The sequence below is a fragment of the Thiohalocapsa sp. ML1 genome, from assembly GCF_001469165.1.
Classification (GTDB): Bacteria; Pseudomonadota; Gammaproteobacteria; order Chromatiales; family Chromatiaceae; genus Thiohalocapsa.
On sequence record NZ_JABX01000002.1, the window covers coordinates 1 to 57322 of the forward strand.

Here is a 57322-nt window from a genome sequence, read left to right on the forward strand (position 1 = left end):
GGGGGCATCGAGCCCCCGGCGCGCGAAGCCGGCTGAAAGCCGGCGCTCCCAGTCCGTGACGGCTCGCTGTCCCGGCCGACTTTGTCGGGATACCTCAGGCTATGAGCGCTTTTCCGCCGTCTCGCCGACGCGCGGCTGACTGGGACCGCCGGCTTTCCAGCCGGCTCGGCGCCGTCGCGGCTCGATGCCGCGTCGGCGTCGCCCGGGCTGGCACAAGGGCACAAGCGCAATCGCCCGCCCGGCGGCGCGATCAGGGCAGTCGCCCTGCTCCAGCGCAGTCGATCGCACGCCGGGGGCATCGAGCCCCCGGCGCGCGAAGCCGGCTGGAAAGCCGGCGCTCCCAGTCCGTGAGCTCTCGATCGCCTAACCTTTCGGACCAGCGCGCACCCCCGCACTTGCCTACCGGACACCGGCTCGGGATACTAGCCGCCATGAGCTATGCAACCTCGCTCACCAACCACTTCCTGATCGCGATGCCGGGCCTGAAAGACCCGAATTTTTCGCGAACGGTGACCTATGTCTGTGAGCACACCGAGCACGGGGCCATGGGCATCGTCATCAACCGGCCCATGGACATCCGCCTGGGCGAGGTGCTGGAGCAGCTCGACATCAAGCCCCGCGCCGACGGCGTCGCCGACCTCCCGATCTATCTGGGCGGCCCGGTGCAGACCGATCGCGGCTTCGTGATCCACACCGGGCCCGTGGAATACGACTCCACGCTGGCGATCACGCCGGAGCTGCGCGTCACCACCTCGCGCGACGTGCTGGAGGCCATCGCCGACGGGCGCGGCCCGGCGCAGCGGCTCATCGCCCTGGGTTACGCGGGCTGGGGCGCCGGCCAGTTGGAGGAGGAGCTGAGCGCCAACGCCTGGCTCAGCGGCCCCGCCGCCGACGACATTCTGTTCTCCCGCTCACCGGGCGAGCGCTGGCTCGCCGCGGCCAACCTGCTCGGCATCGATCTCAACCTGCTGAGCGGCGAGGCCGGGCATGCTTGACGAAGGGCCGAGGGCCGAGGGCCGAGGGCGCCGGCCGACGCGTTGCGTCGATTAGCGCGGACGCCGACGCCTTGGCCACGCTGCTCGGCTTCGACTTCGGCACCAAGAAGATTGGCGTTGCCGTCGGCCAGACCGTCACCGGCACCGCGAGCCCGCTGACCACCCTCCGCCATCGCGACAACCGGCCGGACTGGACCGCCATCGAGGCGCTGATGCGCGAATGGCACCCCGAGGCCGCGGTGCTCGGCCTGCCGCACAACATGGACGACACCGAGGAAGAAACCCTCGCCGAGCCGGTGCGCCGCTTCGCCCGCCAGCTTGAAGGGCGCTTCGCGGTGCCAGTGCATCTGGTCGACGAGCGCCTCACGACCATCGCCGCCGAGCGCGCGCTCGGCCCCACCCGGGCCGGCGGGCGCGGCAGCCGCCGCCGAGCCGGCGATGCCGTGGACGCCTATGCCGCCAAGCTGATCCTGGAAACCTGGCTCGGAGAACAGCGCCCATGAGCGATGCCGACCTGTACCAAGACGCCGCGGCCATCGACGCGGCCATCGCGGCCATGGCGGCGACGCTGTCCGCGCGGCTCGGCGAGCGCGGCATCGCGGCGCCGCTGATGATCGGCATTCACACCGGCGGCGTCTGGGTCGCAGAGCGGTTGCATGCGCTGCTCGGCCTCGCGGAGCCCTTGGGGCACCTGGACATCTCCTTCTACCGCGACGATTTCACCCGCATCGGCATGCACCCGCACGTGCGCCCGTCGCACCTGCCGGTGGCGGTAGACGACCGGCACATCGTGCTGGTGGACGACGTGCTGCAGACCGGGCGCACGATTCGCGCCGCGCTCAACGTGCTGTTCGACTACGGCCGCCCGGCCTCGGTGCTGCTGGCGGTACTGGCGGAGCGCGCCGGCCGCGAGCTGCCCATCGAGCCCGCGGTCGTCGGCCTGCACGCAGCGCTTGCCCCCGGCGAGCACCTGAAGCTAAACGGTCCGGCGCCGCTCACGCTGTCCCGCGGCAGCCCGCCTGGCGGTCGCGGCGCCGCGGCGGAGACGGAGGCGGTGGGATGATCCCATTCAAGAGCCAGCAAGAGCAGGCCGCCGCGCTGCAACTGGACGCGGACGGCAACCTCAAGCACTTTTTGACCCTCGACGGGCTGGACCGGGCGCTGCTCATCGACATCCTGGACCGCTCCAAGGGCTTCGTCGGCGTGGCGCAACAGGCGGTCAAGAAGGTGCCGCTGTGCCGCGGCAAGATCGTCGCGAACCTGTTCTTCGAGACCAGCACGCGCACGCGCACCACCTTTGAGCTGGCCGCCAAGCGGCTGTCGGCGGACGTGCTGAATCTCAACATCAGCACCTCGGCGACGGCGAAGGGCGAGACGCTGCTCGATACGCTGCGCAACCTGGAGGCCATGCACGTGGATATGTTCGTCGTGCGCCACGCCGACAGCGGCGCAGCGCACTTCATCGCGACGCACGTGGCCCCGCCGGTGGCGGTCATCAACGCCGGCGACGGCTGCTACTCGCACCCCACCCAGGCGATGCTCGACATGTTCACGATCCGCGAGCACAAGCGCGACTTTGCGGGGCTGACGGTGGCCATCGTCGGCGACGTGCTGCACTCGCGCGTCGCGCGCTCGCAGATCGTGGCGCTGAACACCTTGGGCGTAGACGAGGTCCGCGTCGTCGGCCCGAGCACGCTGGTGCCGGAGCGGGCGGAGGCGGCGCTCGGCGTGCGCGTCTGCCACGACCTGCGCGAGGGCCTGCGCGACGTGGACGTCATCATCCTGCTCAGGCTCCAGAACGAGCGCATGGACGGCGGCTTCCTGCCCAGCGAGCACGAGTACTTCCATCTGTTCGGCCTCACCGAGAAGCGCCTCGGCATCGCCAAGCCGGACGCCATCGTCATGCACCCCGGCCCCATCAACCGCGGTGTCGAGATGGACTCAAGCGTCGCCGACGGCGCGCGCTCGGTGATCCTGGAGCAGGTCAGCAACGGGCTCGCCGTGCGCATGGCCGTCATGTCCATGTGCATCGGCACGCAGAACCTCGCCCTCGCCGCGGCCGGCAAGGCGGCGGAAGCGGAGCTGGCCGATGGCTGAGCTCACGGGACTGACCATCCGCGGCGGCCGGGTCATCGACCCGGCGGACAGCGTCGATGCCGTCATGGACCTGCACATCGCGGGCGGGGCCATCGTCGCGCTCGGGGAACCGCCGGCGGGCTTCACCCCGCAACAGAGCATCGACGCCGACGGGCTCATCGTCTGCCCGGGGCTCGTGGACTTGAGCGCGCGGCTGCGCCAGCCGGGGCAGGAGCACAAGGGCACCATCGCGAGCGAGACCCGCGCCGCCGCCGCCGCCGGCATCACAACACTCTGCTGCCCGCCGGACACCGAGCCGCCGGTGGACACGCCAGCGGTGGCGCAACTGATCCGCCAGCTCGCCGACGAGCGCGGCTATGCCCGCGTCATGCCGGCCGGGGCGCTGACACGCGGCCTGCGCGGCGAGCAGATCAGCGAGATGGCGGCACTCAAGCTCGCGGGCTGCCCGGTCATGAGTACCGCGAACCGCCCGGTGCGCAACACCCGCGTGCTGCGCCGCGCGCTGGAGTACGCGTCCACCTATGGGCTCTGCACCTTTCTACACCCGGCCGACGCCTATCTGAGCGAGGGCGGGCTCGTGCACGAAGGGCTGGTGGCGACGCGCTTGGGGCTCGCGGGCATCCCCGAGGCGGCGGAGGTCTTGGGCGTCGGCCGGAATCTCGCATTGGCCGAGCAGACCGGCGCCCGCGTGCACTTCCGCGGACTATCCACGGGACGCGCCGCGGCCATGCTCGCCGATGCGCGGGCCCGCGGCCTCGCCGTCAGCGCCGATGTCGCCGCGCACCAGCTCTGGCTCACCGAGGACGCTCTGGCCGGCTTCAATGCCGAGGCGCACCTGATCCCGCCGCTGCGCACGAGGGCCGATCGGGACGCGCTACGCGCCGCGGTCGCTGCCGGGGACATTACGGTCATCTGCTCCGACCATCAGCCGCACGAGCCGGATGCGAAGCTCAACCCCTTCCCGCAGACCGAGCCCGGGATGTCCGCGCTCGAGACGCTGCTGCCGCTGACGCTCGGGCTGGTGGCCGCGGGCGTTCTGAACCTGAGCGCCGCGCTCGCCTGCGTCACCTGCAACCCGGCGGCGGTGCTCGACCGGCCGCTCGGGCGGCTGCGCCCCGGCGGCATCGCCGACGTGTGCGTGTTCGACCCGAACGCCACCTGGATCGTCGGCGACGACACCCTGGTGAGTCGCGGCAAGAACACCCCGCTGCGGGGCGCGACGCTGACGGGGCGGGTGCGCTGGACGGTGCTCGGCGGGCGAGTCGTTTTTCAGGGGCTGGGGGCTAGGGGCTAGGGGCTAGGGGCTAGGAGCTAGGAGCTAGGAGCTAGGAGCTAGGAGCTAGGAGCTAGGAGCTAGCGTGCGCCAACACTCCAGCATAAGGGCCGAGGGCCAAGGGAGCCCTCCTCGGCCCTCGGCCCTCGCGCCTTGTCGGCCTGAGGCTCTGCCGCGCTAGAGCTTGAGCTTCTGCTCCTTTGGCGGTCGCGTGCGCGGCTGGGCATTCGTCGTCGCGGTCTCGCTCACGACGGCTCGGGTTGTGCCCTCGAAGATGGTGGAGCCGTCGATCTCGTCCTCGTCTTCGTTCAGGAGCGAGATCTTGTCAGCGCCCTCAGCTAGGGCGCGCCCTACGTCGTCGACGCCCTTGAGCTTGACCATGAGTCGGAGCTCATTGGCGGAGTCCGCGTGCCGGATGGCCTCGTCGTAGCTGATCTCGCCTTCCTGGTACAGCTCGAACAGGGCCTGATCGAAGGTGATCATGCCCTGTTCATTGGACTTGGCCATGATCTCTTTCAGCTTGTGCACCTCGCCCTTGCGGATAATGTCGGCCACCAAGGGCGTGCTGATCAGGATCTCCACCACCGCGCGCCGCCCGCGACCGCTCTTATGCGGCACGAGCTGCTGCGCGACGATGGCCCGCAGGTTCAGGGACAGGTCCATGAAGAGCTGCCGGTGGGCTTCGTCCGGAAAGAAGTTGATGATGCGATCAAGCGCCTGGTTGGCGTTGTTGGCGTGCAGCGTCGCAAACACCAGGTGCCCGGTCTCGGCGAAGGCCATGGCGTATTCCATGGTCTTCTGGGTACGGATCTCGCCGATCAGGATCACGTCCGGCGCCTGGCGCAGCGTGTTGCGCAGCGCGACCTCGAAGGACTCCGTATCCACGCCCACCTCGCGCTGCGTGATGATGCAGCCGTCGTGCTCGTGGACGTACTCGATGGGGTCCTCGATGGTGATAATGTGCCCCGTCGTCATGCGGTTGCGGTAGCCGACCAGCGCCGCCAGCGATGTGGACTTACCCGTGCCGGTGCCGCCGACGAAGATGACGATGCCGCGCTTGTGCATCCCCAGGTCGCGCAGGATGGACGGCAGGCGCAGCTCTTCAATGGTCGGAATACGCGTCTCAATGCGCCGCAGCACCATGCCCGCGTGGTTGCGCTGCATGAAGGCGCTGACGCGAAAGCGCCCGGCACCGCGCGCGTTGATCGCGAACTGGCACTCGTTGGTGTCCTCGAACTCCTTGAGCTGTTTGGCCGTCATCAGGTCCTGTGCGGCCTGCAGCGTCTGCTCCGGGGTCAGCACCTCCGTCCCCACCGGGCGGATGGCGCCGTCGATCTTGATGCTAGGCGGTCGGCCCGCGGTAATGAACAGGTCCGAGCCCCGTTCATCGTTCATCAGACTCAGCAGATTCTTGAGATCCATGGCGATTCGGTGGGTGTATCAACCTTAGGAGGCGGCCGCGACGGGTCCGGCCGGACTAGTTTGCTTGCCGGCGCCAAAGGCTTGCGCTTGACGGCAAAAAGGGGCGAGGGCCAAGGGAGCCCTCCTCGGCCCTCGGCCCTCGGCCCTTGCTTCACGCGCCAACAAGCGGGCCGCGAAGACCACGCTCCTTAGTCGGTCTGAGGCCGGGATCAAAGAAAGGTGTCTTTGTTCTGCGCTTTCGCACGCGCGTCGGCCTTGGTCACCATGCCACGTTTCACCATTTCTGTCAGGTTCTGATCGAGCGTCTGCATGCCGCTCGCCTGGCCGGTCTGGATGGCCGAGTACATCTGCGCGACCTTGTCCTCCCGGATCAGGTTCCGGATGGCCGGCGTGCCGATCATGATCTCGTGGGCGGCAATGCGTCCGCCGCTGATCTTCTTTAGCAGCGACTGCGAGATGACCGAGCGCAGCGATTCCGACAACATCGAGCGCACCATCGTTTTTTCGGCGGCCGGAAAGACATCGACGATGCGGTCGATGGTCTTGGCCGCGGAGCTGGTGTGCAGCGTGCCGAAGACCAGGTGTCCCGTCTCGGCGGCGGTGAGCGCGAGGCGAATGGTCTCCAGGTCGCGCATCTCGCCAACCAGAATAATGTCGGGGTCCTGGCGCAGCGCCGAGCGCAGCGCCTCGCTGAAGCCCAGCGTGTCCTTGTGAACCTCGCGCTGGTTGATCAGGCACTTCTTGCTGGTGTGAACGAACTCGATGGGGTCCTCAATGGTGAGGATGTGCGAGTACTGGTTGTCGTTCACGTAGTCGATCATCGCCGCCAGCGTGGTCGACTTGCCGGAGCCCGTCGGCCCCGTCACCAGCACCAGCCCGCGCGGCACATCCACGATCTGCTTGAAAATCTCCGGCGCGTTTAGGTCTTCGAGCGTCAGCACCTTCGATGGGATGGTGCGGAACACCGACGCCGCACCGCGCTTCTGGTTGAAGGCGTTGACGCGAAAGCGCGCGACGCCCGGGATCTCGAACGAGAAGTCCGTCTCCAGGAACTCCTCGTAATCCTTGCGCTGCTTGTCGTTCATGATGTCGTAGATCAGCGCATGCACCGTGCGGTGCTCCAACGGCGGCACGTTGATGCGGCGCATGTCGCCGTCGACGCGGATCATCGGCGGCAGGCCCGCGGACAGATGCAGGTCCGAGGCCTTGTTCTTGACGCTGAAGGCGAGGAGCTCGGCGATGTCCAAGGGCGTCTCCGGGTGACGACTAAGGCGGGGCCGCGACGCTGACGACGCCGGGCGACGCCTGCGGCCGCGCTGACGAACTGTGGCTAAGCATAGCGCGAAGGCGTGCGGGCGATCCAAGAACGCCGTCGCGCTGCGCGACCAACGCGGGCGCGCTCGCCGCGGGTCACCGTCAAGGCACTAGCGAGGCAGAGCCTCAGACCAACTAGGGCACGGAGCTTTTTGCGCCGCGCGCTCGTTGGCGCATTGAACCAAGGGCCAAGCGCCGTGTCATCGTGCAACTTGACTCATCTGCAAACATTCGGCGCCATCAAGGAATCCAGGGTCTCCGGCGCCGAGACGTGGATCTGCTGCCAATAGGTGCGATGCACTGCGCGGGAGGCATCGGCATCGACGCAGGCCTCTATCAGCGTCGCGCGAGCGGTACCCGGGTCGGCGTCATCGCCGAGGGCATCGGCCAGCGATGCGGCGTCCGCCACCCGCCGGTGCGCGATGCCGAAGGCCGCCGCGAGTGCGCCGAGGTCCGGCGCCACGGGCGTGCGCCAGAGCTGCTCGAACCCCGGCAGGCCGTGCTGCGGCAGGTAGTCGAAGATGCGCCCGCCGCCGTTGTTGACGACGACGACGGGGCGGCGCAGACGGCCGTGCAGCAGCCAGCCGCTGAGATCATGCACGGTGGACAGATCACCGAGCAGCCCCCAGCAGGGCGGACCGGCGTGGTTGAGCCCGGCCAGGGTCGAGAGCTGGCCGTCGATGCCGCTCGCGCCGCGGTTGCCGTGCAGCCTGAGCGGCGTGGCGCGGCTGCCGGACCAGCTATCGAGCTGGCGGATCGGCAGGGAGTTGCCGCACAACAGCGCCTCGCCGGCCGGGATGCGCGCGAGTAAGGCGCAGATCAGGTGCGGCTCGCACCAGGGCGAGGCCGCGATGTGGGCGCTCGCAAGCTCGGCGACGCGGCGGTCCGCCGCCGCCCAGCGCGCGGCCCACGCGGGCTGCGGCGCCTGATTGAGCGTCAGCGCGGAACAGATCGCGCCCGGCTCCGCGACCATGCGCCAGAGCCCGTCGTGGTTGGGGTCGCGCCAGCCGCCGGCCGGCTCCACCAGCAGCGCCGGGATGCCGGCGAGCCACTGCCCGAGCACCTTCGACACCGGCGCGCCGCCGATGCGAAGCACCCAGTCCGGGCGCAGCGCGCGGGCGGCCTCGGGGTTGCGCAGCAGCGCGTCGTAATGGGTCAGCACGGCGTCGGCGGCGGCGCCGAAGCGCAGCCCCGACAGCGGGTCCGCCAGCACCGGCAGCGCGAGCCGCTGCGCCGCATCGCGCAGGTGCTCGGCAAAACCCGGCCCGAACAGCCCCGGCCCCACCACCACGAGCCCCCGCCCCGGCGGCAGCGCGATGGGCCGAAGCGCCACCGTCGGCGCGCTCGCCGCCCAGCCGAGGCCAGCCGCCGTCGCGGTGACCGCCGCCGGCAGCGCGGCATCGCAATCGGCCGGCGGCACCAGCGGCTCCTCGAAGGGCAGGTTGACCTGCACCGGGCCAGGGCGCGGGCCGCTCGCAACCGCGGCGCAGCGTCGCCCGAGAGCGGCAACGGCCTTCAGCGCGGCATCGTCGCTGCGCGGCAGGCCCGGGTCATGCGCCTCCCGCGCGAAGGCGCCGAACAGTCGGGTCTGGTCGATGGTCTGGTTCGCGCCGAAGCCGCGCAGCGTCGGCGGGCGATCCGCGGACAGCAGCACCAGCGGCACGCCGGTCTCGCTCGCCTCGATGACGGCCGGATACCAATGTGCGGGCGCGGAGCCGGAGGTCGCGATGAGCGCCACCGGCTGGCCCGAGGCACGCGCGGCGCCCAGCGCAAAGAAGCCGGCGCTGCGCTCGTCCAGGATCGGGATCAGCTCAAGGCCCGGCGCGCGCTGGCCCGCCAGCACCAGCGGCGTCGAGCGCGAGCCGGGCGAGAGCACCAGCGTGCGCACGCCGCCGGCGGCGAGCCCGGCGAGCAGCGCCGCGGCCCAGCGGAGATTGATGCAGGCTTGGTCCATGCTGGCGGGGCGGCCCGGGCTCAGGCGTACTGCAGCGCGGAGAGCATGGCCGCGAGCTTGGCCTCGGTCTCGCTCCACTCGGACTCTGGGTCCGAGCCGGCGACGATGCCGGCACCGGCGAACAGCTCCGCCTCGGCGCCGCTCACCATGGCGCAGCGCAGCAGCACCCACAGCTCGCCGTCGCCGTTCGGCGTCAGGATGCCGGCGGCGCCGGTATACCAGCCACGCGGGAAGGGCTCGACGCGCCGGAGCCACGCCTGCGCCGCGGCCCGCGGCTGGCCGTTGGTGGCGGGCGTCGGGTGCAGGCTCGCGGCGAGGTCGAACAGGCCCACATCGGCGCGCGGGCGGGCCGCGAGCGGGCTCCAAAGATGTTGCGCGTTGTGCAACTGCATCACCACCGGCGCATCCGGGGCGCGGATGTCGTCGCAGTGCTCCGCTAGCGCGCTGCCGATGGCCTCGATGACGACGCGATGCTCGCGGCGGTTCTTGTCGCAGCCGAGCAGTGCCGCCCGCAGCGCCGCATCCGCCTCGGCGCTCTCGGCCCGCGCGGCAGTGCCGGCGATGGCGTCCACCTCCAGCCGGCCATCGCGCAGCGACAGCAGCCGCTCCGGCGTCGCGGCGACGAAGCTCCGCCCGTTGCGGCGCAGCCCCAGCGTCTGGCAGGTGGGGAACAGGCAGCCGAGCGCGCCGAGGAGCCGGCCGATATCGAACACGCGCGGCCCGGCCACCTTGAGCCGCCGCGAGACGACGAGCTTCTCGATGGGGCCGGCATCGACCGCGGCCAGCGCCGCCCGCACCAGCCCATCCCAGCCGGCACGGTCCGGCTCCGCGCGCTCGCGGCGCAGCGTCGCCGGCGGCAACGGCCCGGCGGGCTGGTCATACAGCCGCGGCAGCAGCGCCCGCAGCAGCCCGCGCCAGCGGGTCAGGAGCTCCGCCCGGCGCGCCGGCAGCGTCGTCGAGAACACCAGCGCCGCCTCGTGGTCGCGGCAGATGAGGCCGATCTCGGGCACCCAAAGCAGTGCGGCAGGCAAGGACGAGCACGCCGCCGGCGAGGGCGCCTCGTCGGCGGCCGCGAACCCCAGCATCGCGAAGGCATCAAGGCCCGTGTCGTCGGGGTCGGCACGGCGCCAGTCCCCCGCCACGAGCACCTGCGCCATGGTCTTGAAACGCGCGGGCCCGGCCGCCTCCCAGGCCACCGCCTCGCCGTAGCCCGCGTGGAGCTCGCCGCGCTCGGCGTGCTGGAACACGAACTGCCGGCCGGCGAGCTGTGCCGCGGCGGCCGGCGCCCGCGGCAGCGCCAGCAACACCGACTGCACGGCGCCGGGCGGCCCGGCCAGCGGCAGACGCGTCAGGGCGTCGTCGAGGCGTGCATCGAGCGCATCAAACATCGCGCTCGGGGCGAGCATATCCATGGCACGCGGTCTTGGGCGGGCGGCGCGCGAGTGGGCGTGGGACGGCGGCACGGGGCGGTTCGGTTGCAGCGGTCTGGAGGTTCGGCTGGCGTCTGCCGGCTGTGCTGTGCGTATCGGGCTGGGTGATCGACTCGGCTGCGGCACATCGCTGCCCGGCGCCTGAGCGGAGCCGAAGTGCCGCAACGCGGCCTCAGGCGTCCGCCGGGCCAGCCGCCGGCGGAGCGCCCCGCCGACAAGGCCTTGCCGATGTCGCGCGTGCCGAGCCGCTATGGCCCCTAGCTGCCGCGCGTCGCTGCCAACGCCTCGGTGGTCCGCCAGAACTCGTCCAGCGCCGCGATGGTGCGGGTCGGACGCTCCCACTGCGGGATGCCCAGCGTCGGCTCCACCTTCGCGGTCTGCCAATTTGCATGCGACGCCACGTGGTCCGACAGCAGGTCGAAGGTGACGTTCGCGTCCTTGTCGTGGATGACAAGCACCGGGAGCTTCAGCTTGGCGTACAGGTTGTCCACCGCGTCGCGCGTGAAGAGTTGGCCGGACAGGAAGTAATAGGGCACATGCCTTGCGCCGGGCTGGTGCGAGGTCGCGTAGGCGTAATCGATGAGCTCATCCGGCGGCTCGCCGACGTAGCTCTGGCGCAGAAAGTAGCGAATGCCGCCGCGCTTGGTCAGCAGGTTGTAGAGGCCCTGGCTCAGCCCCGGCAGCGTAAAGACCCGATGCAGCGCCCGGCCGACGCCGCCCGAGGGCAGCCGGCGCTTGCTAAAGCCGGTCGGCGACAGGAGCGCCAGCGTATTGAAGCGCTCCGGCGCCTGGAGGCAGGCGCGGGCCGCAAACTCGGAGGTCAGCGAGAAGGCCACGACATCCGCCGGCTCCTTGACGACGTCGGTGAGGAACGCCGTGATGGCCTCGGCGTAGAGCTCCGGCGAGTAGCGGCGGTCGCTGCGGTCCGAGAAGCCGAAGCCCGGCAGGTCCGGCGCATACACCCGGCGCTCGGCGCGGTAGTGCTCGAACAGCGGCTTCATCTCGAACACGCTCGGCGCCGCATTAATACTGTGCAGCAGCAACAAGGGGCGCGTGCCCTCCGGGCCGTCGGCGTACCAACTGATTTCCTTTAGCTCCGGCGTGGCGTAGATCTCGCGGGGGGCATCGACGGCGGGGGGCAGCTCCACCTGCTCGCTGCGCTGATGGGCGTCGGCCGCGGCGGCGCCGCCCCTGCTCCGGGTTCCAAGTACTTGCGTGGACATCTGGGGCTCCTGTTGGCGGCGACGAACGGCGTCGCCTCGTCGTGCGCCCGGCTCGGCGGCCACCCGCCTGAGGGTGGTGGCGCGCCTAGGGTTCGACCGCCACGAGCACCTCATTGCGGCGCAGCAAGCCGGGCACGAATGCGGCATTGTAGCGCGCGAAGACGGGTTCACCGACCCTCGCGCGTCCGGCACGTGCAAGGGCATTGAGCAGCTCGGCGGCGTGCTCTTGCCAGCGCGCCTCCTGCCAGCCACCGCCGAAGCGCACCGCGGCCACGAGGCGCTCGGGCTGTGGCCGCAGCGCAACGGCCGCATCCGCCGGCGCCGGCAGCATGCCGAGCGGGTATTCCCGCGGCATCACGAACTGCACGCGCCAGCCCCGCTCGCCATCCGCCGCGGCGGCGGCCTGCTGCATCACCGGCGCCATCATCGGCACCTTGCGACCGCCGCTGTTGCGCCCGCGGATATAGTCCAGCAGCAGCGGATAGGCACCAGCGTCGGCGTCCGCGAAGGCGCCCGGCACCGTGGTTTCAGCGACGATGAACGGTGCGTAGCGGCGGAGCTGGAAGCCGTCGCCGCGCTCAACGACGCTGTACGCGGGCCCGTTGGGCGCGATGAGCGCGAGCGTCAGCAGCACCAGCGGCAGCAGCATGCCGGCGAGCAGCCAATACTTGAGCTTAAAGAAAGGCATGATGTGGACCTCGGCGGCTCCCTCGGGTGACCGCGCATTCAAGCACCGATGCCTGGGCAGCGGCGTTGCCCGAGATCAAGCGGGTCGCAACGCGCCGCCGCGCTTGCGGCCGGCCCGCATGACCCGGCGCCAGCGTCGCGGCGGGCAGAACCCGGTTCGGCCCGCTATCATGGTGCGGGTGCGAAGCTCTCAATCGCGCATCACGCCAGCCCGAGACCCGCTTGATGACCCCACCGACCTACCCCCACCCTTGCACGCTCCGGCACCGCGCCCGAGTTGGTGCCGCAGCGGCGCTGCTCGGACTGCTCGCGGCGCTTGCGCTGTCCGTCGCCGCCGCGGCCGACGCGGAGCAGGAGATCACCGGCGAGCGCATCTACGCCTTCTGCGTGGGCTGCCACGGCCAGCGCGGCGAGGGCAGCAGCGACGGCCGCGTGCCGCGCCTCGCAGGCCGTCCGCAGGCCTACTTGGCCCGGCAACTGCAGGCCTTCAGGGACGGTGTCCGCATCAACAAGCCGATGGTGCCCATCTTCACGCACCAGCGCTTCGATGAAGAGGTCATCAATGTCGTCGCCGCCCACATCGCCGCAATGAGCCCGCCGCCGTTGCGCCTCTGGCCCTACGAGCCGAATCCCGCGGCGCTCGCCGCCTTCGACGACCGCGCCGCCTACGACGCTGCCGGCGAGGAGACCTACGCCAGCGCCTGCGCCGAGTGCCACGGCGCCGACGCCGCCGGCAGCGCCGAGCACGACACGCCGCCGCTGGTCGGCCAATATCCCGCGTACCTGGTGAAGCAGGTCGCGGACTTCGGCCGCGGCGAGCGCAAGCATGCCGCAAGCGAGCGCTGCGGCGGCATCACGCCGGCACAGGCCGACGCCGTGGTCTCGCACATCGTCGAGCTCGGAAAATAAACGGCAGCCGCGCCGCCGCTCGCGCCCGCAGCCGTCGGCGCCGCGGCGACCGACCCGCCACCCGCCGGCACGCGCGCAGCCTGGTGCCGGAGCTCGGCACCACACCACGACACCGCAGCCATCCGCATGCCTGAGACCCCCACATCGGACCCCCAACACCAGTTCAAGCCCGGCCAACGCTGGCTCTCGGAGACCCAGGCCGAGCTCGGGCTCGGCATCGTCGAGGCCAGCGACGTGCGCACCGTGCGCATGCAGTTCCCGGCCACCGGCGAGCAGCGGCTCTACGCCCGCCGCGGCGCGCCGCTGTGGCGCGCGGTGTTCGGCGTCGGCGACATGGTGCGGGACATCGACGGCATCGAGATGACCGTCGTGGCGGTGGACGACAGGGCCGGGCTCGTCGTCTACACCGGCGAGGACGCGGACGGGGCCAGGCTCCAGGTACCGGAGCAGTTGCTCGCCGCCGACCTGCATCTGAACCGCCCGCAGCAGAAGCTGCTCGCCGGGCGGCTCGACCGCGACGCCTGGTTTCGGCTACGCGAGCGCACCTGGCGCCACCGCGGCGACTGGGCCGTGCAGCCGGTGCGCGGGCTGGTCGGCGCGCGCATCGCGCCGATCCCGCACCAGCTCTACATCGCCGCCGAGGTCGCGGACCGCTTCGCACCGCGGGTGCTGCTCGCCGACGAGGTGGGGCTCGGCAAGACCATCGAGGCGGGGCTGATTCTGCATCGCATGCTGCAGGACGGCCGCGCCCGCCGGGTGCTGATCCTGGTGCCGGAGACGCTGCTACACCAGTGGCTGGTGGAGCTTCGCCGCCGCTTCAACCTGCCGTTTGCGCTGTTCGACCACGAGCGCATCGCCGATGGTGCCGCGGGCGGGCGCGGCAACGCCTTCGAGACCGAGCAATGCGTGCTCTGTGCGCTCGACCTGCTCACCGAGTCCCCCAGCCACGCCGCCGCCGTGCTCGGCGCCGGCTGGGACCTGCTCATCGTCGACGAGGCGCATCACCTGGAATGGTCGCCGGAGGACAGCGGGCTGGACTACGACCTGGTCGAGGCCCTGGCCGACCAGACCCCGGCGGTGCTGCTGCTGACGGCCACGCCGGAGCAGCTCGGCCGCATGGGCCATTTCGGGCGGCTGCGGCTGTTGGACCCGGAGCGCTTCTCGGACTACGACGGCTTTCTGGAACAAGAGGCGCACTACGCCGAGATCGCCGACATTGCCGCAAGGCTCCTTGCGGGCGAGGCCCTCGGCGACGCACAGCAAGCCCAGCTCAATGCGCTGCTCGGCGACACCGCCGGGCTCGGCGCCGAGCTCATCGTCGAGCGCCTGCTCGACCGCCACGGCACCTCCCGCATCCTGTTCCGCAACACCCGCGCGGCAGTGCCGGGCTTCCCGGAGCGCCGGCCGCACGCCTATGCGCTCGCCGCGCCGGCCGGCTATGCCGACACGCCGGGGCCGGAGCCCATCCACCCGGAGCTGGCCGCCGGTGCCGACTGGCCCGCGCAGGACCCGCGTGTGGCCTGGCTCGTGGAGCTGCTGCGGGAGCTGCATCCGGCCAAGGTGCTGTTGATCGCCGCCCGCGCCGACACGGTGCTGGCGCTGCGCAGCCACCTGCACGAGCGCCACGGCGTGCACGCGGCGATGTTCCATGAGGGCATGGAGATCATCGAGCGCGACCGCGCCGCGGCCTACTTCGCGGACCCGGACGAGGGCACGCGGCTCCTCATCTGCTCCGAGATCGGCAGCGAAGGGCGCAACTTCCAGTTCGCGCACCACTTGGTGCTGTTCGACCTGCCGCTGGACCCGGAGCTGCTGGAGCAGCGCATCGGCCGGCTCGATCGCATCGGCCAGACCAAGCCCGTCGAGATCCACGTGCCCTACCTCGCCGGCACGGCCATGGAGACGCTGTACCGCTGGTACGCCGACGGGCTCGACGCCTTCGCGCATCACTGCCCGGCGGCGCCTGCCGTGTACGAGCGGCTGCGCGAGCGGCTCAACGCCGCCCTCTTGGGCGAGGCGGACGTCGAGCCGCTGATCACGGATGCCGCCGCGCTTCGCGAGCAGCTCAATGCCGAGCTCGCCGCCGGGCGCGATCGGCTCTTGGAGCTCAGCTCCCACCGCCCCGCCGTCTCGGCGGAGCTGGTGCAGGCGCTGGCCGCCGCGGACCGTGATCCGGCGCTGTTCGAGTATCTGAGCGCCTTCTGGGACGCCTTCGGCGTGGACCAGGAGCCGGGGCCGGGCGGCTCCTTCGTGCTGCACCCGGGCCGGCACATGCTGCAAGAGCACTTCCCCGGTCTGCCGGAGGACGGGCTCACCGTCACCTTCGACCGCAGCCACGCGCTGGCGCACGAGGACCGCGCGTTGCTGACCTGGGAGCACCCGCTCACGCTCGCGGCCATGGACCAGCTCGCGGGCTCGGATCTCGGCAGCGCCACGGTGCTCTTGACCCGCAACGCCAAGTTCAGCGCCGGCGCATTGCTGCTGGAGATGCTCTACGTCGCCGAATGCCCGGCCCCGCCGGTGCTGCGCGTGCAGCGCTTCCTGCCGCGGCTGGGTCTGCGGCTGCTGCTCGACGAGCGCGGGCGCGACTGGGCCGCGGACATCGCGAGTGAGGCCCTGAGCGGCAAGTGCCTCACCGGCAACCGCAAGCTCGCCTCCGCGCTGATCACGGCCAAGAGCGCCGCCATCGAGCGCATGGTCGCCGACGGCGAGCAGCGCGCCGAGGCCGCCATCGCCGAGCTGCGCAGCGCCGCCGTCGCCCGCATGGAGCAGATGCTCGACACCGAGATCGAGCGGCTGACCGCCTTGTCTCGCGTCAACCCCGCCGTGCGCGAAGACGAAATTGCGCATCTGCTCCAGCACCGCGAGAGGCTCGGGCAGCTCCTCGGGCGCGCGCACCTGCGGCTCGATGCGCTGCGGCTGGTGGCGCATGGATGATGGAGCGGGGCGAGGCCTCCCTCGGCCCTTGGCCCTTTACCCTCAAGCGCCTTGTCCACTCGCGACACCGCTCCAGCGGTGTCGCGCCTCGTAGGGCGCTCTACGCCCCGGTGCAGTGAGGCGCGGGAACGGCGGATGACTGGCGCCGAGGCTTTCCCGCCTCGGCACGCAGTCTTCGCGGCTCCGCAGCCCGGGGCACGCACGCTGCCGCAGCGCCGGCGTGGCGGATGGCAGAGCCGGCAAGATTCGATGCCGCGAGACCAGCGCCAATCGGCGGCAGCGCCGCCCGCTGCTCACCCCCGCTCGATCAGCACATAGGGTGCCCAGTAGCGCGGGGCGGCGCGCACCGGGTCGGCGTTGTCGAGCCAGTCCAACTGCGTCGCGCGCAGCGCTTCCGCCGGGTGCAGGTCGGCGTCCGGCCGCAGCCAGCGGGCGTAGAAGTCCTCCATGAAGGCCCGCGCCGCCGGGTCGTTCAGCGCCCACTGGGTCATCAGCACGTGGCGGCTGCCGGCGATCTGAAACGCCCGCACCAGGCCGTAGACGCCCTCGCTCAGGTCCACGCGACCGCGGCCGGTGTCGCAGGCGGAGAGCGTGACCAGCTCCGTGCCCTCCAGGTTCAGGTCCTGCGCCTCCAGGGCGTAGAGGATGCCTGCTGCGCCAGCGCCAGCGCCCGCGGGTCCTGGCTGGTGCGGGCGAGGCGCGCGATCACCGCCTCCTCGTCCGCGGCCAGGCGCTTCCAGCGCAGCAGCACGTCCGCTGCCAGCCGGCCGGCATCGGCGCTGTCCGGGTGCGCCAGGGCCAGCGTGAAGACGACGTGCTGCAGCCGCGACTCCGCCGCGAGCCGTTGCAGCTTCACGGCCTCCTGCTCGGTGCTGTCCAGCTCCTGGATCACCAGCGCGCGCAGGCGCTGATCCAGCGTGCGCAGCGCGCGCAGGGCCGGGTCCAGGCGCTGTTGATTGACCAGCAGCGCGATCTGGTTGAGCCGCGTGTCGAGGGTATCGGGATGCGTCTCGCCGAGCACGCGCTCGCTGGCCGTGAGCGCGCGGCGGACCAGCGGCTCGGCGTCGCCGTAGCGGCCTTGGGTCTGGTACAGCATGGCGAGGTTGTTAACGCTCCGCAGGGTCTCCGGATGAGCCTCGCCGAACACGCCCTTCGCATGAGTCAGCGCGGCCCGTCCAAGCATCGCCGCATCCTGATACTTGCCTTCCCGATACAGGGCTTCGGTGACGTCGTTGAGAGCGTCGTGCACTAGCTGAGGCGTGACTACCTCTACTAAGGCGATTTCTGTCAAAAAATATACCGCCTGGCTTGTCTTTTCGCCCGCCTTCTGCGTCGCGGCAGCGGGTGCATCGTTCGACTATGCACCCGCTGCCGCTCCTTGAAGGCGGACGAAAATCCTGCGCCAGTCGGTACGTTTTTTTCCGGCAATCGCCTAACGCGGCGCCTGGGCCTTCGGGCAGCCCGTCTCCGGCGGCGGTGACGCCGATACCCACGGCCAGCGCCCAAGCCAGCGCCGGGCGGCTTCTCTCGTGCCGAGGCTCCGCCTCGGCACCGCCGCGGCGCTCGGGCGAGCTAAGACGGCGGATGCGCTTCGCTGATCCGCCCTACACGCGAGCAAGCCTTTCGCGCCTTTCGCGTTCGGGTCAATCGCGGTGCTTGACCAGTTCCTCGTAGGCAGGAAAGTTCGAGAGTCAGCAGCAGATTCGGGGTCTCTGCCAGCAGGGTTGATCGTGCTTCCGGCCAGCGGCAGTCGCCGGTCGTGGGCGGTCCGCAGAGCGGCGCCGGCAGCTCACCCACGCTGCGCCGAGGGCAGCAGGCCGGGCGCGCCGCGCGGGCGGCCTCGCCGCTGCACCGGCCGCACAACGAAAAGCGCCGACAGCCTTGCGGTTGTCGGCGCTGCGTCCATGGACGGGGCGGTGGCCAGGGCGTCGCCCACCCGCCTCAGGTGGCCTGGGACATGTCTAGGCCGAGCTTCGAATAGGCGGTTCTCATGACCATCAGCACGCTATAGCCCACGACGAGCACGAGCAGGCCGAACAGGTCCACGATGGAGAGATAGAGCTTGAGATCGGACAGGAAGTAGCCGCCGATCAGTAGCAGCGACGCGAAGGCGCCGTAGAGGGCGTAGAACGGCAGTATGGCGACGCCCATGGACGCGAGTGCCGGGTCGATCTTTTGCTCACCGCCGTTGGCGGCGGCGCGCTCGCGGGCGGCGATGACCTGCTTGCGATGGTTGATGGCGACGTAGATCAGCCAGGCGCCGAGCACCAGGCAGACGACTCCGAGGTAATAGCGCATTGGTCAGCCTCCAGTACGCGTGGCGGGGAGCAGGTCCGCGGCGAGCCCCTACATCGGCCGGCTTGCGGCCTGGGCGAGGCGGTCGCGCTCCTCCAGGGATTCGAACAGTTCCAGGACCCAAACCACCTTCTTGCCGATGCGCGGGCGGCCCGTAGCGTCGCAGCCGGGCAGGCCCGGGGCCGCGGCCACCGCATCGATGAGGAAGCGGTTCTCTTCCAGCGGTTCCGCGTTGCAGTCTCCGCCCGGGAACGGGGTCGCAACAATGGCCTGGCTCAATAAGGTCATTTTGCGCGCGGTCGGCACGACGGTGCGCTGCGAGACGGCGTCGAAGCCGTTGCGGGCCAGCTCGTGGCCGATCTCCGCATACAGCAGCCGAGCGGCGTAGATGCCGGGGCGGCAGCCGACGGGCAGCTTGGCAATGCCGGTCTCAGCGCGGCGATACAGCCCTTCTGCGACGTCCAGCACGCGGGCGATGACCTCGCCGAGTGCGGGCGTGAAGCGGGGCTTGGCGAGGAAGGCCTCGGGGTCGATGCCGGCCTCGCGCAGCCAGGCGAGCGGCAGGTAGATGCGCCCGTTGCGGGCGTCCTCGCCGACGTCGCGGCAGATGTTGGTGAGCTGCATCGCGGAGCCGAGATCGCAGGCGCGGGCGAGCACGGTCGGCGCGCGCACGCCCATCAGCGCCGTCATCATGGCGCCCACCGCGGCGGCGACGCGGGCGGAGTAGTCGAGCACGCCAGACAGGGTCTCGTAGCTGCGCCCTTCGGCGTCCCAGGCGAAGCCGTCGAGCAGCGCCTCCGGCAGCTCCCGCGGCATGTGCAAGCGCCGCACGACGCCGGCGAAGGCGCGGTCCACCGGGTGCGGTTCGGGGTCGGAGGCGTAGATGCGGTCGAGGCGCTCGTACAGCGCCGCGAGCGCCTCGGCTTTGTCGCCCCGGCAGTCGTCGATGGCATCGTCCGCGATGCGGCAGAAGGCGTACAGCGCCGCCGCCGGCTGGCGCACCGGCTTGGGCAGGAAGAAGGACGCGGCGTGAAAGGACTTCGAGCCGTTGCTCAGGAGTTGCCGGCAGGCCGCGAGGTCGGCCGGGTCCGCGAAACAGCGCTCAGTTTGCGAAAACAGCAGCATCGGGAACCACCTTGTCGAGTACGCGAGCGGTGGAGATGACACCCGGCACGCCGGCGCCGGGGTGCGTCCCCGCGCCGACGAAGTACAGGTGCTCCACTTCCTCGCTTTTGTTGTGCGGGCGCAGCCAGGCGCTCTGCCAGAGCACGGGCTCCAGGCTGAAACCCGCGCCTTTGTAGGAGAGCAGGCGCTCACGGAAATCGATCGGCGTCGTCACCAGCGATGAGACCAGGTTGTCCTTGAGCCCCGGCAGCACGGTGCGCTCCAGATAGGCCTCGATGGCCTGGCGGTAGGGCTCCGCGCGCTCGGTCCAGTCGGTGTCGCCGTCCAGGTGCGGCACCGGCGCCAGCGCGTAGAAGGCGTCGCAGCCGGCGGGCGCGACGCTCGGGTCGGTCGCCGTCGGCCGGTGCAGGTAGATGCTAAAGTCGTTCGCCAGGTGCTTCTTGTGGAAGATGTCGCCAAGCAGCCCGCGGTAGCGCGGCCCCAGCAGAATGCTGTGATGGTGCACGTCCGGATACTGGCGCTTGGTGCCGAAGTACCAGACGAAGAGGCCATTGGAATAGCGCGACACGTTCAGCCGCCAGTCCGGCCAGGCGCGGCGCTTGATGCTCGGCAGCAGGTGTTTGTGCGTCCAGGCGAAGTCGGAGTTGGCGACGACGATGTCCGCCGGGATGTGCGCGCCGTCCTTCAGCAGCACGCCGGTGGCGCGGCGCTCGCGGGTGGTGATCTCCGCGACCTCGGCGTTCAGCCGTAGCGTGCTGCCCTGGCCCTCGATCAGGCTCACCAGGCCGTCGACGATGGCGCCGGTGCCGCCGATGGCCGAGTGCACGCCCCAGTGCCGCTCCAGGTAGGAGATGAGCGCATAAATGGAGCTGACCGAGAAGGGATTGCCGCCGATCAGGAGCGGATGGAAGGACAGCGCGGTGCGTAGCCGTTCGTCCTTCACGTACTTCGACACCATGCCGTATACGCTGCGGTAGCTCTGGAGCTTGAGCATCTTCGGCACGATGCGGGCCATGTCGGTCCAGTGCGTGAAGGGCACGTGGCCGAGCTCCACGAAGCCGACCTCGAAGATCTTGCGGCTCTCTTCCAGGTAGCGCTCGTAGCCCGCGACATCGCCCGGCGAGAGCCGGGCCACCTGCGCGCGCATGGCCGCCGCGTCGCCGTTGGTGTCGAAGGTGGTGCCATCGTCGAAGCGGATGCGATAGAAGGGGTCCATCGGGCGCAGGTCGATGTCGTCGGCAAAGCGCCGCCCGCACATCTCCCACAGCTCATCAAGCAGGAAGGGCGCGGTGATGATGGTTGGCCCCGCGTCGAACTTGAAGCCGTCCTGCTCGTGCACGTAGGCGCGACCGCCCGGCTTGTCCAGCTTCTCCAGCAGCGTGACTCGGTAGCCCCGATAGCCGAGCCGGATGGCCGCCGCCAGCCCGCCGAAGCCGCTGCCGATGACGACGGCGTGAGGCTTGCCGCCAGTGGCTGCCGCAGCCGCTGCGGGCAAATCGGAGGGTATGCGCGGGGGTGCCGTCGTCACGTGTCAACCTAGCCTGATGTCAAGATTGTTTGACAGTATAGCAACCTCGTCGAAGGCTGCACCACCCAAAGAGGTCAGGTTTGGGTTGTTCGACATCAAGAAACGGCCTCCCGGGGCCGGGAATCGAAATCGAAATCGAAATCGAAACCGCAATCCCGCGCGGTGGCGCATTGGAACAAGGGCCGAGGGCCGAGGCTGGCTCCCTTGGCCCTTGGCCCTCACCCCTGCCGCCACCGGATCTCCACCAGCGGCACCTCCCAGTGCGCGCAACGCAGGCTGGCAGCGTAGTCCGGCTCGCTCTGGCTCTGCTCGCGACGGATCAGCGCGAGGATGCGAATGGCCTCGATCTGCTCGCTGCGCGGCAGCCACTCGGCCGCGGCGCGCTTGGACAGGCGCGCGACGGGGTGGCCTTCGGGGATGGTGAGCAGGAGTTGGGCGGGCGCGGTGCCGGGGTTGGCGACTTCTTTGTTGTTCGGCCGGCAGGATGCCTGCCCCACCAAGCTGTCGCCGGCCTGCAGTGCAGCGAGGTGGCGGTGGATGGGCGCCTCCGGCGGCTGGCGACCGGCGTAGCTCAAGTCCAGGTCGGCGAGGGTGAGCTGCGTGTAGCGGCGGGCCATGATCTGCGCCGGCGGCGGCTCAATGGCGGGCGCGTCGGCGAGCAGCCAGTCGCCGCCGTCGCGCGCCGCGGCGGCCGTGAGCAGCGGCAGGTGCGGATGGCCGCTGCCGTCGATGCTGCCTTCGATATTGAGCAGCGTCAGCGTCTCCCGCGCGCGGGTCATGCCGACGTAGAGGGTGCGGCGCTCGTCCTCGGTGGCGTCGGCGTCGCTGCCCCGGCTCCAGCCGCCGTCGGCGATGAGCACGTGCGGAAACTCGAGCCCCTTCGCTGCGTGCAGCGTGGCCAGCAGCACGCCGTCGCCACCATGCTGCCCGCTTCGCTCGCGCCGCTGCTCGGCGAGGCTTTCCCAGCAGAATTCGGCGATCCGGCGGGCGGGGACGGCCAGTTCTTCCGCGGCGCGCGCGTTGGATGACTCGGCGTCGTTTACGGCATCCGCACAAGCGACATCGGCGCGGCTGCGGGAGCCGATGCCAAGCTCCGCGCGCCAGTCCCGGATCAGCTCCGCCAGCAGTTCCCGCCACGGGCTTGCCGCGCTGGGCAACAGCGCGTCCAGCGCCGCCGGGGTCAGCGGCTCGCGGCCGCGCTCCGCCAGCGCGGCGAGGAAGGCGTGGACCTCGCGGATGCGATGCAGCGGCAAGGACTCGCCGGCCACGCGCACTGGGATGCCCTGCTCTTCGCAGAGCGCGCGGATGGGCGCGAGCACGTCGTGCCGGCGGGCGAGCACCGCGCAGTCCCGCCAGGTGCCGCCGCCCTGCTGCCGGAGCGCCTGGAGCCGCGCGACGACGGCCGCGGCCTGGCAGCCCGCATCGGCCACGCGCAGCAGCAGCACCCGGCCGCGGGTGTGCGGGTCGAGCCGCGCGAAGCGCCCGCCCGGCGGCTGCGACGCCCGGACACGGTCGATGCGGATAGGCTGATCGGCCTTCATGCGCTCGCGGTTGTGCCTGATGAGCGCATTGGCCGCCGCGATGATGTGCGCGCTGCTGCGGTAGTTCTCGACCAGATAGTGCAGCTTGGCGGCGTAGTCGTGCTCGAATCGCCGGATGTACTCGACGCTGGCGCCGCGGAACGCGTAGATGTTCTGGTCGTCGTCGCCGACGGCGAGCAGCGTGAGCCTGGCGTCCTCGCCGTCGTGCTCCAGGGTGCGCCCGGCGATGGCGCTCACCAGCCGGTATTGCTCGGCGTCGATGTCCTGGTACTCGTCCACCAGGATGTGCCGGTAGCCGGCCAGCAGTTGCTCGCGGGCCGCGTCCGCGGCAACGCCCAACAGCGCCTTTCTGCCCTCCAGCAGGTCCAGCGCCTCGGTCAGCACGGCGTCGAAGTCCGGGGTGCGGTCGTTGCCGGCGGCCAGGCGCTCGGCATAGGAATGCCCGGTGAGGCGCATCGCGAAGCCGTGGTAGGTCTGCACCGTCACATGCCGGGCGTCGTCACCCACCAGCGCCGCGAGCCGCCGGCGCAGCGTCAGCGCCGCGCCGCGGTTGAAGCAGAGCACCAGGATGCGGTGCGCCGGCACCCGCAGCACCCGCAACAGATAGGCACAGCGATGCACGATGACCCGCGTCTTGCCGGCGCCGGGACCGGCCAGCACCAGGCGGTTGCCGTCCTCCGGGGCGGCGACGATCTCGGTCTGCGCTGGGTTCCTCAGCGCATCGACGATGCGCGCGAAGGACTCCGCCGTGGTCGCGCGGGTCAGCATCTCGCGCCTGTCGCCGAAGAAGCGCCGGACGAATTCCTCCTTGCCGAGCGAGAAGTAGCCCGCCACCAGGGCGAGCGCCTGGCGGATCTTCTCGGCGCCGAGTTGGGCGTAACGGTCCATGACGTGGATCTGGAACACGCGCTCGCCGTAATGCTGCGCGAGCGGCTGATACTGCGCCTTGGTGTAGCGCCGGCCCTTGGCCTCCGGCAGCAGCCGCACGGTCATGGCGGAGCGGAACACGGCCAGGCCGTGGTGCAGGATGATGGCGCCGTGCTCGTGCAGGAACATGAGCCCGCGGTGCACGGCGGCGAGCGGGTCCTGCACCTGGCCGCCGAGCATCAGATCGGCGGCGATGGCGCGGGTCAGCTCGTCGGTGCCGAAGTGGAGCAGCAGATCGGCGCCGCCCGGGCCGTCCGCCGGCAGCTTCGCGAGCAGGGTGTGGAGCACGCGCTGGGCCACGGCCCGGCGGCGCTCCGCCGTGTCGGTGAGCGTCTGCCAACTGCGGTGCAGGCGCACCCGGTAGTGGTCGCGGTCGCTCTGCTTGAGGTCGAGGCTGCCGCGGGCGCCGGCCAGGCCGCGGCCGTCGAGCGACAGGCCCTTGAGCAGCGTGCGCAGGGTCTCGGGGTTGCTGTCGGCGTTGCCCGCGTCCAACAGATGCTGGTTGAGCTGGCGCAGCGACAGCGGCTGCCAGGCGCCGGGCTCCGCGTCCGGGGCGGCCTCGCGCAGCGCGTCGAGCATGGCGCGCTCCAGCGCCGTGACCCGTTGCAGGATCGACTCCGAGCTGTCGCGCACCTTGTGCCGCACGAAGGCGGTGAGCTGCGGTCCCTCGTGCAGCAGCCCGGCGTTGGCCATGTCGTGCAACGTGCGCAGCACGCGCTGCGCCGCGGTCTGGCCCTTGTCCCAGGCGGCGCCCGGTTGCTCCTTGCAGGCGGGCAGCAGCGCCAGCTCGTCTGCCGTCAGCGAGTCGTCCGGCGCGGCGTTCAGCAGCGCCTCCAGGATCGCGAGCCAGCGTGCGCGCTGCGCGGCGGAGAGATTGAGCCCGGCGATCTTGCGCGCCGCGGCGGCCAGATCCGGCACCGCCGGGCGGCCCTGAAAGACGCCGGTGCGATTGGCGTCGCGCTGCACCAGGCCGGCGCGCTCCAGCCAGGAGATGGCGATGCGCACGCGGGTGTCGGCGTCGTGCGCCTCGGGGTCGAAGCCGAGCCGAAGATCCTCGTCGCGCAGCAGCTCCGCGGCGCTGACCACCACCTCGCCGTCGCGGTTGCGCTTGGCGCGCCTGAGCCCGCGCAGGATCTCCGCGATGTCGCGCTGGGTGAGCTGCGACATGGCCTCCAGGCCGAACTGCGCCTCGATGTCCTGCGGGTCGTAGAGCAGCACGCAGAGCGCGGGAGCGCGGTCGCGCCCGGCGCGGCCGGCCTCCTGGATGTAGTTCTCCAGCGACGCCGGGACGTCCGCATGAATCACGAGGCGCACGTTCTCCTTGTCCACGCCCATCCCGAAGGCATTGGTGGCGCAGATGACATGGAGTTCGCCGGCGATGAAGGCGTCTTGGGTGCGCTTCTTGTCCGGGGCGTCGAGCCCGGCGTGGAAGGCCGCCACCGCCCAGCCTTCCCGTTGCAGCGCCTCCGCCAGCTCCTCGGTGCGCTTGCGCCGCGATGCGTAGACGATGGCCGCGCCGCCGCTGTCGCCCGGTCGTGCCGCGGGGCTGCCGAGATGCGCGGCGAGGATGGCGTGGATGCGTGCGTCCTTCTCGTGCCGGCCCACGAGCTGTACCTCGAAGGCGAGGTTGTCGCGTTCCACGCCGCCCTCGAACAGCACCAGCTCCAAGCCCAGCTCGTCGCGAAAGTGGGCCAGGATCTCGGCGGTCACGTCCTGCTTGGCCGTCGCGGTGAAGCAGGCCACCGGCGGCACGGGCGTTTGCTGGCGCGCCGCCAGGGTGCGAATGAAGCGGCCGGCGTAGAGATAGTCCGGCCGAAAGTCGTGGCCCCACTTCGAGAAGCAGTGCGCCTCGTCGAACACCCAGCAGCCGATCTCCCGGCTCGCCAGCATGTCCGCCACGGACCGATTGCGCAGTTGCTCCGGCGACAGGTACAGCATGGCCACGTCACCGAGGCGTACCCGCTCCATCACGTCGCCGCGCTCCGGCGGCGTCAGCAGGCCGTACAGCGCCGCCGCGTTGGTGGCGCCGGTCTTGCGCACCAGGTTGTCCACCTGGTCCTTCATCAGTGCCTGGAGCGGGGAAATCACCACCGTCAGCGTGCCGCGGCGCACATAGCGCACCAGCGCCGGCAACTGAAAGCACAGGGACTTGCCGCCGCCGGTGGGCAGGATGGCGAGCAGCGAGCGCCCGGCGATGCCGTCCGTCACCACGGCCTGCTGCAGGCTCGCGCCGTCGGCGGTGGCCGGCAGCGGGCGGAAGGCATCGAAGCCGAACCAGCGCCGGAGCTGCGTCGGTGGGTCGTGCGCCTCCCGGCACCAGGCGCAGTCGGGCTCGCCGCAGGGCACCTCGCGCAGCGCCGTCAGCAGGCTCGCCGTGGCCGGAAAGCGCTGCCGCACCCAGGGCGGCAGCACTGAGTTGCCGCCGGCCACCGTCAGCCAGGCCGCGGCGTAGGCGAGCACCGGGCGCAGCCGGATGTCCGCGATATGGTCCAGGATCAGCTTCGGCGCCGTGGTCGTGCAGGCGCGGCCCCGCCAGCGTGCGAGCAGCCGGTCGCGCACCGCCGCGACGCCGGGCAGCGTTGGCGCGAACAGCCGGAACACCGCCGCGATGCCGTCGCCGCCGGTGGGGTTGTCGTCCAGCAGCGTCGCGCCTTGGAAGCAGAAGCGATACACGCCGAGCAGATCTGCGTCGCCCGCCGCCGCGCGCCGCGCCAGCTCTTCGCCCTGCTCGCGCAGCACCTGCGCCGCGAGCCGGCAGTCCGCCACCGGGTCGGCCAGGCTGTCGCGCACCAGCTTGTAGTTCTTCACCAGCCGGTGATAAGGGTTCTGCGGGAAAGCGAGCGGAGAGATATAGAGCGTGTCGACGATGGGCCGGCCCAGCAGCGTCAGTGCCGGCGCCAGCGCGCGCAGCGTCGGCAGGTCGTGGCCGAGCAAGTTGTGGCCGATCACGTAGCGGGCGTCGCCGGCGAAGGCGGTCAGCTCCGCCAGCGCCCGGGCGAGGTCGAAGCGGCCCTCGCGGCGGAGTTCCCGCTCGCCATCCGGCCCGCAACGCAGTGCGCCGATCTTGTGCACCGCGCCGTCGGCGCCGGTCTCCAAGTCCAACAGCAGCGCCCGGTCGAGGAGCGGCGCGAGCAGGCCGCTTCCCGGACCGGCGCCCCGGATCGCGCCCGGCGCCTGCAGGACGCCTTCCCGGGCACTGGTCTTGCTGGGTGCTTGCTCCATGGCGGAATCATAGGCTGGACGGACGGGATCTGCGTCATGCGCGGCGCTGCCTGAGTAAGCGCGAAAGCCGCTAAGATGGCGGGGCGGCTTGGCTGCAGCGGGCGCAACCGATGTCTTTTGATGAGGGAAAGATAGCCACCGACCTGACCATCGAAATCCTGCGCGAGATCCGTGACGGCATCACGGCGCTGCGCACCGAGGTGTCCGAGCGCATCGAAGGGCTGCGCGTCGAGTTTGCAGAAGCCTCGATCAGAACACCCAGCGCCTCGACCTGAATAACCAGCGCCTCGAACGGGTTGAGCACGGCCTGAACGACTTGGGGAAGTTCATGCGCCATATTGCGCTGGAACAGGCGCAGCATCGGGCCAAGCACGAGCGCTTCCACACCCACCACGTCGACCTGCTCGAGGCCGATGTCACGGACAAATCGAAATTGTCTGGTGACACCGCTCCAGCGGTGTCACCCGTCTCCGGGCGCTCTGCGCCCAGAAGCCCCGGCCCCAGCCGCACACCGTCCGTCGATGGACGCCCAGATCGAAGCCGCCGCACTTGAGCGGCACCGCAACCAGCGCCGTGGCCACGGAGCGCGGCCACGCCCGAGCGACGCGCGCTCCGCACCCCGTTGCAGTGTGCGTGCGCGTGCTCTAGGCTCACCGCAACGTTCACCGACCATGAGGTCGATCCGATGAACAACCTTCCCGCATCAGCCACGCCCACCGCCGCCCCCGAGGCGGGGTCCGCCGATGGCCGCCTGGTCAGCGAGGCGGAGTACTGGGAGGACTGGTACGGCGCCGGCGATGTCAGTTACGAGTGGAACAACGGCCGCTTGGAGGAGAAGCCGGTGTCGGATTTCGAGACCTTCCAGGTCTACCTCTGGTACCTGGAGCTGCTGCGGCACTATCTGCGCCAGCAGCCCATCGGCGAGGTGGTGGCGCTGGAGATGGGCTTTCGGCTGGCGCTCCCGACCCGCACCGTGATCCGCAAGCCGGACCTGGCCGTGGTCCTGGCGGACAACCCGGTACCGCTGGACCTCAAGGACAGCTCCTACCATGGGGTGTTCGACCTCTGTGTCGAGGCCCTATCGACGGAAAAGCCCGCCCATGTCCACCGCGATCTGGTGGTGAAGAAGGCCGAGTATGCCGCCGGCGGCGTGCCCGAATACCACGTGCTGCACCGCGAGCATGGCAACCTCGCCTTCTACGGCCTGACCCCCGGCCGCGTCTACGCGCCGCTGCCCGTGCACGGCAGCGGCGACGACCGAGTCGTGCGCTCCCGGGTGCTGCCGGGCTTTCAATTGCGCATCAGCGATCTCATCCGCCGGCCGAATCCCGATGCCATGCGCCGCGACCCGGTCTACAGCGGCTTCGTGCTGCCGGAATGGACCCGTGCCGAACAGGCGCGCGAGCAGGCCGAGCGCGAGCGGGAACAGGCCCAGCGCGAGCGGGAACAGGCCGAGCGCGAGCGGGAACAGGCCGAGCGCGAGCGCAATAAGGTTGTCCGCGAGCGCGACACTGTGGTCCGGGAACGCGATGAAGCCTTTGCCGCCAGGCGTCGCGAGGCGGCCGCCCGGGCAGAGGCCGAGACTGAGCTCGGCCGACTGCGCGCGGCGGCCGATAAGCGCACCTGAAAAGCAGCGCGCAGCGCTCTGCTATCTTCCGCTAACGGCCATGGCGACCAGCGCCACCCCGGAGGATGAAAGGCGCCGCTCGCCATGGCCGTATCCCACACCCCGGCCCTCTCCCAGAGGGAGACGGAGACAAAGAAGCGCGCTACGCGCGACTTCCATGGTAAAGCAGGAGATGCGCGCAGGGAGTGACGCGGCATCGCGCGCCCACGCAGCAGTCACCATGGGATCGGGGATGTCCGGCTGCGGGACGAAGCGCGACACATTGCGCCGCTCCACGCAGGCCGGCGCCCGAACAGCTAGCGCGTGACCACGAATCGACGACTAGCCCTTGCCGTTGCTGCGGTCTTGAACTAGCGTACGGCAATGGGCAATCGGTCAGGCGCACGCATGCCCCAGGCTTCGCCGGGCGGCGAGGGGAATCTGTGCTCCTGCGTGTCAGCCGTTCGAGCGCGGACTCCCGTGCAGACCCGTCAGGCCGATACTTCATCCACTCAGGCCACTGAGCGGAGTATCGTCTGGTCGATCGCCAGAGATGCCGACAGTCCGCCGCTTTTTCGGGATCGTGATCCAGACGTGACCTTCAATGACAGTCGGAACGGCTCGTCGACATGTCTGCCCTTCGCAGCTCACCCGACAGCGGGATGAAGGCCGCGCTCAAGGATCCGGAGGTCTTTGCCCAGGCCGACGTCGACCTTGGCAGCGTGGGCCTTGATCATCACTCCGACCAGCGCGCGGGGGCTGCTACGGAGCGCGGCGGCTGTAGGGCCGAGGGCCGAGGATGGCTCCCTCGGCCCGCGGCCCGCGGCCCTCGGCCCTCGGCCCTCGGCCCTTCCCCCAGGTGTGGTCGTACACTTGACTCATCTGCAAACTCTCAAACTGAGGTATGCCCGACAAGCGGGCTCGAGACCGCGCCGGCGCCGACTGGGAGCGCCGGCTTTCAGCCGGCTTCGCGTGCCGGGGGCTCGATGCCCCCGGCGCGCGATCTGCGGCGCGGGAGCCGGGCCGGTTGCCCATGCCGCGCGGCCGGCCGGACGAGCGCGCATGTGCTCTCTGATCGGCCCGAACGCCGCCGACGCGGCATCGAGCCGCGCCGGCGGCGAGCCGGCTGGAAAGCCGGCGATCCCAGCGCAGTAGTGTCCGCTGTGCGAACCGCTTGCGTGCGGCAGGCGATGTGGCCGGCACGATGATCGAGGCCGCGGGGTCACATGGCCGAACGGCGCCGATCTTGATCCGGCATTGATTATGAGGAATTGAGCGGTACCCGAACGTGGCTTGTCCCTCTTTAGCTCCCTCGTTAGCTCCCTCGTTAGCTCCCTCGTTAGCTCCCTCGTTAGCTCCCTCGTTAGCTCCCATGAACAAAACTCAAACGCGCTGCGACCTGTCCCGCTTCCTGCCAGGCGAATTGGCCGAGCGGGTAGTCACGCAGCAACTGATTCCCTCTATCGCGAAAGATCCCGGTCTCTCGCGCGAAATCGAGCAGGCCGCACGGCAGGTTCCGAGCCGCCATGTGCTTTATCGTGCTGACGCGCGAGAACTTTCTTGTCTCGCGCCGGGCAGCGTGCATCTCGTGCTTACTTCGCCGCCCTACTGGACACTCAAAGAGTACGATACGGAGGACGGCCAGCTCGGAGCAATAGACGATTACGAGACCTTCCTGGCCGAGCTTGATAAGGTCTGGCAGACCTGCTTCGACGCGCTAACGCCGGGCGGCAGAATGGTCTGCGTCGTCGGCGATGTCTGCCTTTCCCGCCGCCGCAATCGCGGGGTGCATGAGGTCGTACCCCTTCATGCCTCGATCCAAGAGCATTGCCGGCGTATCGGCTTCGCGAATCTGTCGCCGATCATCTGGCATAAGATCGCGAACGCCGCGTTTGAAGCCCAGGGCAACGGCGGCGGATTCTTGGGCAAGCCCTACGAGCCCAACGCCGTCGTCAAGAACGACATCGAGTTTATCCTTATGCTGCGCAAACCCGGCGGCTATCGCACCCCCAATGCGGCGGAACGCCTCCTGTCTCTGATTCCGGATGCGACCCACAAAGCCTGGTTTCAGCAGGTCTGGACAGGACTCACCGGGGCATCCACGCGAGACCACCCAGCGCCTTTTCCGCTGGAGCTTGCCGAGCGGCTTATCCGCATGTTCAGCTTCGTCGGCGACACCGTTCTCGATCCCTTCGCGGGCACGGGAACGACGATGCTGGCCGCCGCCCAGTGGGGGCGAAACAGTGTCGGCGTGGAGGTCGGCAGCCATTACGCCCGAATGGCGCGCCAGCGCTTCGAGCGGGAGATGCACAGCCTGTTGGTGGCCCGCGAGCTTACCTACGTCGCCGATGCCGCCCAAGCCGCATCGCCGAGCGGGGTCGACGAGGATGCGGCCCGTGCTCGCTGAGCTGGAAGACGCCATCGACCGCCTATTGGCGACGCCGGCGACCTCGACGCTCAGGCTGCAAAGGCTTGCCGATCTGCTGATCAATCTCTTGGCGCGCGGCGGCTTGCCCGGGGCACTCGGCGGCACGTCGGGTGAGCTGAGCGTACCCGGTCTGTCGCGGCCCAAGAATTGGGACTTGGCGTATGCGTTCGCCGGGAAGTTTCGTTTGCTGATCTCATTGAAATCGATGCTTAGGAATATCAGCGGATCGGTTCCAAATCGCATCGACGATCTGCAGGGGGAGCTGGCCAATGTCCAGCAGTTGCGCCCCGAAGTCGTCATCGGATACGTGGTACTGCTCGACGTGGCCGAGGACAGCCTGCGCAAGTCCGACGCAACCCTGTGGTCCGACTTCTTCGAACTGTCGCTGCGCAGGCTGGCGATCCGCAAAGCGCCGCTGTGGAACCAGGGACTGATGGAAAGCCTATGGTTCGTGCGCTTCGACCGGCGTCTGCCCCGGGGCTCCCGGCTTGTCGATCCCGCACGCACCGAACGCGAGTGCGAGATCTTCCTTCGGTCTCTGCTCTGCGAGCTGATCCTGCGCGAGCCCGCCATTACGCTGACTCGCAAGTTGGATTGCTCCGGACATTTGTCTTTCTAAGCGCGTCGTCGAACCCGGCCCGCCGGTTCCGCTTGCTCCCGAATCTGCGCGGTCCAGCGTGCTGGCGCGCTCGAAACTCGCGCTTCATGGGCAAGCGCACGATCAGATCCCAAAGCGGTGCCGGATAACAGGTGCAGGCGTAATGGATGACCGCGAAGCTCGCCACTCAGTACCCAGACCGAGGTCCTGCGCCTGCGCGGTCAGCGCGTCCGCCGCCTGTCGGGCGCTCGCATCGACCTTGGCCTCGTAGGCCATCAGATCCTCGAAGCGGAGGCGTCGATGTCGCCCGGCCTTGTGGTGGGGAATCTCTCCGGCTTCCAGTTGACCAAGTGGGGCCTGGACACGTTCAGCATATCCGCCGCCTGCTGCGTCGTCAGGTCCCGCCGAGCCAGCCCTGCACCGTCGGCCACAACAGCAGCACGCCCGTCACCGCCGCGGTGCCGAGGAACATGATGCGCAGGAAGCGATTGCCGCGCTTGATGCCGAAGCTCGCGCCGAAGTAACTTCCGAGCAGCGCGCCGGCGATGAGTCCGGGCGCGAGCGGCCAGATGACGTGGCCCATGAAGACGTGGGCGATGGCGCCGACGCCGTTCCAGAAGATGCCGTTGGCGGCGAGTGTCATCGCGGTGGCGTGCAGTTGGTCGTAGCGCAAGAGCCACAGGAACAGAAAGGTCGTGAACACGCCGCTGCCGGCGCTGATCCAGCCCGAATAGAACGCCGCCGGCACCAGCAGCGCCGAGCCGATCAACAGCAGCCGGGGCGATAGCCGCTCCGGGTCGAAGACGCTCGGCGCCGCCTTCTTCGCGAGCGTGATGCCCACCATGGCGATGATGACGCCGCCCACCAGCGGCTCCATGACCTCACCCGGCACGTTCGCGGCAAAGCGGGTGCCGAGCACGACGAAGGGCAGGCCCACCAGCGCCGTCCACCAGAACACGCGCCAGTCGATGAGCCCCTCGCGGACGTAGCGCAGCGTCGAGCCGATGCCGATGAAGCCGACGGCCAGCTTGTGGCTCGCGAGCGCGTTGATGAACGGCAGCCCGGTGAACAGGAGCACCGGCAACAGGATCAGCCCCGCCCCGCCGCCGGACAGGCTAGAGAAGAAGCAGGCCGCGAAGCTCGCGGCGAAGGTGAGCAGGATCAGGCCTAAGCTGATGTCTTGGAAGGCGTCCATGGATCAAGCATTCTCGCCGCGCGGCCCCAGCGAGGCTTCGCCTCGGACCTAAGAGTCGTGGTCATCGATATCGATATCGCTATCGAAAACGAGCATTCGCCGCGGGCGGCGCGCCCACGCCGGCTGCGGCCGACGCAGGTCGGCGTACCCGCTCGGGCGCGAGCGCAGGTCGTCCACGGCCTGCGTGCGTTGCGGCGCGCTCGCGGCGCTGCGTCAGAAGCGGGGCTTCTCCGGTGCTTCGTCAAACATCTTGACGCTGGCCATGATTTCTTCGCGGGCCTCTTCGCGGCCGCCCCAGCCGGCGATACGGACCCACTTACCTTCGTCCAAGTCCTTGTAATGCTCGAAGAAGTGGGCGATCTGGTCGAGCAGGTGCGGGGGCATATCGCGGAAGCTGGTGATGTTCCGGAAGCCCTTGAACAGCTTGTCGATGGGCAGCGCGAGGATCTTGGCATCGTCGCCGGACTCGTCGGTCATCTTGAGCACGCCGATGGGCCGGCACTTGATGACGGAGCCCGAGATAAGCGGGTACGGCGTCACCACCATCACGTCCACCGGGTCGCCGTCCGCGGACAGGGTGTGCGGCACGTAGCCGTAGTTGCACGGGTAGTGCATGGCGGTGGACATGAAGCGGTCCACAAACATGGCGCCGGTGGTCTTGTCCATCTCGTACTTCACGGGCTCGGCGTGCGACGGGATCTCGATGATGACGTTGATCTCGTTCGGCACGTTGTCGCCGCGCGGGACGCGTTGCAGGTCCATGGGTTTTCCTCGGGTGTTGGGCGTCGGGTCCCGCGAATCGGGGCCTCGGCCAAGTGGCGTGGATGGCCGCGGATTCTAACGCAGGTGCAGCAAAAACGAACGGCCGGGCGCCGCGCCCGGAAAGTCATCCTCGGCCCTCGGCCCTCGCCCTCAGCCCTCGCTAGACGATAAAAGGCACCAGCAGCAACGCGACGAGGTTGATGATTTTGATGAGCGGGTTCACGGCGGGCCCGGCCGCATCCTTGCACGGGTCGCCCACGGTATCGCCGGTGATGGACGCGTGATGCGCCGTGGAGCCGGGGCCGCCGAAGCGGCCTTCTTCGATGCACTTCTTCGCGTTGTCCCAGGCGCCGCCGCCGGTGGTCATGGCGATGGCGACGAAGAAACCGGTCATGATGGTGCCGATGAGCATGCCGCCCAGGGCGAGCGCGCCCGCATCGCCACCCATGAGCCATTGGCTGCCGAAGGCGACGACGGCGGGGATCAGCACCGGCAGCAAGGCAGGCACGACCATCTCGCGGATAGCGCCGCGCGTGAGCATGTCCGCGGCGCGGGCATACTCGGGCGTCTCGCTGCCTGCCAGGATACCGGGGTGCTCGCGGAACTGCCGGCGCACCTCGTCCACGATGTCGCCGGCCACGCGGCCCACCGCCTCCAGCACCAGCGCGCTGAACAGGAAGGGCACCAAAGCGCCGATGAAGAGCCCGATCAGCACGGCCGGGTTGCCGAGCTCGAACAACAGCATCTTGCCTTGCGCCGCCAGCGAGCTGGTGTAGTCCGCAAACAGCACCAGCGCCGCGAGCGCCGCTGAGCTGATGGCATAACCCTTGGTGACGGTCTTGGTGGTGTTGCCGACGGCGTCGAGCGCGTCGGTGACCTTGCGGATCTCCGGGTCCAGCCCAGCCATCGCCGCGATGCCGCCGGCGTTGTCGCTGATGGGGCCGAAAGCGTCGAGCGCCAGCACGATGCCGGCCATGCCAAGCATGGCGGTGGTGGCGATGGCGATGCCGTACAGCCCCGCCATGGCATACGCACCCCAGATGGCCAGGCAGACGACGATCACGGGTGCCGCCGTCGCCTTCATCGCAATCGCGACGCCCGCGATGATGTTCGTCGCATGGCCGGCCCGGGAGGCCTTGGCGATGCTCTGCACCGGCGGGTAGTCCTTGCCGGTGTAGTACTCGATGATGATGACCGTGAGCCAAGTCAGCCCAAGGCCGATCGTCGCTGCGCCGAGCACGCCCCAGCGGCTCACCGCGGCGCCGCCCGGCTCCATCACCAGCGTCGCCGGCAGCACAAGCCAGGTGATCGGGATGAACAGCAGAAACGCCATGACGCTCGCGGCCGTGAGCCCCTTATACAGCGTCGCCATAATGGGGCTGTCGCCGTTGTTGGCCTCGACGAAGTTGGTCCCGACCACCGTAGCGAGGATGGCCACGCCCCCCAGCACCAGCGGATAGACGATTGCGGCAGCGCCGTGGTGGCCCAGCAGCAGTGCGCCCAGGAGCATGGCCGCGACCACGGTGACGACGTAGGTCTCGAACAGATCCGCCGCCATGCCGGCACAGTCGCCGACGTTGTCGCCGACGTTGTCGGCAATGGCCGCCGGGTTGCGCGGGTCGTCCTCCGGGATGCCGGCCTCGACCTTGCCGACCAGGTCCGCGCCCACATCGGCGCCCTTCGTGAAGATGCCGCCGCCCAAGCGCGCGAAGAGCGAGATCAGCGAGCTGCCGAGCGCGAGCCCCACCAAAGCGTGCAGCGCCTCCCGCTGCCCGGCGAGGTCGGCCGGGTCCGCCGGCACCAGATACAGGAAATAGCCGGCGACGCCGAGCTGTGCGAGCCCCACCACCAGCAACCCCGTAACGGCGCCGCCGCGAAAGGCCACTAGCAACGCCGCCGGCAGGCCGTGGTGCGCGGCCTGCGCCGTGCGCACGTTGGCGCGCACCGCCACATGCATGCCGATGAAGCCCGCGGCCCCGGACAGCAGCGCGCCGATCAGAAAACCGATGCCCGCGTCGAGCCCGAGCGTGTAGATGAGCCCCGAAAGCAGCAGCGCGCCGACGACGGTGATGGTGAGGTACTGGCGGATGAGATAGGCCGAAGCGCCGGCCTGAATCGCACCGGCAATCTCCTGCATCCGCTCATTGCCCGGCGGCTGCGCCAACACGAAGCGGATGGACGCGACGCCGTAGCCCACCGCCACAAGCCCGCAGAGGATGGCGAAGATCAGGCCGAAGGACATAGCGATCTTCTCTCCCCGGTAAGTGGCAGACGCCAGCGCCGACGAAGGTGGCGCCCTGGCTCAAACAGCGCCGGGCATGGTGTTGCAGCGGGAAGCGAAAAGCAAGGTTGGCCTTACGACGGCAGCAGCTTCGGCTATCCCCGCCGATGCGCGCGCACAGCCGGCGCGGGCGTGGCCCCGGTGGCGTGCAGGCTTACCGAGATCTCGCTCCACTGCGCCTTCAGGCGCCCCAAGGCGGCGGGGGAGAGCCCCTTGGCAGCGTCGCCCACCAGCACCTCCAGCGCCTCGCCGAGATCGCCGCTGGGGGAAAAGGGTCGGGAAAAGGGGTCGGTCGGGAAAAGCGGGAAAAGGGACAAGGGGTCAGAAAGGGAAAAGGGGTCAGAGCCGAATGGCGCTAACTTAAGCCGCTTGTCCATACCAATCAGATATTTGCGGGGCAGGAAACTCGATCGGGAAACCGCCCTCGGCGCCGTTTCCGCCCGACTCCTCTCCCTGAGCGTCCTACAATCTCGCGGTTTCGCGACGCGGGATGGGCATAAGTTACTGATTCTTAGAAAGTCGGCTCTTTAAGTTAGCGCCATTCGGGTCAGAGCCCTTTTCTCTAATCGTGCAGGGTTAGGGGTCGCGCAGGGATAGGGGTCGCGTCTCACACAAAACGCCGGGGGAAACCGAGCGATTCATAAAAAATTTGCGCCGGAGCCGACCGGGAGGTCGGCTCTCCGGCTCGGCTACGGGCGGGCAAGTGCTTCGCTGCCGAGCCTCCACCGTTCCCGTGCCTCAATGCACCTGGGCGCAGAGCGCCCTTCGAGGGGCGACACCGCTGGAGCGGTGTCGCGAGTGGAACACCCGAAAGGGGCCGATTCGTGACCGGCCTCGTCCTTTTCGCGGCTTTCGGGTCTTTGCGATCACTTGAGCACTGGAGTGTTGACCTCCAGGTCAACGCGGCGACAGCGTGGGATGCGCTGATGTCGTGAAGTGCGGAGCCGACCGCGAGGTCGGCTCTCCGGCCGGGCTCCGACTCGGCTACGGGCAGGCAAGTGCGACGTCGATGCACGGCTGTCGCGAGTGCGGAGCCGACCGGGAGGTCGGCCCTCCGGCCCGCTCAGCAGCGGCGCTCGCCTCGCGACCGGATCAGAGCAGCGAGTAGGAGATCGTCACGCCGGTCATGACGATGGCGACGATGCTCATCAGCTTGATGAGAATATTCAGGCTCGGCCCCGAGGTGTCCTTGAACGGGTCGCCGATGGTGTCGCCGATGACCGAGGCGCGGTGCGCGACGGAGTTCTTGCCGCCGTGGTGGCCGGCCTCAATGTGCTTCTTGGCGTTGTCCCAGGCACCGCCGGCGTTGGACAGGAACACCGCGAGCGCAAAGCCCGTGGAGAGCCCACCCACCAAGAGCCCGATGACCCCGGCGACGCCGAGCAGGAGCCCCACCACCACCGGCGCGGCGATGGCGATGAGCGACGGCAGGACCATCTCCTGCTGCGCGCCGAGGGTGGAAATAGCCACGCAGCGCTCGTAGTCCGGGTCCGCGGTGCCCTTCAGGATGCCCGGGTTCTCGCGGAACTGCCGGCGCACCTCCTCCACCATCTGCTGCGCGGCGCGGCCCACCGCGAGCACGGTGAGCCCGCTGAACGCAAACGCCACCATGGCGCCCAAGAACAGCGACACCAGCACCACCGGGTTCAGCAGTGTGACGTTGTAGAAGGCCATGAACTCCATAAGGCTCGCCTCGGCGGTCGCCACTGACAGGCCGTTGCCCAGCGTGAGCGTCTCGGTGCCGGTGGCGATGAGGTCGATGCGGATCACCTCGATGTAGGACGCGATCAGCGCCAGCGCCGTCAGCGCCGCGGAGCCGATCGCAAAGCCCTTGCCCGTCGCCGCCGTGGTGTTGCCGAGCGCGTCCAGTGCATCGGTGCGCTCGCGCACCTCCGGCCCCAAGCCGCTCATCTCCGCGTTGCCGCCGGCGTTGTCGGCGATGGGACCGTAGGCGTCGCTCGCGAGCGTGATGCCGAGCGTGGAGAGCATGCCCACCGCGGCGATGGCGACGCCGTAGAGGCCCTGGCCCATTTGCGTCACGTCGAAGCCCGCGGCGAACAGAAACGCGAGCAGCGTGCCCACCACCACCGCGATGACGGGCGGTACGGCGGAGAGCATGCCAACGCCGATGCCGGCGATGACCGTGGTGGCGGCGCCGCCCTCGGCGGCGCGGGCGATGGAGCGCGTCGGCCGGTAGGTCGGCGAGGTGAAGTACTCGGTGGAGCGGCCGATGAGGATGCCGGTGATCAGCCCCGTCACCACGGCGCCCCAGATGCCCCAGACATTCTCGATGCCGAGCAGCCAGAGCAGCGGCAGGGACGTGACGACGATGAGCGCGGCGCTGCTGTTGATGCCGCGCGACAGCGCCCCAAGCAGCTCGCGCTGGTCCGCGCCCTCGCGCGTCTTCACCAGATAGACGCCGAATACCGAGAGCAGGATGCCGAGCCCGGCGATGGCGATGGGCGCGATGACGGCCTTGAGCTGCAGCGCGGGATCGGCCACGTAGGCCGCGGCGCCGAGCGCGCAGGCGGCGAGGATCGACCCGCAGTAGGACTCGAACAGGTCCGCGCCCATGCCGGCCACGTCGCCGACGTTGTCGCCGACGTTGTCGGCGATGACCGCCGGGTTGCGGGGGTCGTCCTCCGGGATGCCGGCCTCGACCTTGCCGACGAGGTCGGCGCCGACGTCGGCCGCCTTGGTGTAGATGCCGCCGCCGACCCGCGCGAACAGCGCTTGCAGCGACGCGCCCATGCCGAAGGTGAGCACCGTCGTGGTCACCAGCACCAGCCGGCTGCCGTCCGCGGCGTCGCCGGGCGTGAACCAATTGATGAGCACGAACCAGAGCACGATGTTGGCAAGCCCGAGCCCCACCACCACCAGGCCCATGACGGCGCCGCTGCGGAAGGCGATTTTGAGCGCCTTGCCGAGGGATGTCTGCGCCGCCGCGGTGGTGCGGGTGGAGGCGCGCGTTGCTGTCTGCATGCCGAAGTAGCCGGCGAGCGCCGAGAAGAAGCCGCCGAAGATAAAGGTCACCGGCAGCCAGGGGTTCTGGATGCCGAGCCCGTAGGCAAGGAAGGCGAAGATGGCCGCGACAACCGCGAACACCACGAACATGATCTTGTATTGCTGGCGCAGGTAGGCCATGGAACCGGCGCGCACGTGGCCGCCGATGGTGCGCATCTTCTCGTTGCCCTCGTCCTCCGCCTGCATCTCGCGGAAGAAGCGCCAGGCGAAGATCATTGCGACGAGGGCGGCGATGGGGGCGATCCAGAATACGGGCTCGGTCATATCTTTACCGCGGGATGTGGTCGGGCCTAAAGAAACGTCGACCTGTCGGCGTTTCCGTGTAACGCAGAATGCGCTTGGTCGGTGCCGGCATGCGCCGTTCGGGCGCGCGCCGGCGGCAGGGGTGGGCGCCTCGCGTCCGCACCCCGCCAGCGCCGGTCGCCTTCCGGCACCGGCGGCACCGGGCCTCTGCCCGGCGGCTGTCTCTACCTCAGTGGCTTGCTGCCGCCTCGGACGGGCGGCTTAGTCGATCGGGCACTGCTTAATCGAACCGCGGCTTAGCCGAACGGCCACGTCGAACCGCCTCTTAATCGAACCGCGTCACCTGCGCCGAGCGCCACCAGTCGTAATGCTCCGAGTCGAGCTCTCGGGCGCTCGGGAACGGGTAATACGCAAACTCCAGGTGGTCGCCGACATAGAAGCCGCGCTCCACCATACGGTAGATCACGCCCTGCTTGACCTGCTTTAGCACGAGCTTGCTGTCCTTCGTGTTCTGCCCGAAGTCGAGCAGTACGTCGCGCAGGTGGCTGATGGCGGTGTACGGCAGGTCGTCGGCGTTGCCGCTGCTTGGATTCGTGGACAGATCGCCGAGCTTCAGCTCCGCGAAGGCGATGCGCGGCACGTTCACCGGGTGCTGCGGGTCCGTGATGGAGTTGGCAAAGTCGTGCGGCTCCAGCCGGCTCGCCACCAGCGGGGTCACGGGGCAGAACTCCTGGTACAGGTGCAACGGGTGCTCGCTGTCCGGCGTGTAGTCGCCGCGGCCGAGCTCCAGCGTGCGGCCGTCGCTGGTGACCAGATACAGGTGCCCGAGCGCCGACACGGGCACCTGCGCCAGCACGTTGTAGATGCCGAGGTAGACCGAGGACTTCGGCGCGCCGCTCGGCTGCGTGATGCAGCGCTCATCGGCGAGGTGGTACGGAAAGTCGCCACCGCGGAAGGACGGGTCCACCTCGAAGAACATGGCCTCGCCGTGGGCATGCAGGTGGCGGCCGACGGCGTAGTAGGCGCCGAACGCGGCCGGATCGAGTTGCGAGGCGATCAGCGCCTCCGGGATCAGCGACAGATACAGGCGGTAATCGCTCATCTAAGGGCTCCCCATTGGACGGCGCCGAAGCGTTGTGGGCAGGCCGCCCAAGTTGCGCGAAACGTTAGCGGAAATCCCTGTCCTTTGCAGCAGCGAATTACAGGGAAATACGGTGCGGCCCGCCGGCAAGCTTGGTCATCGATGCCGCGCGGGCTCGCGCTGCGCGCCGAGCCCCGCGGCAGCAAAGCCGCAGGCCGTCAGACGTCGAACAGCCCGAGCTTCTTCGGCACCGGCTTGTTCTCCAGCGTGACGTACTTCGGCAGCCCGTTCTCGTAGGGCGGGTAGTCCTCGCCGGCGATCAGCGGGTACAGGTACTCGCGGCACTTGTCGGTGATGCCGTAGCCGTCCTCGCTGATGAAGTCCGGCGGCATGAACTTCTCGACGTTCGCGACCTGCGACAGCGGCGCCTCGCCCACCTCCCAAACGTACGGGTTAGAGGACTTGCGCACCACCGTCGGCATCACGGCGTTGTGGCCGGCGACGGCGTACTCGACGCCCGCCTTGCCGAGCGCATAGGCCTGCTCGACATCGGACTTGGAGGCCAGGTGCCGCGCCGCGCGCTGCAGGTAATCCGCCACGGCCCAGTGGAACTTGCAGCCGAGCGCCTCCTTGACCATGTTCGCCACCACCGGCGCCGCACCGCCGAGCTGCGCGTGGCCGAAGGCGTCGCGGGTGCCCTGCTCGGCCAGGAAGCGGCCGTCTGGATAATGGCAGCCCTCGGACACCACGACGCTGCAATAGCCGTGCTCCTCGATGCGCGCCTTGACCGCGGCCAGGAACCGATCCAGGTCGAACTCCACCTCCGGGAACAGGGTCACCACCGGGATGCCCTGGTCCGCCACCAGCGCGCCGGCGGCGGCGATCCAACCCGCGTGCCGGCCCATGACCTCCAGCACGAAGAGCTTGGTGCTGGTGGCGCACATGGAGCGCACGTCGAAGCTCGCCTCCAGCGTGGACGTGGCGATGTACTTGGCCACGCTGCCGAAGCCGGGGCAGTTGTCGGTGATGGGCAGATCATTGTCCACCGTCTTTGGAACATGGATGGCCTGCACCGGGAAGCCCATCTTCTCGGACAACTGGCTGACCTTGTAGCAGGTGTCCGCGGAGTCGCCGCCGCCGTTGTAGAAGAAGTAGCCGATGTCGTGGGCCTTGAAGACCTCGATCAGGCGCTCGTACTCGCGCTTGTTGGCTTCCAGGCTTTTCAGCTTGTAGCGGCAGGAGCCGAAGCCGCCGGACGGGGTATGGCGCAGCGCCGCGATGTTCTCGGCGGACTCCTGCCCCGTGTCGATGAGATCTTCGGTGAGCGCGCCGATGATGCCGTTGCGCCCGGCGTAGACGTTGGCGATCTTCTCCGGATGCTGCCGGGCCGTCTCGATGACGCCGCAGGCTGAGGCATTGATCACGGCCGTTACGCCGCCGGACTGGGCGTAAAAGGCGTTCTTCGCGGTCATGGCTGTCCCCTCTCGTGTTCTCCGCTGGCAAAGCGGGTGCTAAATCGATCGTTGAATGCTTGAGCTTGTGCGGGCCGGGTCGGGTCGGGTCGGGTTCGGTCTTCGGCGGTCGCGCGGTCGGCCGCTCGCGCGGTCCGCGTGCGCGTGCACGCCGATGCCAGGCTGCTGACGGGACTTGTGGAAGGCGGCGGCGGGCACATGCTGCGACCGCCCCGGCGCGAAGGCGCAAGCCTACAGAAACGCCGCTCTGCGCGCACGCAATCCCGTTGATGGGCCTATTGGCGTTGTCGATGCCGCGGCGGGTCGGGGCAACCGCCACGACTGCGGCCGCGGCTGGGCGGGTCAGGGCCAGAAGCCCAAGCTGCGCGGGCTGGCCGCGGCGCCGGTCGCGACGCGCACGGCCACGGCCGGGGTCGTCATCGGCTCAGCAGCCGGGCCGGCTCCACCAGCGCGAGAGCCGGCGCTGCAGCACCCGCGACGGCACGCCCTCGTAGTGGGAGACATCGTTGAACACGCGCAGCCGCGCGCGGGTCACGCTCGCGAAGTCCAGGATGGTCAGCGCCGCCGGGCTTTGGTCGAGCCGGTCGCGATAGCCGCGGGCGTCGAAGCCCAGCAGGCTGCTCACCAGGAGCCGGTTGGTGCCCTTGTGCGAGACCACCAGCACGGAACGCTCGGCATGCTGCTCGACGATGCGGCGCATCACCGGCAGCGCCCGGGCCAGCACATGGATGCCGGACTCGCCGCCCGCCGGGGCGATGGTGAGCGGGTCCTCCTGCCAGGGCTCGTACTCGGCGGGATGGTCGCGCTCCACCTCGTCGCGGGTGTGGCCCTCCCAGTGGCCGTAGTCGATCTCGCGCAGGTCGGGCTCCGCCAGCGGCTCCAGGTCGTGGGGCTTGGCAATGATACGCGCGGTCTCCAGCGTGCGGCTCATGGGGCTCGCGTAGACGGCGTCCAGCGTGTCGCAGCGCAGGCGCTCCCCCAGCGCCGCCACCTGCCGGCGGCCCTCCTCGGATAGGGAGACATCGGTGGAGCCCGCGAAGCGATCTTCGGCGGTCAGATCCGTCGCGCCATGGCGGACGAGGTAGATACGGGTGGGCATAGGCTGTTCACTAGATTGCTTGACGGCGCCGAATGCTTGCAGATGAGTCAAGTTTCACGACGACAAGGCGCTCGCAGGCAAAAGGGCCGAGGGCCGAGGGCAAAGGGAGCCCGCCTCGGCCCTTGGCCCTTGTTTCCATGCCCCGACGAGCGGGCTGCGCAAGACTAGGCGCCGTGCCCTGGTCGGTCTGAGGCTCTGCCTCACTGGGCTTGATCGCTCGCTTGCCCGGCAGATGCCGGCGTGTCCGAGCAAGCGCAAGCGGGGAGCCGGCGTCGGCGCGCGGCTTCATCTCTGGGGCGAATCCCGCGGGCTTGCGCCGGGGCAACCGGAAGGCCGATTGTGCCCGTGTACGCGCGGCCCCGCTTTCGGTAAGATGGCGACTCAATCGACAGTGACTTTAGGTTCGCACCTCACCATGAAAGAAGCAGAACAGCAGCTCAATCACGAAATCGGCCAACGCCTGCGCACGGCGCGCATGGCGCGTGGGCTCAGCCTGAACGAGCTCTCCGCGCTCACCAACAAGCTCTACAGCAAGTCGCGCATCAGCAACTACGAGCAGGGCATTCGGCGGCTCAGCGTCGAAGGCGCACAGGCGCTGGCAGAAGCACTCGGCAACGTCTCCGCGGCCTATCTGCTCTGTCTCGACCGCGAGAGCGGGCTGGCCTTGAACGAGCAAGAGCTGAGGCTACTGGAAGCCTTCCGGCGCACGGATGACGACGGCCGGCGCCGGGTGCTGGATTGCGCCGACATCGTCATCAGCGTGCCGGCGGAACCGTCGGACGATTAATCGCCCGCGGCGTCGGGCGACGCCGTCGGGTCACGCTCGCTCGCCGAGCGCCGCGCGCAGCTTCTGCCGGGCGCGGAACAGCCGCGTGCCGACGCCGGCGGACGTGAGCCCGAGGCGCTCTGCAATCTCCTGCTGCGAGAAGCCGTGCAGCACCTGCAGGATCAGCGGCTCGCGGTATTCGGCCGGCAGCGCGCGAATGGCCCGGCGCAACACGAAGGCCTCCGCGGAGGTGTCGTAGGTCTTGCGCGCGGCGCAGATGTCCTCCACCGGCAGCTCGCTCTCGCGCGGCTGGATGCGCTCGAAGCGGCGCGCGTTCTCGCGCCGCACGATGGTCTTGAGCCAGCCCAGCACGGCGGCTGGGTTCTCCAGCCGGTCGAAGGAGCGCCAGGCGCGCAACAGGCTGTCCTGGACCAGGTCCTCAGCGGTGTCGCGATTGCCGGCGAGGCGATAGGCGTACTTGTACAGCGCGGACCGATGGGTGCGCGCCAGCTCGTCGAAGTCGAGGGCGGTTGCGGTTGCGGTGGCGGTTGCAGTTGCGGTTGCAGTTGCAGTTGCGAAGGGTGCAGCGATGGCGGTGGCGGACATGGCGGTCTCCTCGTTCCAGTGATGCTCTACCTCCCTTGAGCAGCCGCCGTGCCAAGCTTTATCTAATTGTTTCTACGTGGCTTTTTAGTATCTCGCGCCAGCAGGTATAACGATCCGTTACAACGTTTCGTGACGACGCCGTCCGCATCCGGGCTCGCCGGCAGACAACCAGCGCTCGCGGCAGGTCGCCAAGACCGGGTAGGTGATCCTCGACGCCGACCAGATCGCGAACCTTCGCGAGCACGAGGCCGTCGACTTGGTGATCATTATTCCGGCCATCGGTTGGTGAGCCCGGCGCAGTCAGGTGCAGCATCGGCAGTGCCAATGCCGCGCTTTGTCGAGCGTGCCGGTGACGACGCGGCGCTGCTGCGCTGGCCTGGCTGCCTGGCGCGGCGCGTCGGCGATGGGGAGCCGCAAGCGGCGAAGGCGCGGCACGACAGCACGCCGGTGAAATAATCCGGCAACCCGCTCGGTCTCTGTTGGCAAGCGCAGATGGCAATCGCCAAACGCGCTCCGGGCTTCGGTGCACCGCACCAGCCAACCACCAGCCAACCACCAGCCAACCAAACTGGAGACCGACCATGACCAAGACCCTCAGCATCGCCCTCGCCGCCGCCCTGTTCACCGCTGGTGCCCAGGCCGCCGACAGCTACCGCCAGTTCACCGCCGGCAATCCGGACATCCACGGCGGAGTGATCAAGTACGAGGGCGTCACCGCCGTGCAGCCGGGCGTCGGCAGCGACTTCGACCGCTACCACGGCCTAGCCGACGGCAACCGGGATCTGTTCTCGGTGGACCTGGATCTGGACCAGGCCCCGTCCGACAACGGCCCGCGCCCGGACATCTACGGCCCCTTCGGCAGGAGCCCCGATATCGGCTATTGAGGGTGACGCAGGCGCTACGGCCCTCAGCACGAGCCCAAGGACGGGCCCCGTCAGCGCAGCAGCAGCGTCGGTATCGTCGCCGAGCGCAGCAGGTCGTCGGTCTTGCTGCCGAACAGCAGGCTGCGCAGCGGCGAGTGGCCATAGGCGCCCATCAACAGCATGCCGATGGCGTGCTCGCGCACGTAGTGGGCGATGACCCGCTCGGTGTCGCCGGGCACCAGCGCCGTGACGATGTCGAATTCGGCCGCCTCCAGCGTACTGCGTGCCCAGTCGATCTGCTTGGCGCTGTCGCGGCGCTGTTGGCCGGACATGAGCACGTGCACCGGCAGGCCCCGGAACAGCGGGCTGCGCGCGACCATCTCGACGCCGCGGCGGGTCATGCTGCCGCCGTCGAAGGCGATCAGCACCCGCTCGGGCTCCTTGAAGTCCGCCGTCACGGCCAGGATCGGGCGGCTCAGCGCGCGCACCATGCGCTCCACGTTGCGGCCCAAGTCGCGCTGGGTGGTCTCGGCGGACTCGCCGCGGCGCCCGAGCACGAACAAGCGCACCTGCGCCTGCTGCTCCACCAGCACCTCTTCGAGGTCGCCATAGCGCTGACGAATGTCCGGTGCCGCGACGCCGGCGCCGAGCGCGCGCTCGCGCAGCGCATTCAGGAACACCCGCCCCTGCTCGCGCACGGCCTTGCTGCGCGCCTCGTCCGCCTCGGACAGCCGCTCCAGCAGCGCCTGCTGGGCGTTGACGCCGATGATGCCGCTGTGGTCGGCGCCGCGCACCGCGCCCGCGTCGCGGTCGATGATGTGCAGCAGCTCCAGCGGCGCCTGCATGCGGCGGGCGGCCCAGGCCGCGGCGTCGGCGACGAAGTCGGCGAAATGCGACTGGTCGACGCAGGCGAGTACCTTTTGTTCGTCTTGCATGGCCGATTCTCCTGTCAGTGGCCCATCAACTGCTCGACGGCATCGGGCTTGTCATGCACGGCGAAGCGGTCCACCAGGGTGCGGCTCGCCTCGTTCAGGCCGACCACCTCTACGTCGGTGCCCTCGCGGCGGAACTTGATCACGACCTTGTCCAGCGCCGTCACCGCGGTGATGTCCCAGAAGTGGGCGCGGCTCACGTCGATGCGCACGCGCTCGATGACCTCCTTGTAGTCGAAGGAGGCGATGAACCGATCCGCGGACGCGAAGAAGACCTGGCCGACCACCTGATAGACGCGCTCGCGGCCCTCCGCGGCCGGCGTCGAGCCGACGTAGAGGATGCGACCCACCTTGTGGGCGAAGAAGAAGCCGGACAGCAGCACGCCCACCAGCACGCCTTGGGCCAAGTCGTGGGTTAGCACCGTCACCGCCACGGTGGCGAGCATGACGACGTTGGCATCGAAGGGGTGCTCGCGCAGGTTGCGGAACGAGGCCCAGTTGAAGGTGCCGATGGAGACCATGATCATCACCGCCACCAGCGCCGCCATCGGGATCTGCGCCACCCAGTCGTTGGCGAACACCACCAGCAGCAGCAGCACCACGCCGGCCACCAGCGTCGACAGCCGCCCACGGCCGCCGGATTTGATGTTGATGACGGTCTGGCCGATCATCGCGCAGCCCGCCATGCCGCCGAAGAAGCCGGTGACGACGTTGGCCGTCCCTTGGCCGACGCATTCGCGGTTCTTGTTGCTTTTGGAGTCGGTCAGATCATCGACGATGGTCGCCGTCATCAAGGACTCCAGCAGGCCGACCACGGCCAGCGTCGCCGAGACCGGGAAGATGATCTGTAAGGTCTCCAGATTCAGCGGGATGTCCGGAATCAGAAACACCGGCAGGGTGTCCGGCATCTGGCCCATGTCGCCGACGGTGCGGATGTCCAGCTCCATGAAGATGGCCGCCGCGGTCAGCGAGACGATGGCCACCAGCGGCGACGGGATCGCCTTGGTCAGATACGGCAACAAATAGATGATGGCCAGGCCCGCCGCCAGCACGCCGTAGACCTGCCAGGTGAGCTGGGCGCCGGTGATCTCCGGCAACTGCGCCATGAAGATCAGGATGGCCAGCGCATTGACGAAGCCGGTAATGACCGAGCGCGAGATGAAGCGCATCAGGTTGCCCAGCCGCAGCCAGCCGGCCAAGATCTGCAGCACGCCGGTCAGCACCGTGGCCGCTAGCAGATACTGCAGGCCGTGCTCGGCGACCAGCCCCACCATCAGCACCGCCATCGCCGCGGTGGCCGCGGAGATCATGCCGGGGCGCCCGCCGGCAAAGGCGGTCACCACGGCGATGCTGAAGGAGGCATAGAGCCCCACCTTCGGGTCCACGCCGGCGATCAGCGAGAAGGCGATCGCCTCCGGGATCAGCGCCAGCGCCACCACCAGGCCGGCGAGCAAGTCGTTGGGAATGTTCGACAGCCAGTCGCGTCGCAGTGATTTCATATCCAGGGGTCCATGAGCGGCCGAGCCGGCGGCAGGCATGCGGCCAAGTCGATACCGCGCGAGGCTCGCTCGCGCGGATAAACGAGGGTGCGGGCAGCGAAAGCGCCGGCAGTGTGCCGGGCAGGCAGCCGGCCGGGGCGGCCGGAGATGGCGCCGGGATGCCGGGCTCGGGCGATAACGTGTCAGGCGCGCAAGTCTAGCGGCAAGGGCTGGCAGATGAAACCCGGCTGCGGGCGTCGATTTCGATAGCGCTGTCGATTTCGCTAGCGATGGCCCAGCGTCGGGTTCCGCCGACGCGTCGCGTCGCTGCATGCCCGGCCCGCCTATAATCCGTGCTTTCGCCTGGAGCCGCCGTGCCCAAGCTCGCCGCAGCCATCGCCAAGGTGGGAAGCACCACGCTGTTGTCGCGGGTGCTGGGTTTTGTCCGCGATCTGCTGATTGCGCGGCTGTTCGGCGCGGATGCGGCCACCGACGCCTTCTTCGTCGCCTTCAAGGTGCCGAACCTGCTCAGGCGGCTGTTTGCGGAGGGGGCCTTTGCGATGGCGCTAGTGCCGGTGCTCCAGCAGTATCGGGAGGCCGGCGACGCGGCGGCGCTGAGGGGCTTCCTGGACCGCGCCGCCGGCACGCTGGCGCTGGTGCTGTTTGCCGTGACCGCGCTCGGCGTGCTCGCAGCGCCGGTGCTAGTGCTGGCGTTTGCGCCGGGGTTCCTGGCGGATGCCGAGACGCACGAACTGGCCGCCGCCATGCTGCGGCTCACGTTGCCGTATCTGTTCTTCATCGGGCTCACGGCCTTCGCCGGCGGCATCCTCAACACCTACGAGCGCTTCGGCGTGCCGGCCTTCACGCCGGTACTGTTGAATCTGGTGCTCATCGGCTGCGCGCTTATGCTCGCGCCGCGGCTTGCGGAGCCGGTGATGGCGCTGGCCTGGGGCGTGCTGCTCGCCGGGGTCGCGCAGCTCGCGTTTCAGCTACCCTTTCTGGCCAGGCTCAAACTGCTGCCGCGGCTTCGGCTCGGCTTTCGCGACCCCGGCGTGCGGCGCATCGGTCGGCTCATGGGGCCCGCACTGTTCGGCGTGTCCGTCGCGCAACTGAGCCTGCTGATCGACACGCTGCTCGCGTCCTTTCTCGCCACGGGCAGCATCTCCTGGCTCTACTATTCGGACCGGCTCGTCGAGTTTCCGCTTGGTGTGCTCGGTGCCGCGCTCGGCACCGTGATCCTGCCGCGCTTGGCGCAGCGCAGCGGCAGCCACACCCGCGCCGAGTTCTCCGCGACGCTGGACTGGGCGCTGCGCTGGGTGCTGCTGCTCGGCCTGCCGGCGAGCCTGGGCCTGATGCTGCTCGCCGGGCCGGTGCTGGCGAGCCTGTTCCTATCCGGCGCCTTCGGCCCGGACGACGTGGCGATGGCCCGGCAGAGCCTGGTTGCGTACTCGGCCGGGCTGGTCGGATTCATGGCCATCAAGGTGCTGGCACCGGGCTTCTACGCCCGGCAGGACATGCGCACGCCGGTGCGCATCGCGCTGGTGGCGATGCTCGCGAACCTGGTGCTGAGCCTGGCACTCATGTTCCCGTTCGGCCACGGCGGGCTTGCGCTCGCGACCTCGCTCGCGGCGCTCCTGAACAGCGCGCTGCTGCTCGCCGGGCTGCTGCAAAGTCGCGTCTACCGGCCGCTCGCGGGCTGGCGGCTGCTCTTGCTGCGCGCGCTCGCGGCGAACCTGGCGATGGGCTTGCTGCTCTGGTGGCTCGCCGGCGACCTCTCGGCTTGGCTGGCGCCGGACGCGGACGGGCTGCTGCTGCGCCTTGCGGGGCTGATCGGTGCCGGTGCGCTCGCTTACGTGGCGACGCTCGCGCTGCTGGGCTTGAGGCCGAAGCACCTTAAAGAGCCGGGGGCCGCCGGGGCGGGTTAGGAGGCCCGGGTACGCCGACTTCAGTCGGCAACCCGGAGCGAGCGAACTTTTCTCTCGTGCCGAGGCTCTGCCTCGGCACGCCTCTTCGCGGCTCTGCCGCCTTGGGCCGCGCACGGGCGGCAGAGCCGCCGGACGCGGTGCCGAGGCGGAGCCTCGGCACCAGTTGGAAACCGTCGCAGACCGTTGCGTCGTCGTCCTGAATCCGATGACGACAACGACAACGACAACGACGAGTCGAGCGTGCGTGCCTTCCTTCAGGCCCGACACATCTATAATCCGCGGCTTCGCCAGCCGGCACCTATATTCCACGAGCCTGGGGCGCGATGCGACTCATTCGGGGCCAGCACAACCTGCGCGAGACCGACCGCGGCGCGGTCGCGACCATCGGCAACTTCGATGGCGTGCACTTGGGTCATCGCGCCGTCTTCCAGCGCCTCTTGCAGCGCGGGCGGGAGCTGGGGCTGCCGGCCACGGTGATCACGTTCGAGCCGCAGCCGCTTGAGGTCTTCCAGCCCGACGCGGCGCCGGCGCGGCTCACGCGCCTGCGCGAGAAGCTCGCCGCGATCCGCGCCGACGGCATCGACCGGGTCATGGTGCTGGAGTTCGGCCCCAAGCTCGCGGCGATGCCGGCGGATGCCTTCATCGACGACATCTTGGTGCACGGGCTCGGCGTGCGCTTTCTGCTGGTGGGGGACGACTTCCGCTTCGGCCGCAACCGCGGCGGCGACTACGCGCTGCTGCGCACGCGGGGCGCCGAGCGTGGCTTCGAGGTGGAGAACCTGCACACCATCACCCACGGCGCGGAGCGCATCAGCAGCACCCGCGTGCGCGACGCGCTCGCCCGCGGCGACCTGGCGCAGGCAGACCACCTGCTCGGGCGCCGCTACGCCATGCGCGGGCGCGTGGCGCACGGCGACAAGCGCGGGCGCAGCATCGGCTTCCCGACCGCAAACCTGCCGCTGCACCGCCGCGCGAGCCCGCTCTGCGGCGTCTACGCCGTCACGGTGCGCGACCTCGACGGCGGGCGGCTGCCCGGCGCGCGACCGGCGGCCTGGCGCGGCACCTGGCCCACGCTCTGGCCCGGCGTCGCAAACATCGGCTCACGGCCGACCGTGGACGGGCAGGACATGCGCCTGGAGGTACATCTGTTCGACTACGCGGGCGACCTCTACGGCGCCCACCTGGAGGTGGAATTCCGCCTCAAGCTGCGCGAGGAGATGCGCTTTCCGTCCTTCGATGCGCTGAAGGAGCAGATCGGCCGCGATGCCGCCGCGGCGCGGAGCTTTCTCGGCATCGACTGAACCGGCGACGCGCGCCGTGCCGAGCCCGCCGCCGAACGGCGCCGTCGCGGCTGCGTCACGGGCTTGTCCCGCGCCGACCGCTGCGCCTACAATCCAAGGCCGCGCGGGTGTAGTTCAATGGTAGAACCTCAGCTTCCCAAGCTGATGGCGTGGGTTCGATTCCCATCACCCGCTCCACCTCCCCCGCCGCCATGCAGCGACTCTATCAGGCCGGCAACCGCATCGAGGCGCAGCTGCTGAGCGACTTCCTCGGCCGGCAACGCATCGACAACAGCATCCTCGGCGACTATCTCGCGGGCGCCGTCGGCGAGCTGCCGGCGGACATCTACCCGAGCGTCTGGATCCTGCACGACGCGGACCTGCCCCGCGCCCGGACCCTGCTGCAGGGCTTCCTGGACGACCATCGCCGGGACGACGCCGCCTCCTGGGTCTGCCGCGGCTGCGGCGAGCTGGTGGACGGCAGCTTCGACCTCTGCTGGCGCTGCGGCGGCGAGCACCCATGAGCATGCCCCGCGGAGCCCGCATGGCCCTGATTATCGTCGCCGTCGTCCTGCTCTCCCTGACGGCCCTGCTGGCCGCGGCGCCGCTCTTGGTGGATCGCGACGCGCTGCTGCGCCGCGTGGAGGCCGAGATCGGCGCCGCGAGCGGGCTTGCCGTGCGCATCGACAGCGTGCGGGAGCTCAGGCTGCTGCCGACGCCGCGGGCCGTGCTCGGGCCGCTCGCGGTGCTGCCGCCGGCCGGCGCCGGGCCGGCGCTGCTCACCGCGGACAGCCTCGCGCTCGACCTCGACCTGCCGGCGCTCCTGTTCGCCCGCGCCGAGCCTGTGGCGCTGCACCTCGCCGGCATCGACGCCGACCTGGCACCGCCGCCGGCCGCCGCCCTGCCGCTCTGGCTCGCCGCGCTGCGCCCGCCCGCGCTGGCGGTGCGGGGCGGCGAGCTGCGCCAGGAGTATCCGCCCGACGCCCGGCCGCTCGCCTGGCCGCTGTTCGCGACATCGAGCCGTTGGCGCCCGGCGGCGGACAGCGGGCCGCTGCGTGTCCACGCGACCCTGCCGCTGACGGCGCTGTCCGAGCCCGCAGGCACGCTGACGCTCGACGCGGAGCTCGCGACGACAACGCTGCCGGCGCTCAGCATCGCGCCGCTCCGGCTCGCCGGTGCCGGGATCGCGCTCGGCGAGCTCGCCGGCCTCGACTTCGCGCTCTCTGCCGAGGGCGTGCAGCGCGAGGCGGCCGGCGGCTGGCGGATCGAAACGCTGCTGCTCGACGCGGACGGGCTCAAGCTCAGCGGCACCGCACTCATCGGCAGCGAGCGAGCCGCCGACGGCACCGTCGTGCCGCAGGCCCGGGGCCGGCTCGCACTGGCGCCGATGGACCTGCGCGCCTGGCTCGGCCGGCACTGGCGCGCGCCGCTGCCGGGGCTGGCCGGGAGCTTGCGCTGCGTCGGCGCCGACGCCGAGCTCGTGCTCGACGGCGACCTGCTCGCCATCGCGCCGCTCCAGCTCCAGCTCGACGACGGCCGCGCCGCGGCGGCGGCGACGGTGCAGCTCGCGGCGCCGCCGCGCGTGGCGCTCGCGCTGCATCTCGGCGGACTCGACCTCGACGCCTATCTCGCGCCGCCGCCGCCCGGACAGCCGCCCGCCGAGCCAATCGCGCCGCCCGCGGCCTGTGCGGCGGCGGACCCGGCGAGCTTCCCGCAAGCCCCCGTGCCGCCGGTGCCGCCCGAGCCGGACATCGACCTGCTGATCGACTTGGCGGCCGACGGCCTGCGCGCCGGCGGACTCGGCTATGGCGCCGTCACCGGCACGCTCACGCAGCGCGGCACGCACACGAGCGCCGATGTCGCCGCTGGCGCCTTCTACGGCGGCACGCTACGGCTCCGCGGTGAGCAGGCGGTCTACGCCGGTGTGCCGCCGCGCCAGACGCTGCGGGCAGCAGCCGACGCGGTGGATTTGGCCGCGCTGCTGGCCGATCTTCAGGGCGTCGCGCCGGTCACGGGCAGCGCGGACCTGCGCGCGGAGCTCGCCGCCGCCGGCGCGGACCTGCCGGCAATCCGCCGGGACCTGTCCGGCACGCTGCGCGCGGAGGTGCGCGACGGGCGCGTGGCGGCGGTGGACCGCGCGGTGCAGCAGTTCGGCCCGCTGCTCGCCACCGTCGGGCTGCCGGTCAGCACCGATCTCGCCGACTTCTCCCGGCTCCAGCTCAGCGCCACGGGGGAAAACGGCGTCTTTCGGAGCAACGACATCGACGGCCGCGCGCGGCTGTTGCAGCTCGGCGGCACGGGCGAGCTCGATGTCGTCACGGAGAACGTCACGGCGGAGCTCGCCGCGACGCTGGTGCAGCCGGCGGACGGCCCGGACCTGAAGGGGCTGGACGGCATCCAAGTGCCGATCAGCGTCGCCGGACCGGTGGCGGCGCCCAAGGTCGACGCCGATGTCGCCCCGGCCGTCACCGAGGCCGCGCGCCGCACCGCCCGCCGCCACCTGGAGGGCGACGACAACCTGTTCCGCCAACTGGAGGACGCCACCGGCGTCGAGGGGCTGGAACGCGGGCTGCGCGGGCTCTTTGGGCTGTAGCCGCAGCCGGCGATTTCCGCAGCGCCCCCTCCCGCCCCCCCGGTGCACAAAGCCGCCACGCCCGCGGACCTGCTCGCCGCCCTGCCCGTCGCGCACTGGCAGCCGCCGGACTTCGCCCGCGCCCTCCTCGCCTGGTTCGACAGGCACGGCCGCAAGGACCTGCCCTGGCAGCGCCCGGCGACGCCGTACCGCGTCTGGATCTCGGAGATCATGCTCCAGCAGACCCAAGTCGCCGTGGTCATCCCGTACTTCGAGCGCTTCATGGCGCGCTTCCCGGACATCGCCGCACTCGCCGCGGCACCGCAGGACGCGGTGCTGCATCTGTGGTCCGGGCTCGGCTACTACGCCCGCGCGCGCAACCTGCACGGCGCCGCGCAGCTCGTCGTGGCGCACCACGGCGGCGAGTTGCCGGCGGACCTTACCGCGCTCACGGCGCTGCCCGGCATCGGCCGCTCCACCGCGGGCGCGATCCGCTCCCTGGGCCATGGCGAGCGCGCGGCGATCCTGGACGGCAACTGCAAGCGGGTGCTCGCGCGCTGCTTCGCGGTGCCGGGCTGGCCCGGGCGGAATGATGTCTTGACGACGCTCTGGCAACACGCGGAGGCGCTGACGCCGGCCGCCCGCGTCGGCGACTACAACCAGGCGATGATGGACCTGGGCGCCACGCTCTGCACCCGCGGCGCTCCGGCCTGCGGTCGCTGCCCGGTGGCCGTGCACTGCCTCGCGCTGCACCAGGGCGCCGTAACGGCCTATCCGGCGCCAAAGCCCAAGCGCGAGCACCCGGTGCGCCGCACCTGCCTCGCGCTCGCGTTGGCGCCGGACGGCCGGCTGCTGCTGGAGCGCCGACCGCCCGCGGGCATCTGGGGCGGGCTCTGGGTGCCGCCGGCGCTGGCCGAAGCGGACTCGGCGGCGGCGCCGCGGCTGACGGAGCTGGCCGCCGATTGGTGCCGGCAGCGGCTCGGCGCGGATCTCGCGCGCCTTGAAATGCTGCCGCCCCGCAGGCATTCATTCACGCACTTTCATCTCGATATCGACGCGGCCCTGCTGCACCTCGCCGCCCCGCCCGCCCTGCTCGCCGACCAACCGGACGCCACCTGGATCGCACCGCACGCGCCGGGCAGCCTCGGCCTGCCGGCGCCCATCGGCCGACTCTTGGACGAGGTCGCGGCACTGCTCACAAGGCCGGGTCCGCGCATAGAACCCCACGACAACGGAGAAACCCCATGACGCGAATGGTCAACTGCGTAAAGCTCGGCCAAGAGGCCGAAGGCCTGCCCCGCCAGCCCTATCCCGGCGAGCTCGGCAAGCGCGTATTCGACAACGTCTCGAAGCAGGCCTGGGCCGATTGGCTCAAGCACCAGACCATGCTCATCAACGAGAACCGCCTGAGCCCCATGGACCCGAAGGCGCGCAAGTTCTTGGAAGAGCAGATGGACAAGTACTTCTTCGGCGAAGGCGCGGCGATGCCTGAGGGCTACGTGCCGCCGAAGAGCTGAAGACCGTAAAAGCAGGAAGACTGACCGCCCAGGCCCGGGATATGTCTCGGCGCACCCGCCGTCACAATGCCAGCACAAGCAGGCGGTCGTGCACGACCCTATGCAAGCGTCCGCTTGTCGGACACTGGGAGCGGGCGTTCTGCGCTTCGGGGCGCTGCGCCGGGAGTTGGCGGCAGTGACCGCGGGCCGGGGGCGCACCGAGCGGACCCCGGAGAAAGCGATGTATGATGTCGGCATCTGATGCCACACCATGGGGGCCAGTATGCGGACCGTGATCGACCTACCGGACGAACAGATCGAGCCGCTGAAGGCTGCGGCGGCGTCCCTCGATGTGTCCCGCGCCGAGCTGATCCGGCGCGCGGTGACGGAGTACCTGCGCCGGTTCGAAGCGCCAGCGGACGACGCTGCATTCGGCATTTGGCGACAGCACGATGAGGATGGACTCGCATACCAGGAACGTGTGCGCTCGGACTGGGAGCGGTGAGAGCGCTGTTCGACACCAACATTCTGATCGACTACCTGAACGGCCTTGTCGCCGCACGCGATGAGATCCGCCGTCATGAGCGGCCCATGATCAGCGTGATCAGTTGGATGGAGGTGCTTGCAGGCACCCGCGCGGAACACGCAGCCCTGGTACGGGCGTTCCTGCGCCGCTTCGAACGCATCGGCATCGACGACAACATCGCCGAGCGCGCAGTCCAGGTTCGGCAGACGGACCGGCTCAAGCTCCCCGACGCCATCATCCGCGCCACGGCGTTGGAGCACAGCGCTTTGCTCGTGACCCGCAACACCAAGGACTTCCCGGGCGACCAGCCCGGCATCCGCGTACCCTACGTGGAGTAGGGACCTGCGCGGGCCGGTGCAGTTACTTCCATCTGCGCAGTGTTCTTCTCGTCGCGAAGCTCTGCTTCGCGACGCCTGCGCCGAAGCTCTGCTTTACCCCGCCCAGGCCGCATTGGACCCCGCGTGATCTCTCGTGCCGAGGCTCCGGCTCGGCATGCCTCTTCGCCGCTCTGCCGCCTTGTGCCGCGCACCCGCAGGCCCGCCGGACCCCGCTGCCGAGGCAGACCGCGGCACCGGTCGGAACGCTCTTTCTCTACCAGCTCGCCGGCGTCGAACTGCACCGTGTAGGCGGCCTTGCGGTTGATGCGCTGCCACAGCGCCTGGAACTCGCGCTTGTGCAGGTTGCCGTTGACCGGGTTCTGCTTCTGGCGGCGGTCGTCATCGATCTGCGGCAACTGCGCGTCGCTGAAGAGCCCGTCCATCAGGGCCAGCACCTGCTCCCCGAACGAGGCCAGCTCCGGTGGCAGCGGGGCCAAGGTGCCGGCGGCGCGCGCCTCGTGGTAGGCGGGCTGGATCTGCTTGTCGAAGTCGCAGTAGCCGTTCTGCAACAGCCAGAACTGGATCTGCGTCGCCATGCGGGCAGTCACGGGGACCTCGCCGGCGTCGGTGCGGAGCAGCTTGCCGATAAAGTAGTCGTCATCCGCCAGCCGCGGCCGCGCCGACAGGGTCTCGCCGATGTCGCGCTGCAACCCGGCCACGAAGTCCTGATAGCTTTCGCTGGCGACGACGGTCAGCACGTTGATGGCGTGCACCGTGGTCGGATCATCCAGGCGCTCGCCAGCCTGATTGACCGCGAGCCGCAGCCCGCGACCCACCTCCTGCCGGCGCGACACGGTGCTGTCGCTGTGCTTCAGTGTGCAAATAACGAAGACGTTCGGGTTGTCCCAGCCCTCGCGCAGCGCCGAGTGCGAAAAGATGAAGCGCACCGGCTCGTCGAAGGACAACAGCCGCTCCTTGTCCTTCAGGATCAGGTCATAGGCGCCGGCGTCGTCCGTCTCCGTCGAGCGCGCGGCAAGACTGGGGTCCACCAGCCGCTTGGTCTTCTTGTCGATGGAGAAGTAGCCGTTGTGGGTCTTGGTGATGTCGATGCCGCGCAACCATTGCTGATAGGTCCCGTGTCGGCTCCCGGCGGGCGCATCCTCCAGGTCCAGCTCCAGCACCTCGTTCTGCTGCCGCTCGTACTCCTCCTCGAAGGCCTGTGCGTACTCGCCCGGCAGCTCGCCCGCATCGCCGTACTGCCGGTACTTGGCCACCTCGTCGATGAAGAACAGCGTCAGCACCTTGACGCCCTGGTGGAACAGCGCGCGCTCCTTCTGGAAATGCGCGCGGATGGCCTCCCGAATCTGGATACGGCGTAGCGCGGCCTCGCTCAGGTCGCCGCTCGCCTGGCCGACGCCGAGCTCGCGCCCGTTGACGAAGCTGATGCGGTCCAGACGCGCATCGATGTCGGCGACCACAAAGCCGTCCTTGTAGGCATCGAGCCCGCTGGAGAGGTCGAACAGGTTGTCGTTGCGGCCCACCTTGCGGACCTCGCGCCGAATCCCGGAGCCCTTGCGCACCTGGATCTCCAGCCGCGCCACGGGCGGGCGCTTGGCCGAGACCTCGATGTCTTCCAGGAAGAGATAGGCCTGGGTGCCGGGCAGCCCACGCACGGCAATGCTGCGGACGCTGATGCGCTTGACCAGCTTCTGGTTGTAGGCATCCAAGGCGTCCAGCCGGTGGACGCAATTGTGCCTTGGACACCGGCAATTGCGCCGCCCGCTGCACGACCTGGAGGTTGGCCAGCAGCGCCCCCGGCTCGAGCTCGATGTCGTGGTTGCGAAAACCCGCGTCGTCGAGCAGCGAGCGCTGCCGGTGCCGGCCGCCGTCCGC

At 69.7% G+C, this 57322-nt stretch carries 47 protein-coding genes and 1 tRNA gene; 23 read left to right on the top strand and 25 right to left on the bottom strand.

What is annotated here, in order from left to right:
* Positions 1–431 precede the first annotated feature (431 nt).
* The 5 genes from ML01_RS01330 to ML01_RS01350 all read left to right on the top strand — a co-directional run bounded on the left by ML01_RS01330 (position 432) and on the right by ML01_RS01350 (position 4386).
* Positions 432–995 (top strand): YqgE/AlgH family protein, encoded by a 564-nt coding sequence (locus ML01_RS01330; protein WP_058553603.1) that lies wholly within the window; start codon positions 432–434, stop codon positions 993–995.
* 71 nt (positions 996–1066) lie between these two features.
* A complete protein-coding gene (ruvX, locus tag ML01_RS01335) occupies positions 1067–1498 on the top strand; it encodes a Holliday junction resolvase RuvX (protein ID WP_058553604.1) in 432 nt (143 codons plus the stop codon).
* Positions 1495–2058, top strand: a complete 564-nt coding sequence (gene pyrR / locus ML01_RS01340) for a bifunctional pyr operon transcriptional regulator/uracil phosphoribosyltransferase PyrR (protein ID WP_058553605.1) — start codon at positions 1495–1497, stop codon at positions 2056–2058. The genes ruvX and pyrR overlap by 4 nt, the downstream gene beginning before the upstream one ends.
* Positions 2055–3092: an aspartate carbamoyltransferase catalytic subunit gene (locus tag ML01_RS01345; protein WP_058553606.1), complete on the top strand. Its 1038-nt coding sequence runs from the start codon at positions 2055–2057 to the stop codon at positions 3090–3092. The genes pyrR and ML01_RS01345 overlap by 4 nt, the downstream gene beginning before the upstream one ends.
* Entirely contained in the window at positions 3085–4386 is a 1302-nt protein-coding gene (locus ML01_RS01350; RefSeq protein ID WP_058553607.1) for a dihydroorotase, read from the top strand. Before ML01_RS01345 ends, ML01_RS01350 begins: the two co-directional genes overlap by 8 nt.
* A gap of 156 nt (positions 4387–4542) precedes the next feature.
* Here the strand turns inward: ML01_RS01350 and ML01_RS01355 are convergent, their stop codons facing one another.
* The 6 genes from ML01_RS01355 to ML01_RS01380 all read right to left on the bottom strand — a co-directional run bounded on the left by ML01_RS01355 (position 4543) and on the right by ML01_RS01380 (position 12396).
* Positions 4543–5787, bottom strand: coding sequence for a PilT/PilU family type 4a pilus ATPase (locus ML01_RS01355; RefSeq protein WP_082673838.1), 1245 nt, complete (start codon positions 5785–5787; stop codon positions 4543–4545).
* 209 nt (positions 5788–5996) lie between these two features.
* Complete coding sequence (locus tag ML01_RS01360) at positions 5997–7034, bottom strand: type IV pilus twitching motility protein PilT (protein ID WP_058553608.1); 1038 nt, start codon at positions 7032–7034, stop codon at positions 5997–5999.
* A 284-nt stretch (positions 7035–7318) separates the two neighbouring features.
* Complete coding sequence (gene menD, locus ML01_RS01365) at positions 7319–9055, bottom strand: 2-succinyl-5-enolpyruvyl-6-hydroxy-3-cyclohexene-1-carboxylic-acid synthase (protein WP_058553609.1); 1737 nt, start codon at positions 9053–9055, stop codon at positions 7319–7321.
* A gap of 20 nt (positions 9056–9075) precedes the next feature.
* Entirely contained in the window at positions 9076–10467 is a 1392-nt protein-coding gene (locus tag ML01_RS01370) for an isochorismate synthase MenF (RefSeq protein ID WP_371258169.1), read from the bottom strand.
* Between the two features lie 275 nt (positions 10468–10742).
* The gene (locus ML01_RS01375; RefSeq protein ID WP_082673839.1) at positions 10743–11708 is read right to left on the bottom strand and encodes an alpha/beta fold hydrolase; all 966 of its coding nucleotides are present in this window, start codon (positions 11706–11708) and stop codon (positions 10743–10745) included.
* Between the two features lie 85 nt (positions 11709–11793).
* Positions 11794–12396, bottom strand: coding sequence for a heme-binding protein (locus ML01_RS01380; protein ID WP_058553610.1), 603 nt, complete (start codon positions 12394–12396; stop codon positions 11794–11796).
* Positions 12397–12620: 224 nt separating this feature from the next.
* On the opposite strand from ML01_RS01380, the gene ML01_RS01385 reads away from it, so the two are divergent.
* Together ML01_RS01385 and rapA are read left to right on the top strand one after the other, a co-directional pair.
* Positions 12621–13304, top strand: coding sequence for a c-type cytochrome (locus tag ML01_RS01385; RefSeq protein ID WP_058553611.1), 684 nt, complete (start codon positions 12621–12623; stop codon positions 13302–13304).
* Between the two features lie 126 nt (positions 13305–13430).
* On the top strand, positions 13431–16241 hold the full coding sequence (gene rapA / locus ML01_RS01390; protein ID WP_058553612.1) for an RNA polymerase-associated protein RapA: 2811 nt from the start codon (positions 13431–13433) through the stop codon (positions 16239–16241).
* 293 nt (positions 16242–16534) lie between these two features.
* Here rapA and ML01_RS30060 read toward each other — a convergent pair whose 3' ends face one another.
* The 6 genes from ML01_RS30060 to ML01_RS01420 all read right to left on the bottom strand — a co-directional run bounded on the left by ML01_RS30060 (position 16535) and on the right by ML01_RS01420 (position 26879).
* Complete coding sequence (locus ML01_RS30060) at positions 16535–16888, bottom strand: CHAT domain-containing protein (protein WP_371258174.1); 354 nt, start codon at positions 16886–16888, stop codon at positions 16535–16537.
* Positions 16858–17490: a tetratricopeptide repeat protein gene (locus ML01_RS30065; protein WP_058553614.1), complete on the bottom strand. Its 633-nt coding sequence runs from the start codon at positions 17488–17490 to the stop codon at positions 16858–16860. Before ML01_RS30065 ends, ML01_RS30060 begins: the two co-directional genes overlap by 31 nt.
* Positions 17491–18182: 692 nt before the next feature.
* A complete protein-coding gene (locus tag ML01_RS01405) occupies positions 18183–18539 on the bottom strand; it encodes a hypothetical protein (RefSeq protein WP_058553615.1) in 357 nt (118 codons plus the stop codon).
* A gap of 48 nt (positions 18540–18587) precedes the next feature.
* Positions 18588–19661, bottom strand: coding sequence for a phytoene/squalene synthase family protein (locus ML01_RS01410; RefSeq protein ID WP_058553616.1), 1074 nt, complete (start codon positions 19659–19661; stop codon positions 18588–18590).
* Positions 19639–21156, bottom strand: coding sequence for a phytoene desaturase (locus ML01_RS01415; RefSeq protein ID WP_058553617.1), 1518 nt, complete (start codon positions 21154–21156; stop codon positions 19639–19641). Before ML01_RS01415 ends, ML01_RS01410 begins: the two co-directional genes overlap by 23 nt.
* Before the next feature lie 251 nt (positions 21157–21407).
* Entirely contained in the window at positions 21408–26879 is a 5472-nt protein-coding gene (locus ML01_RS01420) for a RecQ family ATP-dependent DNA helicase (RefSeq protein ID WP_082673843.1), read from the bottom strand.
* A gap of 110 nt (positions 26880–26989) precedes the next feature.
* Between ML01_RS01420 and ML01_RS28275 the strand changes: the two genes are divergently transcribed.
* The 4 genes from ML01_RS28275 to ML01_RS01435 all read left to right on the top strand — a co-directional run bounded on the left by ML01_RS28275 (position 26990) and on the right by ML01_RS01435 (position 31532).
* Complete coding sequence (locus tag ML01_RS28275; RefSeq protein ID WP_156427496.1) at positions 26990–27154, top strand: hypothetical protein; 165 nt, start codon at positions 26990–26992, stop codon at positions 27152–27154.
* 410 nt (positions 27155–27564) lie between these two features.
* Positions 27565–28506, top strand: a complete 942-nt coding sequence (locus tag ML01_RS01425; RefSeq protein ID WP_058553618.1) for a Uma2 family endonuclease — start codon at positions 27565–27567, stop codon at positions 28504–28506.
* A gap of 1351 nt (positions 28507–29857) precedes the next feature.
* Positions 29858–30892: a site-specific DNA-methyltransferase gene (locus ML01_RS01430; protein WP_082673844.1), complete on the top strand. Its 1035-nt coding sequence runs from the start codon at positions 29858–29860 to the stop codon at positions 30890–30892.
* Positions 30882–31532 (top strand): hypothetical protein, encoded by a 651-nt coding sequence (locus ML01_RS01435; protein ID WP_156427497.1) that lies wholly within the window; start codon positions 30882–30884, stop codon positions 31530–31532. Before ML01_RS01430 ends, ML01_RS01435 begins: the two co-directional genes overlap by 11 nt.
* Before the next feature lie 102 nt (positions 31533–31634).
* Here the strand turns inward: ML01_RS01435 and ML01_RS28280 are convergent, their stop codons facing one another.
* From ML01_RS28280 to ML01_RS01475, 9 genes are all read right to left on the bottom strand, one after another.
* A complete protein-coding gene (locus ML01_RS28280) occupies positions 31635–31787 on the bottom strand; it encodes a hypothetical protein (RefSeq protein ID WP_156427498.1) in 153 nt (50 codons plus the stop codon).
* A 118-nt stretch (positions 31788–31905) separates the two neighbouring features.
* A complete protein-coding gene (locus ML01_RS01440; protein ID WP_058553620.1) occupies positions 31906–32706 on the bottom strand; it encodes a sulfite exporter TauE/SafE family protein in 801 nt (266 codons plus the stop codon).
* A 213-nt stretch (positions 32707–32919) separates the two neighbouring features.
* Positions 32920–33468 (bottom strand): inorganic diphosphatase, encoded by a 549-nt coding sequence (gene ppa / locus ML01_RS01445; protein WP_058553621.1) that lies wholly within the window; start codon positions 33466–33468, stop codon positions 32920–32922.
* Positions 33469–33628: 160 nt separating this feature from the next.
* Positions 33629–35710 (bottom strand): sodium-translocating pyrophosphatase, encoded by a 2082-nt coding sequence (locus tag ML01_RS01450; protein ID WP_058553622.1) that lies wholly within the window; start codon positions 35708–35710, stop codon positions 33629–33631.
* Between the two features lie 134 nt (positions 35711–35844).
* Positions 35845–36066: a hypothetical protein gene (locus ML01_RS01455; RefSeq protein ID WP_216819095.1), complete on the bottom strand. Its 222-nt coding sequence runs from the start codon at positions 36064–36066 to the stop codon at positions 35845–35847.
* Positions 36067–36841: 775 nt separating this feature from the next.
* Positions 36842–39037, bottom strand: coding sequence for a sodium-translocating pyrophosphatase (locus tag ML01_RS01460; RefSeq protein WP_058553624.1), 2196 nt, complete (start codon positions 39035–39037; stop codon positions 36842–36844).
* Between the two features lie 304 nt (positions 39038–39341).
* Positions 39342–40118: a hypothetical protein gene (locus tag ML01_RS01465; protein ID WP_058553625.1), complete on the bottom strand. Its 777-nt coding sequence runs from the start codon at positions 40116–40118 to the stop codon at positions 39342–39344.
* A 197-nt stretch (positions 40119–40315) separates the two neighbouring features.
* Complete coding sequence (locus tag ML01_RS01470; protein WP_058553626.1) at positions 40316–41569, bottom strand: 6-phosphofructokinase; 1254 nt, start codon at positions 41567–41569, stop codon at positions 40316–40318.
* A 424-nt stretch (positions 41570–41993) separates the two neighbouring features.
* Positions 41994–42668 carry a histidine phosphatase family protein gene (locus ML01_RS01475; protein WP_058553627.1) on the bottom strand — a complete coding sequence of 225 codons (675 nt, stop codon included), beginning with the start codon at positions 42666–42668 and terminating at the stop codon, positions 41994–41996.
* A 415-nt stretch (positions 42669–43083) separates the two neighbouring features.
* Between ML01_RS01475 and ML01_RS01480 the strand changes: the two genes are divergently transcribed.
* Positions 43084–43455, top strand: a complete 372-nt coding sequence (locus ML01_RS01480; protein WP_058553628.1) for a helix-turn-helix domain-containing protein — start codon at positions 43084–43086, stop codon at positions 43453–43455.
* Between the two features lie 30 nt (positions 43456–43485).
* On the opposite strand, the gene ML01_RS01485 is transcribed toward ML01_RS01480, so the two are convergent.
* Positions 43486–44040: a sigma-70 family RNA polymerase sigma factor gene (locus ML01_RS01485; protein WP_082673845.1), complete on the bottom strand. Its 555-nt coding sequence runs from the start codon at positions 44038–44040 to the stop codon at positions 43486–43488.
* Positions 44041–44364: 324 nt separating this feature from the next.
* Between ML01_RS01485 and ML01_RS30955 the strand changes: the two genes are divergently transcribed.
* Positions 44365–44496, top strand: coding sequence for a hypothetical protein (locus ML01_RS30955; protein WP_256363606.1), 132 nt, complete (start codon positions 44365–44367; stop codon positions 44494–44496).
* Positions 44497–44621: 125 nt separating this feature from the next.
* A complete protein-coding gene (locus tag ML01_RS01490; RefSeq protein WP_058553629.1) occupies positions 44622–44924 on the top strand; it encodes a hypothetical protein in 303 nt (100 codons plus the stop codon).
* 50 nt (positions 44925–44974) lie between these two features.
* On the opposite strand, the gene ML01_RS01495 is transcribed toward ML01_RS01490, so the two are convergent.
* Positions 44975–45838 carry a universal stress protein gene (locus ML01_RS01495; RefSeq protein WP_058553630.1) on the bottom strand — a complete coding sequence of 288 codons (864 nt, stop codon included), beginning with the start codon at positions 45836–45838 and terminating at the stop codon, positions 44975–44977.
* A gap of 14 nt (positions 45839–45852) precedes the next feature.
* On the bottom strand, positions 45853–47334 hold the full coding sequence (locus ML01_RS01500; RefSeq protein ID WP_058553631.1) for a SulP family inorganic anion transporter: 1482 nt from the start codon (positions 47332–47334) through the stop codon (positions 45853–45855).
* A 353-nt stretch (positions 47335–47687) separates the two neighbouring features.
* Between ML01_RS01500 and murJ the strand changes: the two genes are divergently transcribed.
* The 9 genes from murJ to ML01_RS01545 all read left to right on the top strand — a co-directional run bounded on the left by murJ (position 47688) and on the right by ML01_RS01545 (position 55450).
* The gene (murJ, locus tag ML01_RS01505) at positions 47688–49238 is read left to right on the top strand and encodes a murein biosynthesis integral membrane protein MurJ (protein ID WP_058553632.1); all 1551 of its coding nucleotides are present in this window, start codon (positions 47688–47690) and stop codon (positions 49236–49238) included.
* A 323-nt stretch (positions 49239–49561) separates the two neighbouring features.
* Entirely contained in the window at positions 49562–50539 is a 978-nt protein-coding gene (gene ribF, locus ML01_RS01510) for a bifunctional riboflavin kinase/FAD synthetase (protein WP_058553633.1), read from the top strand.
* 103 nt (positions 50540–50642) lie between these two features.
* Positions 50643–50716 (top strand) — tRNA-Gly (locus ML01_RS01515).
* 14 nt (positions 50717–50730) lie between these two features.
* Positions 50731–51042: a DUF2007 domain-containing protein gene (locus ML01_RS01520; RefSeq protein WP_058553634.1), complete on the top strand. Its 312-nt coding sequence runs from the start codon at positions 50731–50733 to the stop codon at positions 51040–51042.
* 20 nt (positions 51043–51062) lie between these two features.
* Positions 51063–53111 carry an AsmA-like C-terminal region-containing protein gene (locus tag ML01_RS01525; protein ID WP_058553635.1) on the top strand — a complete coding sequence of 683 codons (2049 nt, stop codon included), beginning with the start codon at positions 51063–51065 and terminating at the stop codon, positions 53109–53111.
* A 42-nt stretch (positions 53112–53153) separates the two neighbouring features.
* A complete protein-coding gene (gene mutY / locus ML01_RS01530) occupies positions 53154–54338 on the top strand; it encodes an A/G-specific adenine glycosylase (protein WP_371258170.1) in 1185 nt (394 codons plus the stop codon).
* Positions 54335–54607 carry an oxidative damage protection protein gene (locus ML01_RS01535; protein ID WP_058553636.1) on the top strand — a complete coding sequence of 91 codons (273 nt, stop codon included), beginning with the start codon at positions 54335–54337 and terminating at the stop codon, positions 54605–54607. Before mutY ends, ML01_RS01535 begins: the two co-directional genes overlap by 4 nt.
* A gap of 262 nt (positions 54608–54869) precedes the next feature.
* Positions 54870–55091 (top strand): CopG family transcriptional regulator, encoded by a 222-nt coding sequence (locus ML01_RS01540; RefSeq protein ID WP_058553637.1) that lies wholly within the window; start codon positions 54870–54872, stop codon positions 55089–55091.
* Positions 55088–55450, top strand: a complete 363-nt coding sequence (locus ML01_RS01545; protein WP_058553638.1) for a type II toxin-antitoxin system VapC family toxin — start codon at positions 55088–55090, stop codon at positions 55448–55450. The genes ML01_RS01540 and ML01_RS01545 overlap by 4 nt, the downstream gene beginning before the upstream one ends.
* Here the strand turns inward: ML01_RS01545 and ML01_RS01550 are convergent.
* Positions 55438–57156 (bottom strand): hypothetical protein, encoded by a 1719-nt coding sequence (locus tag ML01_RS01550; protein WP_058553639.1) that lies wholly within the window; start codon positions 57154–57156, stop codon positions 55438–55440. The two genes, ML01_RS01545 and ML01_RS01550, sit on opposite strands and share 13 nt — an antisense overlap.
* Positions 57157–57322 lie beyond the last annotated feature (166 nt).

What these genes read in the sequence shown, in the direction of transcription:
- ML01_RS01330 (WP_058553603.1), top strand. Translation starts at nt 432, where the DNA reads ATGAGCTATGCAACCTCGCTCACCAACCACTTCCTGATCGCGATGCCG.
- pyrR (WP_058553605.1), top strand. Translation starts at nt 1,495, where the DNA reads ATGAGCGATGCCGACCTGTACCAAGACGCCGCGGCCATCGACGCGGCC.
- ML01_RS01345 (WP_058553606.1), top strand. Translation starts at nt 2,055, where the DNA reads ATGATCCCATTCAAGAGCCAGCAAGAGCAGGCCGCCGCGCTGCAACTG.
- ML01_RS01350 (WP_058553607.1), top strand. Translation starts at nt 3,085, where the DNA reads ATGGCTGAGCTCACGGGACTGACCATCCGCGGCGGCCGGGTCATCGAC.
- ML01_RS01355 (WP_082673838.1), bottom strand. Translation starts at nt 5,787, where the DNA reads ATGGATCTCAAGAATCTGCTGAGTCTGATGAACGATGAACGGGGCTCG.
- menD (WP_058553609.1), bottom strand. Translation starts at nt 9,055, where the DNA reads ATGGACCAAGCCTGCATCAATCTCCGCTGGGCCGCGGCGCTGCTCGCC.
- ML01_RS01370 (WP_371258169.1), bottom strand. Translation starts at nt 10,467, where the DNA reads ATGGATATGCTCGCCCCGAGCGCGATGTTTGATGCGCTCGATGCACGC.
- ML01_RS01375 (WP_082673839.1), bottom strand. Translation starts at nt 11,708, where the DNA reads ATGTCCACGCAAGTACTTGGAACCCGGAGCAGGGGCGGCGCCGCCGCG.
- ML01_RS01380 (WP_058553610.1), bottom strand. Translation starts at nt 12,396, where the DNA reads ATGCCTTTCTTTAAGCTCAAGTATTGGCTGCTCGCCGGCATGCTGCTG.
- ML01_RS01385 (WP_058553611.1), top strand. Translation starts at nt 12,621, where the DNA reads ATGACCCCACCGACCTACCCCCACCCTTGCACGCTCCGGCACCGCGCC.
- rapA (WP_058553612.1), top strand. Translation starts at nt 13,431, where the DNA reads ATGCCTGAGACCCCCACATCGGACCCCCAACACCAGTTCAAGCCCGGC.
- ML01_RS01405 (WP_058553615.1), bottom strand. Translation starts at nt 18,539, where the DNA reads ATGCGCTATTACCTCGGAGTCGTCTGCCTGGTGCTCGGCGCCTGGCTG.
- ML01_RS01410 (WP_058553616.1), bottom strand. Translation starts at nt 19,661, where the DNA reads ATGCTGCTGTTTTCGCAAACTGAGCGCTGTTTCGCGGACCCGGCCGAC.
- ML01_RS01420 (WP_082673843.1), bottom strand. Translation starts at nt 26,879, where the DNA reads ATGGAGCAAGCACCCAGCAAGACCAGTGCCCGGGAAGGCGTCCTGCAG.
- ML01_RS28275 (WP_156427496.1), top strand. Translation starts at nt 26,990, where the DNA reads ATGTCTTTTGATGAGGGAAAGATAGCCACCGACCTGACCATCGAAATC.
- ML01_RS01425 (WP_058553618.1), top strand. Translation starts at nt 27,565, where the DNA reads ATGAACAACCTTCCCGCATCAGCCACGCCCACCGCCGCCCCCGAGGCG.
- ML01_RS01430 (WP_082673844.1), top strand. Translation starts at nt 29,858, where the DNA reads ATGAACAAAACTCAAACGCGCTGCGACCTGTCCCGCTTCCTGCCAGGC.
- ML01_RS28280 (WP_156427498.1), bottom strand. Translation starts at nt 31,787, where the DNA reads ATGGCCTACGAGGCCAAGGTCGATGCGAGCGCCCGACAGGCGGCGGAC.
- ML01_RS01440 (WP_058553620.1), bottom strand. Translation starts at nt 32,706, where the DNA reads ATGGACGCCTTCCAAGACATCAGCTTAGGCCTGATCCTGCTCACCTTC.
- ppa (WP_058553621.1), bottom strand. Translation starts at nt 33,468, where the DNA reads ATGGACCTGCAACGCGTCCCGCGCGGCGACAACGTGCCGAACGAGATC.
- ML01_RS01450 (WP_058553622.1), bottom strand. Translation starts at nt 35,710, where the DNA reads ATGTCCTTCGGCCTGATCTTCGCCATCCTCTGCGGGCTTGTGGCGGTG.
- ML01_RS01460 (WP_058553624.1), bottom strand. Translation starts at nt 39,037, where the DNA reads ATGACCGAGCCCGTATTCTGGATCGCCCCCATCGCCGCCCTCGTCGCA.
- ML01_RS01465 (WP_058553625.1), bottom strand. Translation starts at nt 40,118, where the DNA reads ATGAGCGATTACCGCCTGTATCTGTCGCTGATCCCGGAGGCGCTGATC.
- ML01_RS01470 (WP_058553626.1), bottom strand. Translation starts at nt 41,569, where the DNA reads ATGACCGCGAAGAACGCCTTTTACGCCCAGTCCGGCGGCGTAACGGCC.
- ML01_RS01475 (WP_058553627.1), bottom strand. Translation starts at nt 42,668, where the DNA reads ATGCCCACCCGTATCTACCTCGTCCGCCATGGCGCGACGGATCTGACC.
- ML01_RS01480 (WP_058553628.1), top strand. Translation starts at nt 43,084, where the DNA reads ATGAAAGAAGCAGAACAGCAGCTCAATCACGAAATCGGCCAACGCCTG.
- ML01_RS01485 (WP_082673845.1), bottom strand. Translation starts at nt 44,040, where the DNA reads ATGTCCGCCACCGCCATCGCTGCACCCTTCGCAACTGCAACTGCAACC.
- ML01_RS30955 (WP_256363606.1), top strand. Translation starts at nt 44,365, where the DNA reads ATGCCGCGCTTTGTCGAGCGTGCCGGTGACGACGCGGCGCTGCTGCGC.
- ML01_RS01490 (WP_058553629.1), top strand. Translation starts at nt 44,622, where the DNA reads ATGACCAAGACCCTCAGCATCGCCCTCGCCGCCGCCCTGTTCACCGCT.
- ML01_RS01495 (WP_058553630.1), bottom strand. Translation starts at nt 45,838, where the DNA reads ATGCAAGACGAACAAAAGGTACTCGCCTGCGTCGACCAGTCGCATTTC.
- ML01_RS01500 (WP_058553631.1), bottom strand. Translation starts at nt 47,334, where the DNA reads ATGAAATCACTGCGACGCGACTGGCTGTCGAACATTCCCAACGACTTG.
- ribF (WP_058553633.1), top strand. Translation starts at nt 49,562, where the DNA reads ATGCGACTCATTCGGGGCCAGCACAACCTGCGCGAGACCGACCGCGGC.
- ML01_RS01520 (WP_058553634.1), top strand. Translation starts at nt 50,731, where the DNA reads ATGCAGCGACTCTATCAGGCCGGCAACCGCATCGAGGCGCAGCTGCTG.
- ML01_RS01525 (WP_058553635.1), top strand. Translation starts at nt 51,063, where the DNA reads ATGGCCCTGATTATCGTCGCCGTCGTCCTGCTCTCCCTGACGGCCCTG.
- ML01_RS01535 (WP_058553636.1), top strand. Translation starts at nt 54,335, where the DNA reads ATGACGCGAATGGTCAACTGCGTAAAGCTCGGCCAAGAGGCCGAAGGC.
- ML01_RS01540 (WP_058553637.1), top strand. Translation starts at nt 54,870, where the DNA reads ATGCGGACCGTGATCGACCTACCGGACGAACAGATCGAGCCGCTGAAG.